We start from the raw sequence: 55,601 nt of genomic DNA, 5'->3' as shown, positions 1-55,601 counted from the left end.
AGTGCGGCATTGCGCTCGACGCCGTCGAGGGCGAAGGCCGAGGCGTCCACGCAGAACACTTCGCTGGCGCCGAACGCCGCCGCCTGCACGCCCCAGCCGCCGATGTAGCTGAACAGGTCGAGCACGCGCTTGCCCTTGACGTAGGGCGCCAGGCGCGCGCGGTTCATGCGGTGGTCGTAGAACCAGCCGGTCTTCTGCCCTTCGATCACCGGGGCCTCGAACTTCACGCCGTTCTCTTCCAGGGCGACCCATTCCGGCACCTGGCCGAACGCGGCGTCGACATAACGCGTCAGGCCTTCGGCGTCGCGTGCCTTGGAGTCGTTCTTGAACAGGATGCCGCGCGGCTTGAGTACCTGCACCAGGGCTTCGATCAGGTCGTGCTTGTGGTGCTCCATGGTGGCGGAAGCCAGCTGCACCACCAGGTAGTCGCCGAAACGGTCGACCACCAGGCCCGGCAGCAGGTCGGAGTCGCCATACACCAGGCGGTAGAACGGCTGGTCGAACAGGCGATCGCGCAGCGACAGGCAGACGTTGAGGCGGTGCACCAGCAGCGACTTGTCGAGGATGTGCCTGACGTCGCGCGACAGCAGGCGCGCGCAGATCAGGTTGTTCGGGCTCATCGCGACGATGCCCAGGGTCTTGCCGCCGGCGGCTTCGAGGATGGCCTGGTCGCCGGCCTGGAAGCCGGTCAGCGGGGTGGCGGCGACGTCGATTTCGTTGCTGTAGACCCACAGATGGCCGGCGCGCAGGCGGCGGTCGGCATTGGCTTTGAGGCGCAGGCTGGGCAGGGACATCGGGGCGGCTCCGGGAAAAAGAGCGGAATTATAGCCGCAGAGCGGCCTCGGCCGCTGCTGCATGACGATTGCCCTGGATAAAAAAGCGGCGCCACCGGGCGATTGGCGGGTCGTTGCCGCGGCGGATACAAAAGTTGGCTGCGGAGGCAGGAAGGCTTTGGCTAAACTGTGGCGAATTTCTCATTTCAGTTGCCGTGGTCATGGCCCAAGAACTTTCCGCCGAACAGATTCAGCAAGTGCTGCAGGGCATCAGCGTGCCGCCGCAGCCACAAATCATGGTCGACCTGCAGATGGAGCAGGTCATGCCCAACCCGGACCTGCGCAGCATCGCCAAGCTGATCAGTCAGGACCCGGGCCTGTCCGGCGCCCTGCTGAAGATCGTCAACTCGCCGTTCTTCGGCCTGGCCAACCGCATCGCCTCGATCCAGCAGGCGGTCAACCTGCTCGGCTGCAATTCGGTGATCAACCTGATCAACGCCCAGTCGATCAAGGGCGAGATGAGCGACGAGACCATCGTCACCCTCAACCGCTTCTGGGACACCGCCCAGGACGTGGCCATGACCTGCCTGACCCTGGCCAAGCGCATCGGCTACCAGGCGCCGGACGAGGCCTACACCCTCGGCCTGTTCCACAACTGCGGCATCCCGCTGATGATCAAGCGCTTCCCCAACTACATGACGGTACTGGAGGAGGCCTACTACAGCGCCAACAGCGAGCGGCGCATCGTCGATACCGAGAACCGCCTGCTCAACACCAACCACGCAGTGGTCGGCTACTTCACCGCCAAGTCGTGGAACCTGCCGCTGCACCTGTGCGAGGCGATCGCCAACCACCACAATGCCCTGTCGATCTTCGAAGAGGACACCAGCCGCGACGCGCAGCTGAAGACCCTGATCGCCATCCTCAAGATGGCCGAGCACATCTGCGGCAGCTACCGGGTGCTGGGCAACCAGGACGAGGATCACGAGTGGCAGAGCATCCAGCAGCAGGTGCTGGAGTATGTCGGCCTGACCGAATACGACTTCCAGACCCTCAAGGAAAGCATCCACGACCTGGGCGCCGGTTAACCCGTTGCGCCTGTCTGGCGGCTTCCTGCTAAGGTGGCCGCTTCCCCCTGCCTTATCCGTCGTTTGCCATGCCCGAACTACCTGAAGTCGAAACCACCCGCCGCGGCATCGCGCCGTTCCTCGAGGGCCAGCGCGTCAGTCGCGTGGTGGTGCGCGAGCGCCGACTGCGCTGGCCGATTCCCGAGGACCTCGACGTGCGCCTGTCCGGGCAGCGCATCGAGTGCGTCGAGCGGCGCGCCAAGTACCTGCTGATCCAGGCCGAGAGCGGTACCCTGATCGGCCATCTGGGCATGTCCGGCAACCTGCGCCTGGTGCCGGTGGGCACGCCGGCGGCCAAGCACGAGCATGTCGATATCGAGCTGGAGTCGGGCCTGGCGTTGCGCTACACCGACCCGCGGCGCTTCGGCGCGCTGCTCTGGAGCAGCGACCCGCTGAACCACGAATTGCTGCGCAAGCTGGGGCCGGAGCCGCTGACCGAGCTGTTCGACGGATCACGCCTGTACCAGCTGTCACGCGGGCGCTCGATGGCGGTCAAGCCGTTCATCATGGACAACGCGGTGGTGGTCGGCGTCGGCAACATCTACGCCACGGAAGCGCTGTTCGCCGCCGGCATCGACCCGCGCCGCGAGGCCGGGAGCATTTCCCGGGCGCGCTATGTGAAGCTGGCCGAGGCGATCAAGCGCATCCTCGCCCATGCCATCGAACGCGGCGGCACCACCCTGCGCGACTTCGTCGGCGGCGACGGCCAGCCCGGCTATTTCCAGCAGGAACTGTTCGTCTATGGTCGCGGCGGCGAATACTGCAAGCATTGCGGCAGCACCCTGCGCGAAGTCAAACTGGGCCAGCGGGCCAGCGTGTACTGCCCGAAATGCCAGCGCTAGCCGAGAGTTGCGCCGGCCCAGAATAAGAACAAGAGCAAGAACAGGCAGTGGGAACAACGATGTCGGGCAATTATCTACCAGCCAACCCCGTGGTGCAGTGGCTGGGGCGTAGCGTGTTGAGGCTGATGGGCTGGCGTATCGAGGGGCAGATGCCGGCGCTGGACAAGTTCGTGGTGATCGGCGCTCACCACACCTCGAACTGGGACTTCGTGATCTTCATCGCGGTGAAGTTCGTCCTGAGCCTGAATGCGCGCTGGTTCGGCAAGCACAGCATCTTCATCTGGCCTTTCGCCGGTCTGCTGAAGGCCTGGGGCGGCATCCCGATCCAGCGCCACCTGCGCCTGAACGTGGTCGACCAGGCGATCCAGGCGTTCCACAGCCATGAGCAGTTCATCCTGGTGCTGTCGCCGGAAGGCACGCGCAAGAAGGTCGAGCGCTGGCGCATGGGTTTCTACCATATCGCCCGCGGCGCCGGCGTGCCCATAGTTCCCGGTGCCCTGGACTACCGCAACCGGCGCGTGGTGATCGGCCCGCCGTTCCAGCCAACGGGCGATGCCGACGCCGACATCCGCACGCTGCTGGCGTTTTTCCGGCCCTACGAGCCGAAAAAGCCGGAGAATGCATTCCACGGCGATTGACGGCGTTCACGCTGACATTTGCACCAGCGCTGTTATAGTTACCGGCATCGTTCGGCATAACTACATAATGAAGGACCGCAATCATGAATCTGTTTCGCACCTGCGCCGCGGTGTTGGCTCTGACCACTGGCCTGCTGGCTCTGCCGGCCCAGGCGGAAGTGACTCAACAGAACAGCAGCGGGGATCCGACATACACAGTCGAAACACCCAAGGGTTATGCCATGGCCGGTGACCTGATCATTGCCCGTCCGCTGCTGATCGCGGCCACGGTGATCGGTGCGGGCCTGTTCGTGATCAGCCTGCCGTTCACCGCGGCGGGCGGCAATATCGGCGAAGCCGGCAAGGCGCTGGTGGTCGAGCCGGGCGCTGCCGCCTTCGTGCGTTGCCTGGGCTGCACCGAGGTCGGCTACAAGAAGGACTGAGTCCTGCGTGGCAACAAGAAAGCCGGTCGAATGACCGGCTTTTTCGTTTGCGCCGGATTATTTCCACAGCTGCGCCTGGCCGATGCCGCGCGGGTCGCTGGCGGCCTCGACCCGGCCGTCGGCCTTGTGCCACAGCAGCACCTGCTGGTTGCCGTAGCGGCGTTCCAGCTTGTGCAGGCGGTAGCCGCGCATTTCCAGGCTGTGCACCTGCTCGGCGCTGAAGGCGCCCGGCTCATGTTCGAGCACATCCGGCTGGAACTGGTGGTGGTAGCGCGGGCTGGCCGGCCATTGCTGGATCGGCTTGCCGTCGAGGTAGTCGAGGATGGCCAGCAGCACCATGCTCGGGATGCGGCTGCCGCCCGGGGTGCCGAAGCTGGCCAGCTCCTCGGGGCTTTCGATAAAGGTCGGGCTCATGCTCGACAGCGGCCGCTTGCCGGCGGCGATGGCATTGGCCCGGCTGCCGCCGAGGCCGTAGGCGTTGTGGCCCTGCGGGTCGGCGGCGAAGTCGTCCATCTCGTTGTTCAGCAGCACGCCGGTGCCGGGCACGGTGAAGGCCGCGCCAAACGGCAGGTTGATCGACAGGGTCGCCGCCACCGCATTGCCGGCGCGATCCAGCACGGTGAAGTGGCTGGTGTGGTCGCCTTCGCGCCAGGCCGGTGCCGGTGGCAGGCTGCTGCTGGCGGTGGCGTTCTGCCGGTGGATGCCCTTGGCCAGCTGGTGCAGGTAATCCCGGGCGAGCAGTCTGGCCAGCGGGTTGCGCAGCTGGTCCGGGTCGCCGAGCAGGCCGCGGTCGCGGTAGGCGCGGCGCAGCACTTCCACCACGTAGTGACTGCGCTGCAGGGTGCCGGCCTTGCGCCAGGGCAGTTGCTGCAGCATGCCCAGGCTCTGCGCCAGGGCCACACCGCCGGCCGACGGCGGCGGCGCTGTGATCAGCTCGCGGTTGTCGGCCAGCGCATAGCGCAGCGGCTGGCGCTCGACCACCTTGTAGCTGGCCAGGTCGCGGTGGCTCCAGATGCCGCCGGCCGCCTTCACCCCGGCGACCAGTCGTCGCGCGGTGTCCCCCGAGTAGAAACCGGCGTGGCCGCCCTCGGCCAGACGTTCCAGGGTGCGCGCCAGCTCCGGCTGGCGCAGCAGGCCGTACTCGGCGGGAATACGCCCCTGTTCGAGGAAGATCCGCGCGCTTTCCCCGTCGGCCAGCAGGGCCTGCAGGCGCCATTCGGCGCGTTCGCGATAGACCCGGTCGATGCCCACGCCATCGCGTGCCAGGCGAATGGCTGGGGCCAGCGAGTCGCTCAGCGGCAGCTGGCCATAGCGTTCGGCCAGCACCACCAGGGCCGCCGGCAGGCCGGGGATGGCAGCGGCCAGGGCGCCGTTCAGCGACAGCTCGCGCTGCACCTGGCCGTTGCGCCGGTACAGCTCGGCATGGGCAGCCAATGGAGCGCGCTCGCGGGCATCGAGGAAGCGATAGCTTGGCCGTTCGCCGGCCTGGCGCAGGAGGAAGAAGCCGCCACCGCCGAGCCCCGAGCCGTAGGGCTCGACCACGGCCAGGGCGGCGCTGATGGCGACGGCCGCATCGAAGGCGTTGCCGCCCTGGGCCAAGGTTTCCAGGCCGGCGACGGTGGCGGCGGGGTGGGCGGTGGCGACGGCGGCCTGTTCGGGAGCGGTGGCGGCCTGGACGCCGAGCGCCCAGGCCAGTAGCAGGCAGGTGAGAAAGGCTTTGTTGAACATGCGAGTGATCGTCGAGCGGCCGCTGTGGACGACAAGCCTAGCGGAGTTGCGTCCGCTTGGGGCGCGGGCGATCAGGCCTTGCCGGTGATGATCCGGTACTTGTGCATCAGTTCGTCCTTGCTCTCGACGTTGTTCTCGTCGAGGGGGATGCAGTCCACCGGGCACACCTGCTGGCACTGCGGCTCGTCATAGTGGCCGACGCATTCGGTACACAGGTTGGGGTCGATCACGTAGATCTCCTCGCCCTGGGAAATGGCGCCGTTCGGGCACTCGGGTTCGCAGACATCGCAGTTGATGCAGTCGTCGGTGATTTTCAGGGACATGGAACAACTCCTGTCGGGCCGCGGGCCGCGACATTTACAGACATCGAGAAAAGGAATTGTGCCGGATTGGCGAGGCGGGCGCCATGCGCGGCAGTGCCGCGCATGGGCCATGAGTCACTGCTTGAAGCGGGCGGTCAGGGCGTCGGCCACTGCCGGGTGGACGAATTTGCTGATATCGCCGCCGAGGGCGGCGATTTCCCGGACCAGGGTCGAGGAAATGAAGGAGTACTTTTCCGACGGAGTGAGGAACAGGCTTTCCACGTCGGGGGCCAGCTGGCGGTTCATGTTGGCCAGCTGGAACTCGTATTCGAAGTCGGAGACCGCGCGCAGGCCGCGCAGGAACACGTTGGCGCCCTGCTCCTTGGCGAAGTGCGCGAGCAGGGTGGAGAAGCCGACGACCTCGACGTTGGGCAGGTGCTTGGTGACTTCGCGGGCCAGCTCGACCCGTTGTTCCAGGGGGAACAGCGGGTTCTTCTTCGGGCTGGCGGCCACGGCGATGATCACGCTGTCGAACAGGCGTGCGGCTCGCTCCACCAGGTCGCCATGGCCCTTGGTGATGGGGTCGAAGGTGCCTGGGTACAACACTCGATTCATCGCAACGTCCTATTCGGAGCGGTTAGGGTGCGCGGATGGTAGCGCAGCGGGGCCGTCAGGGCCAAGCCAGCCGGCCCAGCAGGGTGTGGCGCGGGCTGCCCGCAGGTGCCGGGCGAGTGCCGGCAGCCGGGGGCGGGCTCAGGCCTTGAGGCGCTCGGCCAGCAACGTGGCGAGCTTGGCGGTGAGGCCGTAGATCGACAGCTGCGGGTTGGCGCCGATGCTGGTGGGGAACAGCGAGCCGTCGTGGATCGACAGGTTCTCCAGCTGGTGATGCCGACCCAGGCTGTCGGTGACCGCCATGCGCGGGTCTTCGCCCATGGCGCAGCCGCCCATCACGTGGGCACTGCCCAGGCGGGTGCGGAACAGCTCCAGGCTCAGGCGGTCGATCAGCGTGCGGGCTTCGCTCAGGCTGTTCACATAGTCGGCGTCGGCGTGCAGCGGCAGCACGGCCCTGGCGCCGGCGGCGAACTGGATCTCGGCCATGCTGTGGAAGGCCCGGCGGATGCCGTCCCAGGTGTGGTCGGTCATGCGGTAGTCGAGCACCGGGGTGCCGTCGCCGCGCAGCTCCACCGTGCCTTCGGCGCTGTCCGGGTGGAAGCCGTCGCGCATCAGCGCCAGCATCACGTTGGTATGCGGCAGCTGTTCCATGCGCAGGGCGTTGTCGATGCCGTAGCGGCCGAGCAGGGTGGCGCTAATCGCCGGCTGCAGGGGTGGCACTTCCAGCTTGTAGGACATCCGTCCGGTGGCGCCGTCCGTCCACTGGAAGTGGTCGGAGTACACCGATTGCGGCGCGCCGTAGAAGGGGTTGATGACCTTGTCGAACTGCGCCGCGGAGAAGTTCACCAGGTGCAGAAAGGTGCGCTTGCCTGCGCGCTCGTGCGGGTCCGGCGCCTGCGAGCGCAGCAGCAGGGCCGGGGTGTTGATGCCGCCGCCGGCCAGCACGTAGTGGCGTGCCTTGACCATGATGCGCCGGCCGTTGGGCGCCACGCTGCGTTGGTCCATGCCCAGGCACTCCAGGCCGGCGACGCGCTCGCCGTCCAGCAGCAGGCGTTCGGCGCGGGCCAGGTAAAGCAGGCTGCCGCCCTTGTCCAGGGCCGCCGGGATGCTGGTGACCAGCATCGACTGCTTGGCGTTGACTGGGCAGCCCATGCCGCAATAGCCGAGGTTCCAGCAGCCGCGCACGTTGCGCGGGATCACGTGCCAGGCGTAGCCGAGCTGTTCGCAGCCGTCCTTGATCACCTGGTTGTTGGCGTTCGGTGGCATGGCCCAGGGCGCGACGCCCAGACGCTGTTCCATCTGTTCGAACCAGGGCGCCATCTCTTCGGCGCTGTGGCCCTTGACGCCGTGCGCCTCGGCCCAGTGTTGCAGGGTCGGTTCCGGGGTGCGGAAGCTGGAGGTCCAGTTGACCAGGGTGGTGCCACCCACGGCGCGGCCCTGCATGATGGTGATGGCGCCGTCCTTGCTCATGCGGCCGATGCCTTCCTGGTACAGCTGCGGGTAGGCGTCGGCCTCCTGCATCTTGAAGTCGCTGCTGGTCTTCAGCGGGCCTTCCTCGATCAGCAGCACCTTGAGCCCTGCGGCGCTGAGGATTTCGGCAGTGGTACCGCCGCCCGCGCCGCTGCCGACGATGGCGACGTCGGCTTCCAGCAGCAGGTCTTTTTCCAGGCGCGAGCCGTCGTAGGTGATCCAGCCTTTGGCCAGGCCTTCACGGAAAACATCGGGTGCGGGCATGTCGATTCTCTTGTTATAGGTGCGACGGCTTACAGCGCGTACTGGGGCGGGCCGGGGTAACCGCAATGGCCCCAGGACTCGGGGCGCGAATACCAGGCCATCTGCACCAGTTGCAGCAGCGAGGCGTGGCCCATGCGCAGCAGGCCCAGCGAGCTGTTCTGCCAGCGGTCGAGGAAGTGGCGGATATCGGCGGCGCTGGCATTCTCCCAGCTGCCCCAGATGCCGGTCAGCGGGCCGCGGGTAACGGCCATGGCCTGCACGTCGAACAGCTGCACGGTCAGCTTGAGCAGCTCCGGCGACAGGTAGCCGAGGTTGTGGTCGATGCTGAGCAAGGTGCCTTCGACGGCGGCCGGCATGCCAGCGGCGGGCACCGCGCCCTCCAGCACCACCGGAATCAGGGCGCGCAGGAACGGCATGTCGCTTGCGCGCAGCACCTGGAAACCGCTGGCCGGCATGCTGGCCGAGCAGCCGCTGAGGCTGGCGCCTACGCCAGCCGTGGCGAGGAAGGCCGTGCCGAACAGGCCGATCTTGAGCAGGCCGCGGCGCGACAGCTGCGGCGCGGCGAGAGAGGTGTCGTTCATTGTTGTTTTCACCTCGCTGGCTTAGCGCACGAACAGCTTGTTGATCAGCTTCTGGATGGCGGTGCCATACGGCGGGTAGATGAACTTGGCGGCGTTGAAGCGCTGCTTGATGAACACGCCCTTGGCCTTGCTGAAGGTGAGGAAGCCTTCGTGGCCGTGGTAGTGGCCCATGCCGGAGGGGCCGATGCCGCCGAACGGCATGTCGTCCTGGGCCACGTGCAGCAGGGTGTCGTTGAGGCACACGCCGCCGGAGTGGGTCTCGTGCAGCACGCGCTGCTGCTCGGCCTTGTCGTAGCCGAAGTAGTACAGGGCCAGCGGGCGCGGGCGGTCGTTGACGTAGGCGAAGGCGTCCTCGATGCGCTGGTACGGCACGATCGGCAGCAGCGGGCCGAAGATCTCGTCCTGCATCAGCTTCATGTCGTCGCTGACATTCAGCACCAGGCTGGGGCCCATGCGCCGGCCCTGGTCGTCGCCGAGCAGCGGGATGACCTGTGCGCCCTTGCTTTCGGCGTCGCTGACATAGCCCTTGAGGCGGCTCAGCTGGCGCTCGTTGATGATTGCGGTGTAGTCCGGGTTGTTCGCCAGTTGCGGGTAGAAGCGCTGCACCACGCCGCGGTAGGCGGCGATGAAGCCTTCCACGCGCTCCTGGGGCACCAGCACGTAGTCCGGTGCCACGCAGGTCTGCCCGGCGTTCATGGTCTTGCCGAAGGCGATGCGCTCGGCGGCGTCGGCCAGCGGCACGTCGGCACTGACGATGGCCGGCGACTTGCCGCCCAGCTCCAGGGTCACCGGCACCAGGTTGTCGGCGGCGGCGCGCATCACGTGCCGGCCTATGCTGGTGGCGCCGGTGAACACCAGGTGGTCGAAGGGCAGACGGGAGAAGGCCTGGCCGACCTCGGCTTCGCCCAGCACCACGCTGACCATGTCCTCGGGGAAGACCTTGGCCAGCAGGTCCTTGACCAGTTGCGAGGTGGCCGGAGTCGACTCGCTCATCTTGATCATCACCCGGTTGCCGGCGGCGAGGGCACCGATCAGCGGGCCGAAGGCCAGGTACAGCGGGTAGTTCCACGGCACTATCACCCCGACCACGCCCAGCGGCTGGTACACCACCTTGGCGCTGGCCGGCTGGAAGGCCACGCCGACGCTGCGCCGCGACGGTTTCATCCACTTGCCCAGGCGTTTGCTGGCGTAGTCGATGCCGTGCAGGCTGGGCATGATCTCGGCCAGCAGGGTTTCGTTGGCCGCGCGGTTGCTGAAATCACTGGAGACGGCGTCGATCAGTGCCTGCTGCTCGTCGAGGATCATCGACCGCAGGGCCTTGAGCCAGGCCCGGCGCTGTTCGGCGGCGGGCATCGGGTTGGCGCGGAAGGCCGCGCGCTGGGCGGCGAGCAGCGGCTCCAGCTGGTTGATCTGCTGCTGGTTCTGCTGCAGGTGGGCGATGTCGGCGACCATGGCGCGAAGTCCTCGGGAGGCGGAATGAAGCGGTGAGAGTTATTTCTAGAGTAATTGCTCTAAACTGTCAAACCGTTAATCCGGCAGTCGTCAGCGCGGGTGCTTTGCCTGTACGTTTGCCACTTCGCCAACCTTCGAGCCCCAGCATGGCCCCGAAAAACAAAACCCGCGAGCGCATCGTCGAAGCCAGCCTGGAGCTGTTCAACGCCCTGGGCGAGCGCAGCGTGACCACCAACCACCTGGCCGCGCACCTGGGCATGTCCCCCGGCAACCTGTACTACCACTTCCGCAACAAGCAGGCGATCATCGCCGAGCTGTTCGCCCAGTACGAAAGCCGCGTCGACAGCTTCCTGCGCCTGCCGCCGGGGCGGGTGCTGACGGTGGACGACAAGACCTTCTACCTCGAGGCCCTGCTGGCCTCGATGTGGCATTACCGCTTCCTCCATCGCGACCTCGAACACCTGCTGGAGGCCGACCCGCAGCTGGCCGAGCGCTACCGCGCCTTCGCCCAGCGCTGCATGGTCCAGGCCCAGGGCATCTACCAGGGCTTCGTCGATGCCGGCATCCTGCAGATGGCGCCGGCCCAGGTCGAGGCGCTGACCCTCAACAGCTGGATCATCATGACCTCCTGGGTGCGCTTCCTCTGCACCACCTACGGCAGCCATGGCGACCTCAGCCAGGACCTGCTGCGCCGCGGCATCTACCAGGTGCTGGCGCTGGAGGGCGGCTATGCCAGCGCGCAGGCGCGGCCGGCGATCGAGGCCCTGCAGCAGCGCCTGTTCGTGCCGCTGGACGGCCGTTTCGACGGTGCTGCTAGCTGACCCGGGTCATGCCTTCTCCTATCGAATAATGTGATACTGCGCACATTCCGGGGTGATCCCCGAACCGTTGTGGGATGTGCATGTCCGATACCTTGCCCCGTGTTGCCGTACTCCGCTGGGAGCCGGACGCACAGCCAGGCAGCGCCGTGGCCGTGTTTGCCAGCGTCGAGGCCCTGCTGGCGCAGCCGCCGTTCGATGTGCTGCTGCTCGACCTGCCCAGTGCCGATGCCGGGCAGGCCCTGCGCCGCCTGCGCCGTGCCGAGGCCTATCATTTCAGCCTGATCTACTGCACCCAGGAGCCCGATGCCTGGGGCCAGGCCCTGGGCGACGGCAAGGCGCCGCCCAACCTGGCGCTGCTGGAGCCGCTGTGGCGCCTGTGGCGCGAGCGGCTGGCGCTGTTCAACCGCGGGCGTGCGCCCGAGCGCCTGGAGAGCCGCGTGCTGGCCTGGCTGTGGTTGCGCCCCAAGGCGCAGTTGCGTGCCCTGGGCGACGCCGCCTGTGCCCAGCACTACCGCTACCCCCTGGTCGAGGCACTGGCCGGCGACGAAGGATTCAATGCCCACGGCTGGCTGCAGCTGATGCTGCAGAAGGACTGGCTGGAGGCCGCCAAGCTGCTGGACCGGGTGCGCCTGTGCGGCGGCTGCGGCTCCGGCCGCCTGAACTACGTGGACGTCTGCCCGGAATGCCACGCCCTGGACATCGTCCGCCAGCCGTCCCTGCACTGTTTCACCTGCGGCCATGTCGGCGCCCAGGAGGAATTCCTCAAGGATGGCGTGCTGATCTGCCCGAACTGCTACAGCCGCCTGCGGCATATCGGCAGCGACTACGACCGGCCGCTGGAGAACTATCGCTGCCGCGCCTGCCAGGCCTTCTTCGTCGATTCGGCGGTGGATGCGCGCTGCCTCGATTGCGGCATGGTGCACAGCCCCGATCGCCTGCGGGTGCGCGAGGTACGGCATTACCAGCTCTCGGAAAGCGGGCGCCTGCGCTGTCGCCAGGGCCTGGAAGGCAGCAGCGCGGCGGACGCCTATTTCCAGCGCCTGAACCTGACGGGCGAGGCGGGCTTCCATGAGCTGCTCGGCTGGCAGCTGGCGCTGGTCAGGCGCTACGGCGAGCCCGGCTTCTCCCTGCTGGGCCTGCGCGTGGACAACCTCGACCAGATGTTTGCCGAGCTGGGCGAGATGCGCGGCCATGCGCTGATCGATGCGCTGGTCGAGCGGGTCCAGCAGATCATCCGCGATACCGACCGCTGCACGCGCAGCAGCGAGGATGTGCTGTGGATGCTCCTGCCGCGCACTCCGGCGGCCGGCCTGCAGCGCCTGCAGGAGCGTCTGCTGGAGGGCGCGCAGCGGGTCCAGAACGATGCCCAGCAGCAGATCAACCTGCGCATGGTCGGCTTCACCGCCCCGGAGGACGTGCAGGCCGAGGAGGATGCGCCGCTGCTGCTGGCGCGCCTGGCCACGGGGTTGAACTGAACCATGGATTTCCTCGGGCAGCTGGTCGATCTGCTTACCGCCTTGAGTGCGCCGGACGGTCTGTCACGGCTGTTCCTCATGCTGTTCCCGTTCTTCCTGCTGTTCGAGCTGCCGCTCAACCTGCTGGTGATGCTCGGCGTGCTGCGCTGGTTCGCCCGCCAGCGCAGCGCGGTGCCGTATAACTCGCTGTACCGGCCGCGGGTATCCTGCATCATCACCTGCTACAGCGAAGGCATGGACGTGCAGAAGACCCTGCTCAGCCTGTGCGAGCAGACCTACCCGGGGTCTATCGAGATCGTGCCGGTGGTCGATGGCGCGGCGGCCAACCAGGAAACCCTGGAGGCGGTGCGCAGTTTCAGGCTCGATCCGCAGCGCTACCCGCGCCGTCACCTGCGGCCGATCGCCAAGTGGCAGCGCGGCGGCCGGGTGTCTTCGCTGAACGCCGGGCTGGCGCTGTGCTCGGGGGAGATCATCCTGGTGCATGACGGCGATACCTCCTTCGACAACAACATGGTCAGCGCCATGGTGCGGCACTTCGAGGACCCCGACGTGCCGGCGGTGGCCGGCAGCCTGCGCGTGCGCAACGTCTGGGCCTCGCTGACCACGGCGGTGCAGGCCCTGGAGTACCTGCTGTCGATCCACATGGCGAAGATCGGCCTCGGCGAATGGAACCTGGTCAACAACGTCTCCGGTGCGTTCGGCGCGTTTCGCCGCAGCTTCATCGAGCGTGCCGGCGGCTGGGATACCCACACGGCTGAAGACCTGGACATCACCCTGCGCATCAAGAGCTACTTCGGCCGCTACCGCAACCTGCGCATTCCCTTCGAGCCGGAAGCCATCGGCCATACCGATGCGCCGGTGACCTTTCGCCAGTTCCTCATGCAGCGCCTGCGCTGGGACGGCGACCTGCTGTTCCTCTATGTGCGCAAGCACCCGGCCAGCATCACGCCGCGCCTGATGGGCTGGGGCAACTTCATCATGACCCTGGTCAGCGGCTTCTTCTTCCAGCTGGTGCTGCCCTTCATCATCCTCGGCTACAGCCTGTTCGCCCTGCTGGTGCTGCCCTGGGAGACCCTGGCCCTGCTGGGCGCCCTGGTCTACCTGCTGTACCTGCTGATCACCCTGCTGCTCTACCTGTGCATGCTGGGACTGATTTCCGAGCGGCCCCGGGAGGATCTGCGCCTGGCGGTGCTGGTGCCGATCTTCCCGCTGTTCATGTTCGTCATGCGCTGCTGGAGTGCGGTGGCCATGCTCAACGAGCTATTCCGTCGTGGTCACGAGGAAACCAGCATGGCGCCCTGGTGGGTCATCAAGAAGGCAACGAGGTTCTGAGATGCGGGCGGTTTGGCTGACGACTTTGCTTTTGCTGAGCCTGCCGCTGGCGGCGCAGCCCCTGCCCCTGGCGCACCTGCTGCAACGCCTCGAGGACGGCCCGGCGCTGCAGCAGGCCGTGCAGCAGGTGCAGGCGGCGCAGGCCGAACAGGCGCTGCGCGAGGCCGAGCAGGGCTGGAGCCTGTTCGGCAGTGCCAGCACAGGCGACTACCGCGACCTGGACACCGTCGGCGGGGCGGAAACCTACGACGATTACGTCGGCCAGGACTACCAGCTGGGCCTGCGCTACCCGCTGCTGGGCAGCCTCAAGCGCCAGGTCGAGGCGGTCAACCGCAGCCGCTCGGCGGTGCAGCAGCAACAGCTGCAGCTGGCTCTGCAGCAGGCCGAGCAACGCCTGCTGCTGCGCGGCGCCTATGCCGACTGGTGGGCGGCGCAGGCCGTGCACCAGTGGTGTGGGGAGTTGCAGGCGGTGGCCGGCGCCGCGCAGGCCGGCCTGGAGGCGCGCTGGCGTGCCGGCTGGCTGCGCACCTCGGCGGCGCAGGACAGCCGCAATGCCTGGCGGGCCCTGCAGCGCCGGTGCAGCGACAGCGCCGCGCAGCAGGCCGAGGCCCAGGCCATGCTCGCGCTGCTGGTGCCCGTGCCTGTCGGCGCCAGCGCCCAGGCCGACGCGCTGGCCAGCCAGCCGCAGGGGCTCGAGGCCTGGCGCGCTGCGCTGACCCGTCATCCGCGCCTGAGCCAGCGCGAGCAGGCCCTGCAGCTGGCCGAGGCGCAGCGCGACAGCCGCTGGTACGACAGCGTCGACTCCAGCTTCAGCCTGGCCCAGTCCCTGCAGGACCGTAACGACTACCGGCGCAATGGCGATGGCCTGGTGGCCAGCCTGGCCTTTACCATGCCCTTCGACCTGCTCGGTGCCGACCAGGCCCGCCAGCGCCTGGGCGAGGCCAACTACCAGGCGGCGCAGCAGGCCCTGGCCGCCGAGCGCCAGCAGTTGCAGTTCAGCGCACTCAAGGGCCTGCGCGCCTACCGGCAAAGCCTCGACGCGCTGCAGGCCAGCCTGGAGCAGGTGCCCCAGGCCGAGCAGCTGTGGCGCGAGCGCCAGGCGCGGCGCAGCGTCGATGGCGAGGAGGGGCTGCTGGCCCTGCTCGACGCGCAGCGTGGCTATCAGGCGGCGCTGCTCGGGCGGATCCAGGCCTGGCATGCCGCCTGGCTGCGCGAGGCCGAGTTGCGCCTGCTGCTGGACGATCAGGCCGGGCTCGGCCAGCTGCTGGGTGGCGGCCGTCTGCACTGGCCGCAGCAGGGCGGCGCCGCGGCGGCCTGGGACCAGGGCGTGTATATCTGGGACAGCCGCGCCCTGCTCGATCCGCAGCGGCGCACGGCCGAACTGCAGCGCCTGCAACGCAGCGGCATGGGCCAGCTGTATGTCGGCCTGACGGCGGCCCAGGTGCGCGCCGAGGACGACACCGAGCCGGCGCTGGCGGCGTTGCTGCAGGCCGCCGAACCGCTGGGCTTGCGGGTCAGCCTGCTGCTTGGCGAGCCGAGCTGGATCACCGCGCAGGGCCGGCCCGAGCTGCTGCGCCTGCTGCAGCGTTACCGCCAGCTGCCGTTTGCCGGCCTGCACCTGGACCTGGAAGTCGAGCAGCTGGGCTGGCCGGTGCCGCCCGAGCGCCTGCAGCAGTGGCTGGATACCCTGGCCGTGGTGGCCGGGCACAGCCCCTGGCCGCTGGCGATCTCCAGCCATCCACGCTGGTTCGACGCGCCGGCTGCCGGTGCGCCCTGCGTCCCCTGCGGCCTGGAACAGGTCGGGCCGATCAGCCTGATGATCTACCAGCGTGACCCGCAGCGCAGCGCCGAGGCGGCCAGGGCCATCGCCGCCCGCTGGCCGCGGCTGCGCTTTCGCCTGGCGCAGAGCGTCGAACAGGAACTGGACGGCAGCCTGAGCTGGAAAGGCGCCAGCGCCGCGCAACTGCAAACCCAGGTGGCGGCCTGGCAGCCCGAGCTGTCAGCCGCCGGGCTTGCCGGCATCGACTGGCAGGACTGGCAGGACTACCCGCACTAGGAATGGCCATGAAGATTCGCTTTACCGGTGACAAGGAACGCAATCCCACCCAGGAGGCCGGCCTCAAGGTGCTCTATGCGCCGGGCAAGCGCATGGCCTTCCGCCTGCGCTGGTACCTGATCCTGCTGCTGATCAGCAGCCCGCTGCTGTGGTTCTTCGGCCAGCTGGGCGTCGGCTACCTGCGGGTCGAGGCGCCGGCGCAGATCCAGCTGCCGCTGGTCGAACTGCGTGCCCGCGAGGCCGGCACGGTGGCCGAGCTGCCGGTCAAGGCCGGCGATCACGTGCAGCGCGGCCAGCTGCTGCTGCGCCTGGACAACCCCGAGTGGCGCCTGCGCATCCAGCAGCTGCAGCCCGGCGAAGTGCCGGCCGCCGCCTCGGCACCGAGCCAGGCGCTGCAGTTGCAGCAGCGCGCCATCGACCTGGCCCGCCAGCGGGTCGGCCAGCTCCAGGCGCTGCTGGCCCAGGGCGCGGCCACCCGTGGCGAGCTGCTCGCCGCCCAGGCCGAGTTGAATGGCCAGCAGCAGGCCCTGCTCGACCTTGAGGCGCGCCAGCGCACCCAGCGCAGCCAGGCCGAGGGTGATCCGCTGCAGCTGCTGCGCGAGGACCGCGAGCGGCAGTGGCTGCAGTCGCGCCTGGACGGTTTGCAGTTCACGGCCGGTGAAGAAGGCAGGGTCGCCGAGGTGCTGGTCAGCGCCGGCGAGAATGTCGGCCCCGGCACCCTGCTGATGCGCCTGGAGCGCTCCGCCGAGCCGTTGCTGCTGATCTACCTGGAGCCGCGCCACGCCGCCTATGCCACGCCTGGGCACGGCCTGGAGGTGCGCATGCCGGATGGCAGCTGGCAGGCTGCGCGCGTGCTGCAGGCGGCCGACAGCGCGCGACGCCTGCCGGCGGGCATGCAGAAACCGTTTACCGTCAGCCAGATGGGCCTGCTGGTGCCGGCCGAGTTCGACCAGCCGCTGCCGCCACTGTGGCGGGTCGACCAGCTGCCGCTGAAGGTGCGTTTTCCCCACGACTGGTCGCGGTTCGTCGGGCTCTAATCGGGGAGGGCGGCTCCTGCAGCGGGAGCTGCTGGTGCTGTCGCGGTGCGCCTCAGCCTGACGGGTTGAGCCCGTGCAGCCACTGCGGAATGCGCCGCTCCAGGTAGTAGTCCGGTTGCGCCGGCGAGCCGCCGATGAAGCCGACGTGGCCGCCGCGGGCGTGCAGTTCCAGGCGGGTGCTGGCCGACAGCTCGTGGGCCCGGGGCACGCTGTGGCGAAACACGAAGGGGTCGTCGCCGGCCTGGATGATCAGGGCGGGCGTGCGGATCTGCTCCAGGTAGAAGCGGCTGGAAGCGCGCCGGTAGTAGTCGGCGGCGTCGGCATAGCCGTGCAGCGGTGCGGTGAAGCGGCCGTCGAAGTCCCAGAAGGTGCGCATGCCGTGCAGCGGGCCCAGGCGCTCCAGGGTGGCCAGGCGCTCGTGCTGGCCTTCCTGGCTGAAGCGCTGCTGCTTGTCGCGCACGTACGCGATCAATTCGCGCATGAAGTGCGCCTGGTAGACCTTGGAAAAGCCCTGGTCGATGCGCTCGGCACAGTGGTCCAGGCGAAACGGCACCGAGACCGCCACCGCCGCCTGCAGGCCGGAGTCTGCGCCGCTTTCGCCCAGGTACTTGAGCAGCACATTGCCGCCCAGCGAATAGCCCACCGCATGCAGCGGCGCCTGCGGGCGCCGGGCCTGCAGGTGGCGGACCACCCGCGCCAGGTCTTCGCTGACGCCCGAGTGATAGCCGCGCGGCAGCAGGTTGGGTTCGCCCGAGCAGCCGCGCCAGTTCAGCGCCACGCTGGCCCAGCCGCGGGCGGCGAGCTGCTGTTGCAGGCCGAGCACGTAGTGCGAGCTGGACGAGCCGGTCAGCCCGTGCAGCACCAGCACCAGCGGCGCACTGGCCGGGTGCGGGTCATGCCAGTCGAGGTCGAGAAAGTCGCCGTCTTCCAGCCACAGGCGTTCACGCGTGCGCTCGAGTTGCGGCGCGCTGCGGCACAGCGAGCCCCACAGGGTCTGCAGGTGCGGATTGCGCAGCCACCAGGCGGCGTGGAAGGAGTTGGGCATGACGGGCTCTACAACAACAGGGCTCATGAATTCAGGCTAGAACCTGGGCGCGCTAAAGAGAAGGACTATGCATGGATTGAATGCAGCGCTCTGGCACTCGCTCTGGCCCGGCATCTATGTCTTAAGAGATATGGTCAAGTCGCCGGCAGTGGTTACAGTGCAGGTTGTGCTTTCGCTCAACTTTTTTGCCCTCAGGAATGCCATGCGATGAATATCACCCAGTTTGCCGATTTGCTCAGTGCTGCCCGGGGGCAGGCGGAGCCCCAGCGTCTGTTGTTCGTGTTCGTCGCCGCGCAATTGCCGGAGGATGCCACGGAGGCGGAGCGCCAGCGTTTTCAGGAGGGCCAGGGCGGTTCGCTGCAGCCGGTGCTGTGCGTCGACAAGTTGCCGGAGGAAATCGACGATTTCGCCGCCCTGCTGGGCGAGTCCGGGCGTACCGGCATCGCCTGGGATCTGCTGTTTGCCGCGGGCCTGTCCGGACGTGGCGGCATCGCGCCGAGCGCCGACGAGGCCGAGCAGCCGCTGAAGATGATGGTGGGGGCCATCGAGAGCGGCAGCATCGGCAACTTCCTGGCCTTCGACCGGGACGGCCAGGCGGTCGCCTTCTACTGAGTGGCGCCGCGCTGCCACAGCGCGTAATACACCTGGCCGGCCTTCTGTTCGCGGTGCAGGCGCCAGTTGCCGGGCAGGGCCAGGGTCGAGGGCGCCGCCTCGCTTTCGGTGTAGATCCAGGCGTCCCTGGCCAGCCAGCCTTTGCCTTCGAGCAGGGCGCAGGCCGGCTCCAGCAGGTCCTGGCCGAACGGCGGGTCGAGGAAGACCAGGTCGTAGGGCGTTGCCGGCTGGGCTTCCAGGTACTGCAGGGCGTTGGTCTGCAGCAGCTGGCCGTTCGTGCATTTCAGTGTGGCCAGGGTCTGCCGCAGGCTGGCGATGGCGCTGCTGTTGCTGTCCAGGGCCAGGGCGCTGCTGGCGCCGCGCGACAGGGCCTCCAGGTACAGCGCGCCGCTGCCGGTGAAGCAGTCCAGCACCAGGGCGCCGGCGACATAGGGCGCCAGCCAGTTGAACAGCGTCTCGCGCACCCGGTTCGGCGTCGGGCGCAGGCCGTGGGCCATGGGGAAGCTGAACTGGCGGCTGCGCCACTCGCCGCCGATGATGCGCAGCTGGCCGCTGGCGGCCGGTTCGGGTTTCTTGCTGGGCTTGCGCATCAGTGCTCCGGGATGCCGGCGGGTGGCGCGGCAGGTTTGTCGGTGGGGGGCGGCAGGTCTTGCTGCGCCACGCTCGGGCCGGCGGTGACGATCACCAGGGCCTGCGGGTCGAGGTGCTTGGCCATGGCGGTTTTCACCTGCTCGACACTGAGACTCTGCACCTGGGCCATGTAGTCTTCCAGATAGGTCAGCGGCAGGTCGTAGAAGCCCATGGCGCCGAGCTGGCCGACGATATCGGCGTTGCTCGCGGTGGACAGCGGGAAGCTGCCGGCCATTTCGCGCTTGGCGTCGTCCAGCTCCTTCTGCGTCGGGCCGTTGGCCAGGTAGTCGGCGAGGATGTCCTGCACCAGCTTGAGGGTGCCCGCGCTCAGCTCGGCGCGGGTCTGCAGGTTGACCATGAACGGCCCGCGCGCCTGCATGGCGCTGAAGCCGGAATACACGCCGTAGGTCAGCCCGCGCTTCTCGCGCACTTCCTCCATCAGCCGGGTGCCGAAGCCGCCGCCACCGAGGATCTGGTTGCCCAGGGTCAGGGCGGCGTAGTCCGGGTTGCGCCGGTCGATGCCGAGCTGGGCGAGCAGCAGGTGAGTCTGCTGCGAGGGGAACTCGATGTGACTGAGGCCGGGCTTGGGCGTCTCGGGCTGAGCGATCTTGGCCAGCGCCGGGCCCTTGGGCAGGGCGGCGGAGACTTCGCCGGCGATGGCTTCGGCTTCGCCGCGGGAGAGGTCGCCGACCAGGGCGATCACCACGTTGCCGGCGGCGTAGGCCTTTTGGTGGAAGGCGCGCAGCTGGGCGGTGCTGATGCTCGGGACGGACTGCTCGGTGCCTTCGCTGGGGTGGGCGTAGGGGTGGCTGCCGTACAGGCGCTCGAACAGCTGGATGCTGGCCAGCTTGCCCGGGTTCTGCTTCTGGTATTCGAAGCCGGCCAGCAGCTGGTTCTTGATCCGCGCCAGGGAGTCCTCGGGGAAGCTCGGCTGGCCGATCACCTGTTCGAACAGTTCAAGCGCCGGCTCACGCTGCGACGGGGCGCTGAGGCTGCGCAGGCTGGCGATGGCCATGTCGCGGAAGGCGCCGTTGCCGAACTCGGCGCCCAGGCTCTCGAAGCCTTCGGCGATGGCGGTGACGTCCTTGCCCGGCACGCCCTCGTTGAGCATGCCGTTGGTCAGTGCGGCCAGGCCGGGTACGCCGTTGTCCTGGCTGCTGCCGGCGGCGAAGGTCAGGCGCAGGTCGAACATCGGCAGCTGGCGCGCCTCGACGAACAGCACCCTGGCGCCTTCGGCGGTCTGCCAGGTCTGGATCTCCAGGTTGCGCCGGCTGAGGGCCTGGCCATTGAGGCCGGCCAGGGATTGCAGCTGGGCGCTTTCGGCGGCCGGCGCGGGCGCCTGGGCGCTGCGGCTGGCAATGAAGGTCAGCAGGCCGACCAGCAGCAGGGTGATGAGACCGACGATGGCGTAACGCATACCGTTGCGTTCACTCATGGCTGGGCTCCTTCAATGGCGGCTTGCTCGGGTAGTACATGGGCCACGCTCAGGCGGGTGCGGGTGAAGTAGGTCTGTGCGGCCTTCTGGATGTCGGCGGCGGTCACCGCTTCCAGGGCGGCGAGGTCCTGGTCCATCAGGGTCCAGGACAGGCCGACGGTTTCCAGTTCGCCGATGGTGGTGGCCTGGCTGGTGATCGAGTCGCGCTCGTAGACCAGGCCGGCGATCACCTGGGCGCGTACCCGTTGCAGTTCCTCGGCGCTCGGCGGGTTGTGCTTGAGGTCGTCGAGCTGGCGCCACAGGCCGTCTTCCACCTGCTCCAGGGTCTTGCCTTTCTGCACGTTGGGGGTGGCACTGAGGATGAACAGGCTGTCGCCACGGGCGAAGGCGTCGTACCAGGACGACGCGCCGGACACCAGCTCCTCGCCGCGCTCCAGGCGGGTCGGCAGGCGGCCGCTGTAGCCGCCGTCGAGCAGGGCGCTGATCAGGCGCAGGGCGTGCACCTCGCGCACGTCCGCGGCAGTAGCCATGCCGGGCACGTTGAACGCGTAGAGCAGGCTCGGCAGCTGGGTCTTCACGTGTAGCTTGAGGCGCCGCTCGCCGGGTTCGGCCAGCTCGCGCGGGGCCTTGGCCGCCGGCACGGGACGCTGGGGAATGGCGCCGAAGTAGCGTTCGGCCAGCTGCTGCACCTCGTCCTTGCCGACATCGCCGACCACCACCAGGGTGGCGTTGTTCGGCACGTACCAGGTCTGGTACCAGGCGCGCAGTTCCTCGACGCTCATGCGCTCGAGGTCGGCCATCCAGCCGATGGTCGGCGTGTGGTAGCCGCTGGCGGGGTAGGCCATCGCCTTGAAGCGCTCGTAGGCCAGGGCGCTGGGCTTGTCGTCGGTGCGCAGGCGGCGCTCTTCCTTGATCACCTCGATCTCGCGGGCGAACTCGTCGGCCGGCAGCTTGAGGCTGGCCAGGCGGTCGGCCTCCAGCTCGAAGGCCACGGCCAGGCGATCACGCGACAGCACCTGGTAATAGGCGGTGTAGTCGTCGCTGGTGAAGGCGTTTTCCTCGGCGCCGAGCTCGCGCAGGATGCGCGAGGCCTCGCCGGGGCCGAGCTTGCGGCTGCCCTTGAACATCATGTGTTCGAGGGCGTGGGACAGGCCGGTCTGCCCGGGCGTCTCGTAGCTGGAGCCGACCTTGTACCAGAGCTGGGAGACCACCACGGGGGCACGGTGGTCCTCGCGGACCACGACCTTGAGGCCGTTGGCCAGTTTGAACTCGTGGGTCGGTTGGCTTTCGGCGGCGTGCAGGGCCGGTGGCGCGCACAAGACAGTCAATAGCAGGCCGGCGCAGCGGCGGGCGAGTCGATTCATTGATTCGGGACCTGTCGGACAGCCCGGGCGGTCGTACCGCCGGCGGGCGAAGAGGTGCTAGGATACCCCATCCTTTTCCGGGGCGGCGCGGTGGCTGTTGCAGCCTGTTGCGCGGCTCATTTGAGATACAAACGACCCATGTTTGGTTCCAACGACGACAAGAAGTCGCCAGCCCCGGCTGGCAAGGCTCCGGCCGAGGCCGGGGAGAAGAAATCGCTGTTCGGCTGGCTGCGCAAGAAGCCGCAGGATGAGCCGACGCCGGCGGCGCCTGCCGCGACTACGGAAGAGACTACGGCACCCGCTGTGCCCGTCGAAGTGACGAGTGCGTCGACTGCGCCTGTCGTCGAGCCTGTAGCCCCGACTGTGCCGCTCGAGGCCGCTGCAGCACCGGTTGCCGCGCCAGCAGCGGTGGAGGTCGCCGCCGTGCCGCCCGCGGCACCTGTCGAACTGCAGGCCGTCACTCCCCAGGTTGAGCCCGTTGCAGCGCCTGTGCCGGTCGAAGTCGTCCCCGCCCCGGTTGCCGAGGTGCCGGCCAGCATTGCGCCTGAACCGAGTGTCGCCGCCGCCGCGCCTGTTGCTCCAGCCTCCACGCCAGTCGCCGCCGCTGCTCCCGCCGCCGGCGAGCCAGCCCGGCCGGCCTTCTCGCGCTTCCGTATCAATGCCGGCGCCGAAGTCACCCATGCCGTGCACGAGCCGGTAGCCGAAGTCGTGCTGCCGGTCGAGCCCGAGCCGGCACCGCAGCTGGAACAGAACAAGCCCGGTGACAACCAGGGCGGCTGGTTCGCCCGGCTCAAGCAGGGTCTGTCGAAGACCAGCGCCAGCCTAGGCGAGGGCATGGCCAGCCTGTTCCTCGGCAAGAAGGCGATCGACGACGACCTGCTCGACGAACTGGAAACCCGCCTGCTGCTGGCCGACGTCGGCGTCGAGGCGACCACCGCCATCGTGCAGAGCCTGACCAAGCGCGTGGCGCGCAAGGAACTGGCCGACAGCGATGCGCTGTACAAGGCGCTGCAGGAAGAGCTGGCCGGCCTGCTGGCGCCGGTGGAGAAGCCGCTGCTGGTCGACAGCGGCAAGCAGCCCTACGTGATCCTGGTGGTCGGCGTGAACGGGGTGGGCAAGACCACCACCATCGGCAAGCTGGCCAAGAAGCTGCAGGGCGAGGGCAAGAAGGTCATGCTGGCCGCCGGCGACACCTTCCGCGCCGCTGCCGTCGAGCAGCTGCAGGTGTGGGGTGAGCGCAACAACATCGCGGTGATCGCCCAGCACACCGGCGCCGACTCTGCCTCGGTGATCTTCGATGCGGTGCAAGCGGCCAAGGCCCGCGGCATCGACGTGCTGATCGCCGACACGGCCGGGCGCCTGCACACCAAAGACAACCTGATGGAAGAACTGAAGAAGGTCGGCCGGGTGATCGGCAAGCTGGACGAGACGGCGCCCCACGAAGTGCTGCTGGTGCTGGACGCCGGCACCGGGCAGAACGCCATCAACCAGACCAAGCAGTTCCACCAGACCGTGGCCCTCACCGGCCTGGCCCTGACCAAGCTGGACGGCACCGCCAAGGGCGGGGTGATCTTCGCCCTGGCCAAGCAGTTCGGCTTGCCGATCCGCTATATCGGCGTCGGCGAAGGCATCGACGACCTGCGCACCTTCGTCGCGCAGGACTTCGTCCAGGCCCTGTTTGCGGAGAAGGAGCGCGCATGATTCGCTTTGAGCAGGTCGGCAAGCGGTATCCCAACGGCCATGTCGGGTTGCACGAACTGAGTTTCCGCGTGCGCCGCGGCGAGTTCCTCTTCGTCACCGGCCACTCCGGCGCCGGCAAGTCGACCCTGCTGCGCCTGCTGCTGGCGATGGAGCGGCCGACCACCGGCAAGCTGCTGCTGGCCGGGCAGGACCTGTCGACCATCACCAATGCACAGATTCCCTTCCTGCGCCGGCAGATCGGCGTGGTGTTCCAGAACCACCAGCTGCTGTTCGACCGCAGCGTGTTCAACAACGTCGCCCTGCCGCTGCAGATCCTCGGCCTGTCCAAGGAGGAGATCAGCAAGCGCGTCGGCGCCGCCCTGGAACGCGTCAGCCTGAGCGACAAGGCCGAGCAGTCGCCGGCCGACCTGTCCACCGGCCAGCAGCAGCGCGTCGGCATCGCCCGTGCCGTGGTGCACCGCCCGGCCCTGCTGCTGGCGGACGAACCCACCGGCAACCTCGATCCGCGCCTGGCAGCCGAGATCATGGGCGTGTTCGAAGACATCAACCGCCTGGGCACCACGGTGCTGATCGCCAGCCACGACCTGTCGCTGATCGCGCGCATGCGCCACCGCATGCTGACCCTGCAACGCGGCCGCCTGATCGGCGACGGAGAGGCCAGCTGATGAGCGAACAACGCAACCCCAAGGCCGCCGAACGGGTCGGTGCGGTCAAGGCCAAGGCCGATAAACCGGTCGATCATGGCCCGGATTTCGCCACCCTGCTGCACGCCTGGCTGGAAAGCCACCGCAGCAGCCTGCTCGACAGCCTGCGCCGCCTGGCTCGCCAGCCGATCGGCAGCTTCTTCACCTGTCTGGTGATGGCGATTGCCCTGTCCCTGCCGATGGGCCTGTCGCTGCTGCTGGACAACGTCGAGCGCCTCGGCGGCTCCTGGCAGCGCGCCGCGCAGATTTCCCTGTACCTGCAGCTGGAGACCAGCGATGCCGCCGGCCAGCAGCTGCGCGACGAGATCGCCGGCATGGGCGATGTGGCCAGTGCCGAGTGGATCAGCCGCGAACAGGCCCTGGCCGACTTCCAGCAGCAGTCCGGCCTCGGCGAGGCCCTGCGCGAGCTGCCGGACAATCCGCTGCCCGGCGTGGTGGTGGTGACGCCCAGGGAAGTCGACAAGCCGACCCTGGAAGCGCTGCGCCAGAACCTCTCGGAAATGCCCGGGGTGCAGCAGGCGCAGCTCGACCTGCAGTGGGTCGAGCGCCTGTCGGCGATCCTCAAGCTCGGCCAGCACTTCGTCTTCGGCCTGACCCTGCTGCTGGTGCTGGCCCTGCTCCTGGTGATCGGCAATACCATCCGCCTGCATATCGAGAACCGCCGCAGCGAGATCGAGGTGATCAAGCTGGTCGGTGGCACCGATGGCTACGTGCGTCGGCCCTTCCTCTATATGGGGGCGCTGTATGGCGTCGGCGCCGGCCTGCTGGCCTGGGCCGTGCTGGCCTTCGGCCTGGACTGGCTGAACGCCGCGGTGGTGCGCCTGGCCGGGCTGTACGGCAGCGACTTCGCCCTGGCCGGAGTGCCGGCCGACGATGCCCTGTCGCTGCTGCTCGGCGCCGTGCTGTTGGGCTATATTGGCGCCTGGCTGGCCGTCGCCCGACACCTGAGTGAACTTGCGCCAAGATAGTAAGTTGTTGTTTTTATTGTATTTCTTAGACTGTAAGGGAACTTTTCCAGGGTCTTGCAGTCACAGGCCGCAGTGCTAAACTGCTGGCCGCTTTGAAAGTTGGAGGTTTTTCATGACCACAGCCCTGCAACCTGTCCATGCCCTGGTTCCCGGTGCAAACCTGGAGGCCTACGTGCACGCGGTGAACAGCATTCCCTTGCTGACCCCCGAGCAGGAGCGCGAGCTGGCCGGCAGCCTCTTCTATCATCAGGATCTCGAGGCCGCCCGGCAGATGGTGTTGGCCCACCTGCGCTTCGTCGTGCATATCGCTCGCAGCTACTCCGGTTACGGCCTGGCCCAGGCCGACCTGATCCAGGAAGGCAACGTCGGCCTGATGAAGGCGGTCAAGCGCTTCAACCCGGAAATGGGCGTGCGCCTGGTGTCCTTCGCGGTGCACTGGATCAAGGCCGAGATCCACGAATTCATCCTGCGCAACTGGCGCATCGTCAAGGTCGCCACCACCAAGGCGCAGCGCAAGCTGTTCTTCAACCTGCGCAGCCAGAAGAAGCGTCTGGCCTGGCTGAGCAACGATGAAGTGCACGCCGTGGCCGAGAGCCTGGGCGTCGAGGCGCGCGAAGTGCGCGAGATGGAAAGCCGCCTGTCGGGCCACGACATGGCCTTCGACCCGGCTGCCGATGACGATGACGACAGCGCCTTCCAGTCGCCGGCGCATTACTTGGAAGACCATCGCTACGACCCGGCCCGCCAGCTGGAAGACGCCGACTGGAGCGACAGTTCCAGTGCCGGCCTGCACGAAGCCCTGGAAGGCCTGGACGAGCGCAGCCGCGACATCCTCTACCAGCGCTGGCTGGCCGAGGAAAAGGCCACCCTGCATGACCTGGCGGCCAAGTACAACGTCTCCGCCGAGCGTATCCGTCAGCTGGAGAAGAACGCCATGAACAAGCTGAAAGGCTCGATTCAGGCTTAAGTACTGTGCTTCGAGAAAGCCGCACCCAGGTGCGGCTTTTTTCTGCCCGGTTTTTCTGTTGAGGGTTGCGCGCGCCGCACTGCATGTTCTGGCCGCTTGATGCCTACACCTGGGGGCGTGCGTCGTGCGCACCGCAGACCCGCGCGGGGTTGGCGGTGCGCCGGTGCGCCTTAGGCAGGGCCACGGCGCCTCAGCGATCAGCTCTGTGGAATCTGCGCCTCAGGGGCGTGGCAGCCACTGCGGCCACCAGTCCGGCAGCGGCCGGGCGATCTGGTTGAGGTAGTGGCTGCCGCCCAGCTGGTAGCTCTGCTGGCGGATCCAGTTGGCCCGGCGGCTCACGTGCGGCCCCGGGCGGCGCGGGTTCCAGGCGCGCGGGTTGGGCAGCACGGCGGCCAGCAGGCTGGCCTGCTGGCGTGACAGGTAGGGCGCGCCGCGGCCGAAGTGGTGGCGTGCGGCGGCTTCCGCGCCGAACACGCCGTCGCCCCATTCGACGCTGTTGAGGTACAGCTCGAGAATCCGCTGCTTCGGCCAGAGCAGCTCGATCAGGCCGGTGAACCAGGCCTCCAGGGCCTTGCGCGGCCAGCTGCGGCCGGACCAGAGAAACAGGTTCTTCGCCACCTGCTGGCTGATGGTGCTGGCGCCGCGCAGGGTGCCGCCGTTGCCGTTGTGCGCCAAGGCCTGCTGGATGGCGGCCAGGTCGAAGCCCCAGTGCTCGGCGAACTTCTGGTCCTCGGCGGCGATCACCGCGATCTTCAGGTCGTCCGGTAGTTCCTGCCAGGGGCGCCAGCTGCGCTGCAGGTCGATCGGCTGGCCGTCGATCCAGGACTCGATCTTGCGCTCGACCATCAGCGCCGTGCCCGGCGGATCGATCCAGCGCAGGGCGAGCACCAGCAGCGCCGAACCGACGGCGAACCAGAGCAGCAGTGTGGACAGGCGGCGAAACAGGCGACGGAGCATGGGCTGGCTTGGCCGAAGGGAGTGGGCGGGCCATTATAGCGGCCGCATTGGGTTTGACCGGGAGTGAATCATGTCACGAGTCTTTCTGTTGTTGGCGGCCTTCGCCGGTTTTACCGGGGTGGCGCTGGGGGCTTTCGCCGCCCACGGCCTGAAGGCGCGCCTGAGCGCCGAGTACCTGGCGGTGTTCCAGACCGGCGTGCATTACCAGCTGATCCACGCGCTGGCCCTGTTCGGTGTGGCGCTGCTGCTGCAACGCCTGCCGAGCGGCCTGCTGCAGGCGGCCGGCAGCATGTTCGCCCTGGGCATTGTGCTGTTCTCCGGCAGCCTCTATCTGCTGACCCTCAGCGGTATCGGCAAGCTCGGCATGATCACCCCGCTGGGTGGTCTGGCCTTTCTCGCCGGCTGGCTGTGCCTGGGCCTGGCGGCCTGGCGTGCGGCCTGACCTGCGGCCGATAGCGGGGCGGTTGGCGGCGCTATCATGCAGATGAATGGCGTCCTTTTACCTTGGTCACTGTCGGTGATCGGGCTAGAATGCCGACCCTTTCATGTTTTGACTGCCCAGCCATGTTTATCCAGTTGAACGGCGAATCTTTCGAACTGCCCGCTGGCGCAACCGTCGCCGAGCTGCTCGTGCGCATGCAACTGACCGGCAAGCGGGTGGCAGTCGAACTCAACCTGGACATAGTGCCGCGCAGCCAGCATGCCGCCACGGTCCTGCACGACGGCGACCAGCTGGAAGTCGTCCACGCCATCGGCGGCGGCTAGTCCGCCCGCGAGGAGTTGCCATGAGCGCCATCATCGACAAGCCATTCACCCTGGCCGGGCGTACCTACGAGTCGCGCCTGCTGGTGGGCACCGGCAAGTACAAGGATCTCGAGGAAACCCGCCTGGCCATCGAGGCCTCGGGCGCCGAGATCGTCACCGTGGCCGTGCGCCGGACCAATATCGGGCAGAACCCGGGCGAGCCCAACCTGCTCGACGTGATCGACCCCAAGCGCTACACCATCCTGCCCAATACCGCCGGCTGCTATGACGCCGCCGAAGCCGTGCGCACCTGCCGCCTGGCCCGCGAGCTGCTCGACGGCCACCAGCTGGTCAAGCTGGAAGTGCTGGCCGACCAGAAGACCCTGTTCCCCAACGTGATCGAGACCCTCAAGGCCGCCGAAGTGCTGGTCAAGGACGGCTTCGACGTGATGGTGTACACCAGCGACGACCCGATCATCGCCCGCCAGCTGGCCGAGATGGGCTGCATCGCGGTGATGCCGCTGGCCGGCCTGATCGGCACCGGCCTGGGCATCTGCAACCCCTACAACCTGCGCATCATCCTCGAAGAGGCCAAGGTGCCGGTGCTGGTGGATGCCGGCGTGGGCACCGCATCCGACGCCACCATCGCCATGGAACTGGGCTGCGAGGCGGTGCTGATGAACAGCGCCATCGCCCATGCGCAGAACCCGGTGCTGATGGGCGCGGCGATGAAGCACGCGATCATCGCCGGACGCATGGCCTACCTGGCCGGGCGCATGCCGAAGAAGCTCTATGCCAGCGCCTCGTCGCCGCTGGATGGCCTGATCAAGTAAGAGAATCCGATGAGTGAAGTAGTCGAGCCGGTCGAAGACGGCGCAGTCGAGCGTCCGCACCGCGGCATCAAGAGTTTCGTCATGCGCTCCGGGCGCATGACCGAAGGCCAGCAGCGCGGCCTCGATCTGGGCTGGCCGAAATTCGGCCTGCAGCTGGAGGATGGCCTGCGCGATTTCGACCAGGTGTTCGGCCGCAGCGCGCCGCGCACCTTCGAGATCGGCTTCGGCATGGGCCATGCCACCCTGGAGATGGCCGCGGCCGCCCCCGAGCAGGACTTCATTGGCGTGGAAGTACACAAACCGGGCGTCGGCGCCCTGCTCAACGGCATGCTCACGCAGAACCTCAGCAACATCCGCGTGTACAGCTGCGATGCCCTGGAAGTGCTGCGCGATTGCGTGGCCGATGCCAGCCTCGATCGCCTGCTGCTGTTCTTCCCGGACCCCTGGCACAAGTCGCGTCACCACAAGCGCCGCATCGTCCAGCCGGCCTTTGCCGAGCTGGTACGGCAGAAGCTGAAGATCGGCGGCGTGCTGCACATGGCCACCGACTGGGAACAGTATGCCGAACACATGCTGGAAGTGCTGAACGTGGCCCCCGGCTACCGCAACCTGGCGGCCGACGGCCGTTGCGTGGAGCGCCCGAGCGAGCGCCCGGTGACCAAGTTCGAACGCCGCGGCGAGCGCCTCGGCCACGGTGTCTGGGATCTCAAGTTCCAGCGCATCGACTGATTCAACACCCCTGTGGAGCAGGGCAAAACCGACCGGGACCACCCGGCGCCAGGACGGCGTTTCACCTCACCCGATAGCTATCTGCAAGTGCGGCCTACACTGGCTACAGAAAAAGAACAGCGCCACGTACGACGTGGCGCGAGGAGATCGCTGTGTTGAGAACCATTGCAATTCTGCTGTTGGCAGCCGCCGCGCTGCCCGCCCAGGCGCGGGTCGATGCCGCCCAGGCCGCCCGTCTCGGGCAAGATCTGACGCCGCTCGGCGGCGAGCGCGCAGCCAATGCCGCCGGCACCATCCCGGCCTGGGACGGCGGCCTGGCCACTCCGCCGGCAAGCTACCAGCCGGGCATGCACCACCCCGATCCCTATGCCGGCGACGCCCAGCTGTACCGCGTCGACGCCAGCAACCAGGCGCAATACAAGGCCCTGCTGGCACCGGGTTTCCAGAAGCTGCTGGAAGATCATCCCGGCTACTTCCTGCGCGTGTTCCCGACCCACCGCAGTGCCGCCTCGCCGCAGCGCATCTATGACGCGACCCGCTACAACGCCAGCAACGCCGGCCTGATCTCCGGTGGCAACGGCGTCGAAGGCGCGGTCGCCGGCATCCCGTTCCCCTTCCCGCAGAACGGCACCGAGGCAATCTGGAACCACATCATGCGCTACCGTGGCGACCAGGCGCGCATGGTCACCAACCAGGCCGCAGTGCTCAACAGCGGCAGCTACATCCTGCTCAAGCGCGAGCGTGACCTGCTCTCGGTGTATGGTCGTGAGGGCATGACCCCGGGCGAGCTGGACAACACCCTGTTCTTCTACAAGTACGTGGTGACCGCGCCGAGCAAGCTGGCCGGCTCCTCCCTGGTGGTGCAGGAGACCCTCGACCAGGTCCTGGCCATCCGCAAGGCCTGGCGCTTCAGCCGCGGCGAGCGCCGCGTGCGCCGCCTGCCGATGCTCGCCTACGACTCCCTGCAGCCGGACACCAACGGCATGGCCACCGCCGACGTGGTCGACGCCTACAATGGCGCGCCGGACCGCTACGAGTGGACGCTGGTGGGCAAGCAGGAAATGCTCATGCCCTACAACAGCTACTCCGTGCACCAGAAGGGCATCCCCTACGAGAAGATCCTCCAGGAGAAGAGCGTCAACCCCGAGCTGCTGCGCTACGAGCTGCACCGCGTGTGGGTGGTCGAGGCCAATCTGCGCAAGGGCCACAGCCACCCCTATGCCAAGCGCCGCTTCTACCTGGACGAGGACAGCTGGCAGATCCTCGCCGTCGACCTCTACGACAAGAGCGGCGAGCTGATCGGCCTGCAGGAAGCCCATCCGATCAGCTACTACGAAGTGCCGGCGTTCATCAGCACCCTGGAGACCATCTACGACTTCAAGGGCGACCGCTACTTCGTCGACGGCCTGGACAACAACGAGCCGATGTACGACTTCAACGTCAAGCTGAGCAAGGGCGACTTCACCGCCGCCGCGCTGCGCCGCGAAGGGATCTGATCCCGGCGCCGACAAAAAAGCCCGCAGTCGCGGGCTTTTTTGTGTCTGTCGATCAGTCGTCGTGACCGTGGTGGTGCTTGTGCTTCTTGTGGCGCTTGCCGTGATGGTGATGGTCGTCGCTGTAGTAGCGCCGACGGCCATCGCCGTGGTCGCCGTCATCGCCGCCGTACTGGTTGCCCAGGGCGCCGCCGGCGCCGCCACCGACCGCGGCGCCGATCAGGCCGCCGGTGTCGCCACCCACTTTCTGCCCGATCACGTTGCCGCCGGCAGCGCCGAGGCCGCCGCCAATCGCCGCTTCGGTGCGGCTGCGCTTGTCGGCACCGACCGCGCTGCCGGCGGCGCCGCCGAGACCGGCACCGATGGCGGCGCCGGTATCACCGCCGACCTGCTGGCCGACCACTGAGCCGAGCACGCCACCCAGGGCGCCGCCGACACCGGCTTCGGTGTTGCCGGCCAGGGCGCCGGCGCTGGCCAGGGCGAGGGACAGCAGCAACAACGAGGAATACTTCATGACTACAGACCTCTGAGGGGAAATACGCGGGCGCATCTTGCCAGCGTCAGCGCCCGGGGCAAGCGCCGCCTGTCGGGGCTGCGAGGGCTGTCGCGGGGCGCGAAAATATCCGCGCAGGCGGCGAACCGCGTGGCTCGCCCGTGGTCTGCCGAACCTAGCCCGGCGCCCTGCCTGCAGCCTCGAGCCCGGCGCAGAGCTGGCGGTAATCCTCGACCGCGGCGAACTCCTCGGTGTCCCTGGCCGCCTTGCGGCTGTCCGGCTGGCGGATTGCCAGCAGGTGGCCGACACCGAACTGGCGGGCGCTGCGCAGGATCGGCAGGCTGTCGTCGATGAACAGGCTGCGCGCCGGCTCGAAGGGGAATTCCTGCTGCAGGGCGAACCAGAACTGCTGGTCTTCCTTGGGGAAACCATAGTCGTGGGAGCTGATCAGGCGGTCGAAGTAGGGTGCCAGCTCGACCCGCTCCAGCTTCAGCGACAGCGAATCGCGGTGTGCGTTGGTGATCAGCACCACCCGCTTGCCGGCGGCGCGCAGGGCCGCGAGGAAGGTGTCGGCAGCCGGGCGCAGGGCGATCAGGTGCGCCACTTCGCGCTTGAGGTCGCGCACCGACAGATTCAGCTCGCGGCTCCAGAAGTCGGTGCAGTACCAGCTCAGCTTGCCGGCGTGCTGCTGGAACAGCGGCAGCAGCTCGGCCTCGGCGGTGGCCCGGTCGATGCCGTGCAGTTCGGCGTAGCGCTGCGGCAGGTGCTCCAGCCAGAAGTGGTTGTCGAAGTGCAGGTCGAGCAGGGTACCGTCCATGTCCAGCAGAACGCTGTCGATGTCGGTCCAGGGCAGCAGGGGCATGGCGGATTCTGGCGTGAAAGGGTGAACGGGCGTGCGCGGTGCAATATCCACCACGGACAATCGTGATGGCCGGGGTATGATACCCGTTCGTTTCAAGGAGTGATCCCATGCGTGAGAAACCTGTCGTGCTGGCCCGCGAGATCGTTGCGAGCAGCCGCCTGTTCCGCGTCGAGGAGCTGCAGCTGCGCTTCGCCAACGGCGCCCTGCGCACCTACGAGCGGCTGGTCGGCAAGGGCGCCGGTTATGGCGCGGTGATGGTGGTGGCGATGCTCGATGGCGAGCATGCGGTGCTGGTCGAGGAATACTGCGGCGGCACCGACGACTACCAGCTGTCGCTGCCCAAGGGGCTGATCGAGCCGGGCGAAGATGTGCTCGAAGCGGCCAATCGCGAACTCAAGGAAGAGGCCGGCTTCGGCGCCCGCCAGCTGGAGTGGGTGGCCGAGCTGAGCCTGTCGCCCGGCTACATGAGCCAGAAGATCCAGGTGGTGCTGGCCCGTGACCTCTACGAAGAAAGCCTGCCGGGCGACGAGCCCGAGCCGCTGCGGGTCGACCAGATCGGCCTGCGCGAGCTGAGCAGCCTGGTGCAGCACCCGCAATTCAGCGAGGGGCGTGCTCTGGCCGCCCTGTACCTGGTCCGTGACCTGTTGAGCCAACGTGGAGAGTTTCGCCTGTGAGCCATCCCTATCTGCCGGCGGTGATCGCCCTGGTGCAGCGCGCGGGCCAGGCGATCCTGCCGCATTGGCGCAATGACGTGGCGGTGACCGAGAAGGCCGACGCCTCGCCGGTGACGGCCGCCGACCTGGCCGCCCACCATATCCTCGCCGACGGCCTGCTGGCGCTGGCGCCGCAGGTGCCGGTGCTGTCCGAGGAAGACAGCGCGATCGCCTTCGCCGAGCGCGCCGCCTGGCAGCGCTGGTGGCTGGTCGACCCGCTGGACGGCACCAAGGAATTCATTGCCGGCAGCGAGGAGTTCACCGTCAACGTGGCGCTGATCGAGCATGGCCGGGTGGTGTTCGGTGTGGTCGGCATCCCGGCCACCGGCCGCTACTACTATGGCGGCGCCGGCCTGGGCGCGTGGCGCGCGGAGGCAGGCGGCGAGCCGGCGGCGATCAGCGTGCGCGTGGCCCCGGCCGAGGCCTTCACCGTGGTCGCCAGCAAGCGCCACTCCAGCCCCGCCCAGGAGCGCCTGCTGGAAGGCCTGAGCGAACGTTTCGGTGACCTGCAGCTGGCCAGCGTCGGCAGCTCGCTGAAGTTCTGCCTGCTCGCCGAAGGCAGCGCCGACTGCTACCCGCGCCTGGCGCCGACCTCGCAGTGGGATACGGCGGCGGCCCAGGGCGTGCTGGAAGGCGCCGGCGGCGAGGTGCTCGACCTCAAGGGCGCGGCGCTGACCTACGAGGCGCGCGAAAGCTATCTCAACCCATCCTTCCTCAGCCTGCCGCAGGCCGCCGCCTGGCGCGCCGAACTGGTGCAGCTGGCCCGCGCCCTCGACTGAGGGCCCTGGGTCGGGGGCTGCTGCGCGGCTGGTGGGCTGTGTTAAAACAAAGGCATAGCCCGCCGCGTTGAAACGGACCCCGAGCATGAAAGACCAAAGTGCCTACCTGGAGCACCTGCTGCACCAGGACATCCCCCTGACCCAGGCCCTCGGCCTGGGCGTGTCCGGCTGGGATGGCAGTGAACTGCGCCTGAGCCTGCCGCTGGCGGCCAACCTCAACCACAAGAGCAGCATGTTCGGTGGCAGCCTGTATTGCGGTGCCGTGCTGGCCGGCTGGGGCTGGCTGCACCTACGCCTGCGCGAGGCCGGGGTGACCGATGGCCATATCGTCATCCAGCAGGGGCAGATCGATTACCGCGAGCCGGTGCTGGGCGACGCCCTGGCGGTTTGCGCCGCGCCGCCCGCCGCGCAGTGGGACAAGTTCCTCGCCCTCTACCAGCGCCGCGGCCTGGCCCGCATCAGCCTGCATAGCCGCATTCTGGTGGACGGGGCCGAGGCGGTGCGCTTCAGCGGCCAGTACGTGCTGCACCGCTGAAGCCGCTGGCGTAGGGCGCACCAGGGGCTCGCATGGGCTTGCTGGTGCGCATGGCGCACCCTACGGATCGCGTGCTTACAGCATGTCGCTGTAGCGCTCGTCCTGGCGGTACGACAGCGGCTGGGCGAAGCCCGGCACGCGGATGCCCTCGGCGCTGAACTGCAGCTGGCGGTCGTCGATCAGGTCATGGCCGAAGTTGTAGAGGATGTCGAACTGGCCGAGCAGGGCCTGCCGGTCGTAGGCCGCGGCGGCGGCGCGGGTGTGCTCGCGCTTGGCCTGCCAGGCAGCGAACGCGGCCTCGCCATGCCGCTTGCGCAGCATGCGTTCGGCCACCTGCGGGCCCAGCAGCACGCCGGTGGCGTTGTTGCCGCCGAAGCCCTTGGAGTTGATGAAGCAGACTTCCGGGTTGTCCAGCTGGCGGTCGTGGGTGTCCAGGCTGAGGTGCTGGCGATGCACGTCGTCGGCCACCCGGTCGATGGTCTTCAGGCCGGGCAGGATGCCGTAGCGGAAGGTGCCGAGGGCGGCGATCAGCTGGTCGGCGCTGGCGCTGGCCAGGGAGTGGCCGACGAAGGCCTTGGCCGCGGTGACCGGCCATTGCTCGATGGCGAAGGCGGCGGCGACCCGGTCGAGCAGTTCCGATTCGGTGACCCGGTTGGCCGGGGTGCTGGAGCCGTGGGCGTGGACGAAGCTGCGCAGGCGCACGCCGTCGCTGCCGACCAGCTGCGCGGCGCTGGCCACGGCCTTGGCCAGGGTCAGGTAGTTGCCGGGGCCGGGGGCGGAGATCGACTTCTTGAAGCCGTCGGCATTGATGAACACGTCCGGCACCGCGCCGTGGATGTCGGCGCCCAGCTGCAGGGCCAGCTCGTCGTCCATCAGCACGACGAACTGCGCCGATTCGGACAGGGTGAAGCCGCAGTTGTCGCCGAACGGCCGGCTGGCGCGGCGGAAGTCCACCTGCTCCTGGCCGCCGACCTTGCGCAGGCCCTCTTCGGTGGCCAGCGCGCCCATGGCGCCGTAGCCGTCGATGCACTCCTGGGTGATCGGCGCTTCGCTGTTGCCGACCAGGGCCACCCGCGCCTTGCCGCTGGCGATCTGCTCGATGGCCTTCTGCAGGTTGTAGAGGAAGGTGGCGCAGGCGCCGGTGACGCTGCCGGTGGTGCCGACGCTGCCCAGCACATAGGCGTTGATGAAGTCCGCCGGCATGCTGTTGAGGCCCAGCGGGCACTGCTTGGCGGTGACCCGGCCGCCCTTGAGGCGCGATTGCAGCATGCCGCCGAAGCCGTTGTCGTCGAGCTGGCTCATCAGGCTGCCGGCAAACACGGCGATCTCGTCGGGGCTGACCTGGTCGACGATCTGCTGCCAGGGCAGGCCGATCGAGCGCAGCGCATCGGTGGCGCCGGTCACCGCCAGCTGCAGGCCGCGCGGGTGGAAATGCGAGTGGTACAGCTCGCCCGGCTCGAAGCCGCTGGGCAGCTGGCCGGCGGACTTCACCGCCAGGGCGCGGTAGCTGTCGACCTTGAACTCGCAGCTGTCGTGCAGGGTCACCCGCACCTGCTGCTCGTCCAGTTCCTCGACGCTCCAGTTGGCCGGCAGCGGCTCGGGCAGCTGCTTGCGCAGGGTGGTGAACTGGGCCTGGCTGACCTGCAGGTTCTTCTGCCAGTGGGCCGCGTCGACATCCAGGTGGCGTTTCTCGATGCGCCGCACCAGGGTGCCGGCGAGGATCGCCTCGGCATGCTCGGCCTCGATCTCGGCCAGGCTCAGCGGGGCGCCGGCCAGGCTGTGGTACTGGCCGTCGATCACCTGCACCAGCTTCATCATCACGGCCAGGCCGGCCAGGGTCTGCTGGCGGGCGGCGGCATCCAGGGTTTCCAGCACGGTGCGGCGGAAGCCATGGTGGAAGGAACTTCTGCCCGCGGCGTTATAACCGCCGAAACCCACAATGACGGGTAGTCGAGACATCACTCGGAACTCCTGCAATCGACCTGTCGCACGGGTGGCCGCTGGGTGCGCAGTTGCCGGTGACTAGACGGCGGCAACAGGCTCCACGGGCCATACGGCAATGCCGGGTGGCGACTCAAATGAATCGGGATACCTGAATGACGCAGATGGTGACTGTCGAGTCACGCCCAGGGGCTTCAGTCAGGCTCGTCGGCAGCGCTGCCGGCGAACTCCAGGCCGTGCTTGCGCAGCTTGTCGTGCAGGGTCTTGCGGGCGATGCCGAGGGCTTCGGCGAGGCTGCGCAGGGAGTTGTGCGGCTTGTGCATTTCCGCGCTGATCAGCGCGCGCTCGTAGGCCTCCACCTGCTCGCCGAGGCTCTGCCCGCTGCTGCTGCCCGGCATGCTGCCGCCCGGCTGCTCCAGGCCCAGCTCCAGGCCGATGGCGAAACGCTCGGCGGCATTCTGCAGTTCGCGCACGTTGCCCGGCCAGTTGTGCCCCAGCAGCAGGGCGCGCTGCCCGGCCTGCAGGCTGCGCGTGGGCAGGCCGTGGCGGCTGCTGGCGCTGTCGGCGTAGTGCTGGAACAGCAGCAGGATGTCCTCGCCGCGCTCGCGCAGCGGCGGGATGCGCAGCGGGGCGACGTTCAGCCGGTAATACAGGTCGGCGCGGAAGCGGCCCTGGTCGGCGGCCTGGCGCAGGTCTTCCTTGGTCGCGGCGATCACCCGGATATCCAGGGGGATCAGCTGGTTGCCGCCGAGGCGCTCGACCACCCGCTCCTGCAGCAGGCGCAGCAGCTTGACCTGCACGTCCGGGCTCATGCTCTCGATCTCGTCGAGGAACAGGGTGCCGCCGTTGGCGAACTCGAACTTGCCGATGCGGCGTTTCTGCGCGCCGGTGAAGGCGCCCGGCTCGTGGCCGAACAGCTCGCTCTCGACCACCGATTCGGCCAGGGCGCCGGCGTTGATGGCGACGAACGGGCCCTTCTTGCGTGCGGACAGGTCGTGCAGCGCGCGCGCCACCACCTCCTTGCCGGCGCCGGTCTCGCCGAGGATCAGCACATCGCTGTTGATCGCCGCCAGGGCGCCGACCTGCTCGCGCAGGCGCAGCATGGCCGGCGACTGGCCGAGCAGGCGCGCACCGAGCTGGCTGCGGTCAGCCAGGGCCAGGCGCAGGCTGCGGTTGTCCAGCACCAGGCGGCGCACCTCGAGGGCGCGGCGCACGCTGTCGAGCAGGGCGTCGCTGGCGAAGGGCTTTTCCAGGAAGTCGTAGGCCCCGGCGCGCATGGCCTGTACCGCCAGCGGCACGTCGCCGTGGCCGGTGATCAGCAGCACCGGCAGCTCGCCGTCCTGTGCATGCAGCTGCTGCAGCAACTGCAGGCCGTCGAGGCCGGGCATGCGGATATCGCTGACCACCACGCCGGGCCAGTCGGCCGGGATGCGCTGCGCCACGCCCTGGGCGTCGGCCAGGGTTTCCACGCGGAAGCCCGCCAGGTCGAGGGTCTGGCTGAGAGCCTGGCGCAGATGGGCATCGTCGTCGATCAGCAGGACCTGGATGCGGCTGTCGATGGCTCGGCTCATGAAAACTCCTCGGGTGGCTCAAGGTTGGCGCCGGGCGTGGCATGGCGCAGGCTCAGGGTGACCAGCGCGCCACCGTCGGGGTGGTTGGCCAGCAGCAGCTCGCCGCCCAGGGCGCGCATCAGCGTCTCGCAGATGGCCAGGCCGAGGCCGAGGCCCTGGGTGCTGGTCTTGGTGGTGAAGAAGGGCTCGCGGGCGTGCTCCAGGGCCTGGGCGGAAAACCCCGGGCCATTGTCGCGCAGGACCAGGTTGACGCCCTCCGGCGTGCTTGCGGCACTCAGCCACAGGCGCCGCGGCGGCGCCTTCTCGCCGAGCGCGTCGAGGGCGTTGGCCAGCAGGTTGCCGAGCACCTGGCGCAGGCGGGTTTCGCCGGCCTGCACCCACAGGGTGGCTTCCGGCAGGTCGCGGATCAGCTCCACCTCCAGCGCTCGCCGGCGCTTGGCCAGCAGGGCCAGGGCGTCGTCCAGGGCCGGTTGCAGAGCCACGCTTTCCGGCGCGTGTCTATCGCGCCGGGCGAAGGCGCGCAGGTGGGCGATGATCGAGGCCATGCGCCCGGTCAGCTCGCTGATCTGCTTGAGGTTGCCGCGGGCCTCCTCGGTGCGCTGGTGGTCGAGCAGCACGCCGGCGTTGTCGGCGTAGCTGCGGATCGCCGCCAGCGGCTGGTTGAGCTCGTGGCTGATGCTCGCGCTCATGGTGCCCAGCGCCGTCAGCTTGCCGGCCTGGACCAGGTCGTCCTGGGTGCGCAGCAGCTCCTGCTGGGCCTGCTCGCGTTCCAGCACCTCGTCCTTGAGGCGGTTGTTGAGGCTTTCCAGCTCGCGGGTGCGTTCCAGCACGCGGATTTCCAGCTCGCGCTTGGCGCGGGCGTCCAGGGCAATGCGCTCGATGTAGTGACGGCGGCGCTGCAGCAGCAGGCCGAGCAGGGCGAGCAGGGTCAGCAGGCTGGCGCCGCCGATGGCCAGCACGGTCCGCACCGGGCGTTCGACCTGGCCGCGCGGGGCGAGGATGCTCACCGTCCAGCCGGTTTCGGCCAGCTCGCGGCTCTGCATCAGCCAGGCCTTCGGCTCCAGCTGCAGCGGCTGTGGTTGCTGGGTCGGGTAGGGCTGGTCGGCAGCGATGCGGGTCAGTTCCTCCCCGGTCAGTGGCCGGCTGGCACGAAAACGCCAGTCCGGGTTGGAGGTGAGGATGACCACGCCGTTGCTGTCGGTCACCAGCAGTTGCTCGGGGGTCTTGCCCCACAGCCGCTCGGTGTAGTCGAGGTCGACCTTGAGTACCAGCACGCCGAGGCGCCGTTCGCCCTCGCGCACCCCGGCGGCGAAGTAGTAGCCGCGCTTGCCCGAGGTGGTGCCGAGGCCGAAGAAGCGCCCCAGGCGACCCTCGCTGGCGGCCTGGTAGTAGGGGCGGAAGGTGAAGTTGCGACCGATGAAGCTGTCGGCCTGGTCGTGGTTGGAGGCGGCGCGGGTCACCCCCTGGGCGTCCAGCAGGTAGATCACGTCGGCGCCGGTCTGCTCGCGCACGCGTTTGAGCAGCAGGTTGGCCTTGTCCAGCGCCGCGCTATCGTCTGGCTTCAGCAGCGCGCCGCGCAGGTCCGGCAGGTCGCCGAGCACCGGTGGCAGTACCTCGAAGCGGCGCAGGGTTCCGAGCAGGTTGGCCACGTACAGGTCGAGGGTCTGGCGGTTCTGCTCGATCAGCTCGTCACGGTAGTAGCGCTCGGCCAGCTGCTGCAACGGCCAGAGCAGGGGCGCCAGCAGCAGGGCCAGCAAGGCCAGGCTGCGCCAACGCGGGCGGCGGGGTGTCGGGATCGGGGTCATGCTGCACTGCGCCTGAGGGTCAGGGCCATTATGCCTCGAATGAGGTCATTCCACGGCATCCGCCGCTCGTGCTGGCGAGCGGCGAAATGGCATGGGGCACCAAGGGACAACAGACCCTAGAGGGCGGCGATCAGTGGAAGGGGAAGATGTAGTTCATCCAGGCCGCCATGCGCAGGAGGATCTTGCGCATCACCGCCACGTGGTGAAAGTGCTCGGTATACAGCGCTGCCTGACCATAGGCGCCGCCCGGCATGAGGTCGCGATACTGCTCGAACTCCGGATCGGTCACTTCCAGCAGTACCGGCACGCGCCCGGCGGGTGGCGAGCCGGTGTAGGCCACCAGGTTGCCGCTGGGTTGTACCTGGCCTTCGGCGATGACCGGCAGGACCATCTTCACCTTGGCCTTGAAGACCTTGCCAGGCAGCCCGTCGAAGGCGATTTCTGCCTCATCGCCTGTGCTCAGGCGCAGCTGGCTGTTCTGCCGCATCCAGGCGACGTAGACGTAGTCTTCCTGGGGCACGAAGACCATGGCCGGGCGCAGCGGCATCTTCACCGCATAGACCCCGGGGCGCAGCACAACCTGGGTCACATAGCCGCGCGAGGGTGCGCGCACCACTGTGTTGTCCAGGTCGAACTGGGCGATGTTGAGCTGGGCCTGCAGGTCATCGACGCGGGCGTTGAAGACATCGACGTCGCGGCGATTGCCCAGGTTGCGCTTGGCCAGTTCGCTGGCGCGATACAGATCGGCCCTGGCCGAAACCAGCTGGGCCTTGAGCGACTTGACGCGATTCTCGAACGGCGTCGGGTCGATGCGGAACAGCACGTCGCCCTTGTTCAGGATCACGTTGCCGCTGACCGGCACCTCGATCACCTGGCCGCTCACCGCCGGCACGATCGGGGTGCTGACGAAGTAGCTGCGCGACACCTCGGAATAGGGGTGGTTGTAGTTCATCAGGAAAATCAGCGTGCCGATCAGCACGATGCCGCCGAGCACGGCAGTCGGTACGGTCCACTTGGTCAGCGGAATCCTGAAGACCTTGAAGATGACCACGCAGATGGCGGTGTAGGTAAGGATCAGCAAGAGGTCCATGGTTCAAACCTCCTGTTGTGGCGCAGGCGGTGCCGTTTCGGCGCTCGCTGGTGGTGGTGCCTCGCTGGCGGCCAGGCGGGCCTTGAGTTCGCCGAGTTCCTGTTCCAGGGCCTGCAGGCGCGACTCCTGGGTCGGCGTCGTGGTCGAGAAGCCCCAGCCACGGTCCTCGCGGTACAGGGTTGCCCAGATCCACAGAAACGGCCAGATCACATGCAGGGTGAACAGGCTGACCCAGCCGGCGACGAGAATCGCATCCTGCTGCGGATGCTTGCGGTGCACGGCTATCTCGTAGGGAATGTCGTGGATGGCGATCACCCCGTAGAACAGAATGATTGCCACAAGAATCAGTATGCCCAGCGCTATGTAATCCAGCATTCCTTGTCTCGCTCCCAGTGAGTCGCCGAGCCCTGAGGCTAACAGCTGGCTCGATGGGTGGCGAGAGGGCTTGGCTTGACTCGCGTCAAATACCGGCAACGCAGCGCATCCCGGCTGGGGGATGGGCGCATGGACTGCCGGTGTGCGGAGGCATAAACGAAAAAGGCCACCTTGCGCTGAGCCCGAGTCGTCGAAGATGGGGTCGGCACCGGGGGGGCACATCGTGGGACTGTGGGGCCTGCAAGAGCCCCGACAGCCTGAGGCTCAGGCGAACACTCCACGTGAGGCTGATCAGGCTACTGGCTTGGCCACCGCTCCAGCAGCGGTTGAATAACCGCCAATGCCGTTTGAAAGTCCAATTGCTCCATGGCCAGGTCCAGCCCGATCCGGTCATCGCCGCCCAGTTTGGCCAGCAATGCTGATCGCAGGCGGCCGTAGAGTTGGCAGGCATCCAGATCCCGTTGCTGCAGCAGAGCATGCAGCTGAGTCAGCTGGGTGAGATCGCAATCCAATGGCGCATGCGCGCCGGTTTCACCGCTTGCCTGTCTTGCAAGCCAGAGTTCTGCAGCCCTCAGCGTGGCCTCCAGCTCCTGCGTGACCACAGGAAACAGGGTATCGACACGCATGCGGTTGTTATCGCTAATGGCGCATTCGATTTGCAGGGCAGTTGCGGCAAAAGGCTTTGCCCCTAGCGTGCCCAGGGAGCCTCGCAACGTGTGGAAGAGTCTGGCTGCATCCTTGTGCCGCCCTTCCTGCCAGGCGCGATGCGCGTCGGTAACGGGGGCGAGTCCATTGGCTACCGTTCTCTTGACCTGCGCAATGAGGCTATCAAGATAGGCTGGGTCGTCGTTGCCCAGGCCGAGCAACGGGCCGACATCAAAGACTGCCAGGTTCTCGACCATGAGCGTCGGGGCTGCGGGCTCCGGGGCGGATGCCTGCGCATTTGCCGTCTGGATGACCGGGGGCAGGTGTTGACGGATGGTGGCCAGCATCTGCTCACCATCAATGGGTTTCGCGAGGAAGCCATCCATGCCGGCCGCTGCGCACTGCTCGCGCTCGTAATTCAGTACCCCGGCAGAAACAGCCAGTATCGGCAGTTTCAGTTGCAAGTCATGGCGGATTACCCGGGTCGCAGAAAAACCATCCATGACCGGCATATGCACGTCCATGAGCACTAGCTGATAACGCTGCGGATCGGCGCGCAACCTGTCGACGGCCTGCTGGCCGTTGTCGACAATCTCCACGCTGGCGCCGGCGTGCTCCAGCATGCCCTTGGCCACGAATTGATTCAGTGAGTTGTCTTCGACCAGCAGCAGGCGTACGCCTTGCAATGGCTTATCTGCGGCTGAATGCACCTTGCCGGAGTGCGGGGGAATATTCAGATCCATGCGCGCGGCCTGCACCTCATGCAGGCTGTCGAACAGGCTGGAACTGGTGACGGGCTTGATTAATACGGCATCGATGTCTGTCGCCGCGGGTGACTGCATGAGCGTGCCGTGATTAAAGGCATTGACCATGACGACGCCGGGGAGGCAGCGCATCGGGAGCGCCGCACGGATCTCCTGCAGGGTGCGCAGCCCATCCATGCCGGGCATCTGCCAATCCGCGACAACCGCATCATAGAACTCGTCGCGCAGGGCCAGCTGACGCACCCGCTCCAGCGCCTGTTTGCCGGACGCCACGCCATCGACTTGCCACTGCCAACTGGTGATTGTCTTGCGCAGATAGTCGAGGCTGGTCGGGTTGTCATCGACGACCAGGATGCGCAGGCGGCCACGCGAGCGAGCGTTGTCTTCGCTTGCCTGGCCTGGCTGCCGCGCAAGCGGAAGCACAACCTGGAACTCGCTGCCGGCACCAATCGTGCTGTCGAGGCTGATGGTTCCGCCCATGAGGGATACCAGGCGTTTCGAAATCGCCAGGCCCAAGCCCGTGCCACCAAAACGACGAGCGATGGAGCTGTCGGCCTGGGTAAAGGGTGCGAACAGGCGCGCCTGTTGCTCAGGCGTTATGCCGATGCCGGTATCACGTACCCGCAAGCACAGGCTGGCGGTCTGCTCATCGGCGCTCACCCGTTGCACGAGTAAGGCGACTTCCCCCTGCTCGGTGAACTTGATGGCATTGCCAATCAGGTTGACCAGCACCTGCTGCAAGCGCTGCGCGTCACCGATGAGCGCGTCCGGCACATCGGGCTCAACCCCGATCACCAGCTCAAGGTCCTTGTCGGCGGCGTTGACCGACATGACCGTGGCCAGCGCACTGAGCACATCGTCCAGGCGGAACGGTGCGGGGGCGATTGCCAAATGCCCGGCCTCCAGCTTGGAGAAGTCCAGTACGTCGTTAAGAATGGCGAGCAAAGATTCGCCCGCCCCCCGGAGCATCTGTAGATATTTGCTCTGCTCTACGGACAGGTGGGTATTCGACAGCAATTTGCTGATGCCCAGCACCGCATTCATCGGGGTGCGGATCTCGTGGCTCATGCTGGCGACGAAATCGCTTTTCGCCCGACTGGCATCCTCGGCTCGCTCCATGGCGTCGAGTAGCAGCTGCGCCGCTTCCTTCTCATGGCTGATATTTTTGCCAATGCCGAGGAATCCCATTACCTCGCCAGCCGAATCACGCATGGCGGTAACCGTGAGCTGCACGGGGAGTCGTGAACCATCCTGGCGCACGTAGGTCCATTCGCGCGTCTCGGCCCGGCCCTGGCGGGCCATCGCGACAAACACCTCGAAGCCCGTAACCGGGTGGCCCAGAAGCCGGCTCAAAGCAGCGCCGCGTGCTTCCACTTCCTCGCGCACATGCAGCACGGACGGCGTCTGCCGATTGACGAGGTCGACGTCGCGGTAGCCCAGCATCTGCTCGGCCCCGGTATTGAATATCTTGATGGTGCCGCTGACATCGGTGGCGATGATTGCGAATTCACTGGCCGCATTGACCAGCGTGCCAAAGCGGATCTCGGACTCGGTAAAGGCGACGGTCAGCTGCTCGGCGAGCGTCTTGGCGTCCTCGCGCAGGGTGGTCAAATTTCGCACCACAAAGAACAGCAGGAGGCTGATCAGCGAGCCGCCCACCAGCACCACAATCGATTTCTGGCGGTCTATCGAGGTTTCAAAGGCCGGCAGTGTCGTGATTTTGAGCGTCCACTGGTGCTCGGCAAGCGATATCGTGGTTTGTCGGGTGAGCGGGTTGGGATATTCGGCCTGCTGCTCCGCTGACAGTGAGCCACTGGAGTACATCAGGGCGGATTCGTCGACCCTGTCGCCATCAAAAATCTGCAAGGCAATTTCAGCGGTTTTCGTGCCAAGTGTGCCAGTCATGAAATCGTTCATCCGGAACGGGCTGTACACAAAGCCTTCCAACGCCTCCCTGCGCTCGACTGGCGTCGCGAGTGGCACACCCTTACGGTAAACCGGCAAATACAGCAGGGCACCGGTCTGTACGTCGCTATTGGTCTCCTGCACCAACCTGACCTTGCCCGAGAGGGTCGGCAGACCCGAGTCTCTTGCCTGGGTCAGGGCGGCGCGGCGCACCGATTCAGTCAGCATGTCGAAACCGAATGCCCGCAGATTGCGCCCGGTAAAGGGTTCAAGAAACAGGATCGAGGTGTATTCCGCTCGTTCTCCCGCGGGCCAAACCCGAAAGTCTGGGAAGCCTTCCTCCCGCACCCCGTTCTCCAGCGCGACCTTCTGCTCGGGGCTGAATAGTTTGGCGAAACCTATACCCTGAATGCCCGGATAGGTTTGCTCTACGTGTTGGGACTGCACGAATTCCCGCCATTCATCTCGTTCGACCGATGCGGAGGCGCGGAACAGGCCTTGCCCGCCGCGCAGCACTTGTTCATAGGTTTTCAGGCGCTCGTCGATGCGCTGCTGTACGTCGTGTACCAAATATTCAAAGCGATCAGTGGCTTGAACTTGCGCTCCGGACGCCACGAAATGCCAGGCCAGCACGGTCAGGCCAAGGCTGACCAGCAGCGCCAGCCACTGTGGGCGAACCTGGCGAAAGGGCACTGTGCCCAATGCCTCCGGCAGAGCCCGTGCCCGTTCAGTGAGGTCGGTCGCCAGCACCAGACCGGTGATACTGGCGAGCGCAATGAAGATTTCCAGGGTCAGCAGGGATTCATTCAGCGTGCCGGTCGCAAAGGGGCCGTAACCCTGTGTCGTGCTCCAGACGGCACTGCCGGTGACCAGCAACAGGACTGCGGTGACGCCGTGCAGCCCGTAGCGATAGGCGGTCCAGGCGATGGCCGGCAACAGTAGATACACCAGTGCCCGATTCTCGGCGTCGCTGGGAATGCGCTGGCCGAACAGAACCAGCAGTGCCAGCACCAGCGCCAGCGCGGACAGGCCCATCTCGACGACCGACCGAGCGGGCCAGGGTGGTTCGAATCGGGTTGCCCAACTGACCAGCAGGGGCGTCAACATGACAATGCCGGCGGTATCGCCCAGCCACCAGGTCGTGAAGATGACCGTGTGTGCGGCTTCCGGTGCGATGCCACTGAGGATCAGGCTGCTGGTGCCAATGCCGGCACTGACCGTGCACATCAGCAGGGTGATCAGCCCAAACTTGGCGACCGATAGCGGTGTCGGAAGAAAGTGTTCGGACTTCACCCAGGCATGCAACAAATAGCAACCGAGCATGGCTTCGAGGGTGTTACCGACGGCAATGGCCAGCGATACGAGGATCGAAGTGCTGTCCGCGGCGACATGATTGGCGGCAAACACGGCGAAGTTGGCGGCAAAGGCACCGATAGTAATGGCTGGCCAGATGCGATAGCCGAACAGCAGCAGGGCGGCGAAGGCGATGCCCGAGGGCGGCCAGACCGGTGATGCGTTGGTGTTGGCGAAGGCCAACAGCAGCCCGAGGCGGGCAGCGGCATAGTAAACACCGGCCAGGACCACGAGAGCGACCAGCCATTGCACGCGAGTCGTTGGGTGCAGCGTTTTATACCGCATGGGGGAAGCCCCTTCCGGTCTGTCTGGCAATCATGGCCAGTTGTTTACGATGGCTCGGTTACGGCCGTCCGTTTTCGCTTGGTAGAGCGCCTGGTCGGCGGCGGCAATCAGCTGTTGCGTGGAGTCCTGGGCCGACGGCACCAGCGAGACCAAGCCGACGCTGATGGTGACCGTAGGGGCGGTTGCCGAACTCTGATGAGGAATCTGCAGTTCCTGTATGTGCTGGCAGAGCCAGCGGCCGTATTTCTCGGCGCCAGCAGCGTCGGTGTGCGGCAGGATGACCGTGAACTCTTCGCCACCGTAACGCGCCACCAGTTCACCCGGACGGCGAGTGGCGGTGTCGATGGCATTGGCCACGCCCTGCAGGCAGGTGTCTCCCTGAGGGTGGCCGTAGTGATCGTTGTAGGCTTTGAAATGATCGACGTCGATGATCGCCAGGGCCAATGGCAATTGCTGTCGCCGGTGCCGCTCGAACTCCTGTGCCAGCATCTCATCGAAGTAGCGGCGGTTGTACAGTGCGGTTAAGCCGTCGCGGTTGGCAAGCTGGCGCATCATGGCCGAGTGTTGTTGCAAGCGCAGGTGGGTCTGAACGCGGGCCCGCACCACGGGCGGATTGAACGGCTTGCTAATGAAGTCCACTGCGCCAGCTTCCAGCGCCGCAATCTCATGCTCCATTCCGCTGTTTGCGGTGACAATGATGACGGCGCAATCCTTGGTCGCCGGGTCGGTCTTGAGCGCGGCGCAGACCTCGTAACCGTTCATGCCGGTCATTTCCACATCCAGCAAGATCAGCGCCGGCTGCTGTCGCTGGGCCAGCTGTATGCCTGCTTCGCCATTGGTGGCAAACAGGATCTTGCCTTGATCCTTGAGCATGCCGTTCAGCAAGCGAATGGTATCGACGCTGTCGTCGATGATCAGGATCAGGTTCGATCCGGCGTCTGACTCCGCCATTGAGACATCCTATCGAGTAGATCGTTGGCCATTATTGTATCGACCGCCAAGAGCCGGCGGGAGCCACTAGCGTCTGTCGGGCGGGTAGTTTGCGAGGCAAACAGCTCCTTCTGGGTGGTGATGCCTGCCACAGTGAGCATCCAGGGCTCATGAACCCCGCCAAGGGCACGGTAGTCGGCATATGTCCTATCCTGCATGCGATCGCTGTACGGGATTGTCGAGGCCCTTGAAATTATCCAGCCCCGGCAACGCTAGTGTGCCCCCATCCTTTACGGCCCCGCGTCTTCCGGCCCGCGGCCCTGACGATTCAGCTCATGCCCGCGAGCCGCTTCAGGCGCTCAATGACGGCGGGTGGTTCGTTACCGCAAAGAGCCGCAGCCAGACGCATCAGCACTTGCTCACGGTGTACCTGAACATGCGGCAAGGCATACGCCGAGCCAATCAGCTCGCGTAGTGCCCTCGGCACCCCCCAGTAAGCCTTGAGGGCAATCGCAAAGGGTTGGGCGTATTGGTCGATAGCTCGGAGCACGGCATCATCGTCCAGAAAATTTCCTTGCTCCGCCCACAACTGGGCTTGTTGCAGCACACACAGCTCCCCGATGCGGTGCAGCAGTGCCGCCATCTGCAAGGCGCCATGCTCGACGCCACAATGGCGAGCCAGCTGAACCACTTTGTCTGCCAAGCGCTCCGAAGTCTCCAGATGCTCCCGAACCAGGATCGAGAGGAAGGGGTGCTCCTGCTCGCAGGCTTGCCGCAACGCCAGGGCAATGGCCAGATTGAGGCTGGTGCGCCCGCCCAGGCGTTTGAGTGCATCCGCCAGGCTGGTGCAGCGCTGCTCTCCGGAAACATAGGCGGGGCTGTTGGCCGCGGAAATCAGATAGGCGCAGAGTGCGGGATCGTGCAGCCAGTCCTCGGTCAGCTCGCGGAAATCCACTGGGGTTCCACGCGTAGACTGCATCAGTCTGTCCTTCACCCGCAGCAGCATCGGCAGATCAAGATCAGCGGCGGAGCGACTGGCCAGGAAGGTGTTCAGGTCGTCGTGGTTCTGTTCCTGGACCACCAGCATGTCGTCCACCGGCAGCAGCTTGTCCAAGCACTCTAGAACCTTGGGGACCTCGAAGGGCTTGGTGATGTAAGCGCTGATGGCCAGTGGGCGCGCGGCAAGGACGCTGTCGCGATCGGCCCGTCCGGTGATCACCACCAGGGGAATCTCCCCGTCCTGTGCGCGGATAAGCTGCAGCAGACTCAGGCCGGTGTCGTCCGGCAAGTTCCAGTCGGACAGCACCAGGTGATACTTGTTGCTCTGCCATCCCGCATAAGCAGTTTGGACGTCTCCGAAGCAGTCGACACTTGCGCCGGGCCGCTTGTTCAGCACCAGCCGCCGCAGTAAGTCGGCTAGCCACGGGTCGTCGTCCACGACCATTACACGCATCGAAGCTCCTATGGGTGCCAGGCCCGCCTACAAAAGCTGTACTGGGGGCGCCCCTCACCCTCTTTGCACCTGTTTGGATACTGCCTGCAGCAGACGTCCAGTTCCATCACCAATGGCAGTATACCGGGAGATATGCCCCTGGACCGTTTGAGCGGGCACCCGCACAGCCCAAGCGATGCGCAGCACGTCCTCCACCACAAGGAGCTGGCGGTGGATGCAATCTATGATCGCCATGCCTACTCCGATGAGAAACCGTGGCTCTCAGCGAATGGCGCGGTTCTCAAGGGGGGTGTTGCAGGGCGGTGCAGCGAGTGGTTTGCCAGTGTCTCGACGCTTGGTGGGTATCTCTGGGATGAGAGGCTGCACGGCCAGCATGTGCTGGAGAGAGTAAGGGAGCTTTGAACGGGCGGGTTGGAGTTTGTGGGCTACAGGATATTCGATCCCAGGACCTTTCAGGGGGCATGGGCCCATCCCGGCCAGATGGGGCTGGATGCCAAGTGCCTGCCCAATCCTACCGCGTGCTGATTTTTGGCAACAAAAAAGGGTTACGCTTTCACGTAACCCTTTTATTTGTATGGTGCCGGCACCAGGAATCGAACCCGGGACCTACTGATTACAAGTCAGTGACAAAGCCCCATTATTCACAGGTCGTTTGATTAAAATTGACAGCATTGACGAGTTGTAAATTACTAAATTTAAAGGGTTTTAACGTATTTACTGGCTTTCTAGGCTGAATATAACCATTGTTTGTTTTTTAGTCAAAGCCCTACCCCAGCCCTACCCCAAGCGCTATAATCCCTACCCCAACCCTACCCCAGAAACGGTCAGGATTTCGGTATGAAAACGCGCGTCGCCATGAACGAACATACCCTCAAGCGGCTCAAATATGATCCCGCCAAAGGGCGTACCGAATACCTTGATCCTGCCATGCCTGGGCATGGCACCTTCGGGGTGCGGGTCAACAAGACATGCAAAAGTTTCATCTTGCTGTACAGCTTCCATAACCATCCACGGCGCATGACCCTGGGCACTTACCCCGATTTGTCTCTCGCAGAGGCGCGCGCAAAAGCCATGCAGGCCGTTGAGCTCCTCAAGCAGGGCATAGATCCGGGACAGAAGAAGATTGTCGAGTTGGTCGAGTACCGCACCAGTCCGACGTTCGAAGAGGCAGTTGTCAGCTACCTAGAGTGGGCCGAAAAGAACAAAAAATCGTGGCGTGAAGATGAGCGCATGCTGCGCACTGAGTTTGTGCCTCACCTCGGGCGCACCAAGATCGGTGATGTCACCCGTAAACAGGTCATGGCGCTGCTTGATCACAAGGCCAAGACCGCCCCGGTGCAAGCCAACCGTCTGCTGGCCGTCATCCGCAAAATGTTCAACTTCTGCGTCGAGCGCGAGATTCTCGATGCCACACCCCTGGTGCAGATCAAGAAGGTGGCCAAGGAAACGCCGCGCGAGCGCAGCCTCAATCGGCACGAGTTGGTGTGGTTTCTCCACCAATTGGCCGGAGCCTCGCTGACGACCAATACGCGCTTTGCTCTGCTGCTGAGTCTGATGCTGGCGCAGCGCTCGGGGCGCGTGGTTGCAATGCGTTGGGTCGACTTTGACCTCGACGACCTGATCTGGGACCGCAGTGGCAAGTTCGAGAAGAACAACAACCCGATTGCTATTCCGCTCTCGGATGATGTGCTGAGTATTCTGAAATATTTGCGCGAACGACAAATTCAGAAAGTGATGTCGAGTAACCCCGAGCACTGGGCGAATAGTAAGACGCTCCCCAGTCCTGGGCAGTATGTTTTTCCAGGACGTTGGCCTGCCAAGCCGCAGACGCAACCGTCGCTCAACCGCGCGATGCGCCGCTTCTACGATGATTACGTGAAGGATTCGGCGCGAGTCGAAGAGGAAAGCCTGCTGCGTGTCGCGGACGGCTATTCGCGTCCAACCGTACATGACCTGCGTCGTACGGCGACCACGCATATGTCCAGGCAGGGGCTGGGAAAGGAAGTGCGCAGCCGTATCCTCAACCACAAAAACCTGTCAGTGGATGCCATCTATGACCGGTACTCGTACTTTGAGGAAAAGGCTGAGGCTCTCCAGGGCTGGCATGCCTATCTGAAGGGGTTGCTGCAGAAGGAGTTTGGTGATGTGGATTGGGTTGAGTTCTACGGGCGGCGTATGGAGGCCCAGGCGCCAGACGAGGAGGGCGATGCGTGAGATTGGCCCCTGGGCCCGGGTGTGCTGACGCCCGGGCCCAGACGGCGATGGCGCTGAGGGAGCTAGCGCGCGTCAATCGGTCCGAGCTGGCGGGTCATCTCTACGATCACAATGCTGACGATGGCGCGCAGCAAACGCATCTCTCCGGCCAGTGTCGCTTTCAGTGCCGGGCGCTGTGCGGCCAGTAGGCTGTTTTCCTGCTCCACTTCTGCCAACAACTGCTTTGCCTGTGTCGAGACTAGGATCACCAGGCGAGTGATCGCCTTGCGGGCTGTGCCGGGTTTGATGCCCATCACCTCGGCAGCGGTCAGCAGCAGGGCAGGGGTCACCTGGCTCAGACGCGCTTCGCCCTCGATGGGCCAGGCCAGGGTAGCGGCCTGCGGCCAGGCGTCTTTTTCGAACGCGCGGGTGCCGTAGACCGACATGCACAGCAGGTCGTAGAACGGCGCCAGGCGGACTTTGGAGCCGTAGGTCAGGAAACTGAGGTTTTTCAGGTGCGCATCTTCGTTGCCGACCAGCACGTTGAACACCAGCCACTCGAACAGGGCCAAGCGGGCTACCGCCGCCGGGGCGCAGAGTGCGGCCACCTCGGCCAGCCTGGTGACACTGCCGGCGCTGTATTTGAACTCCCGTGACAGCCCCAGCAACTGGCAGGTATCCAGGCAGTGCTGGCGCTGCCAGTGCCCGGCATCGTGGGTGCGGTCAAAGCGCGCTACCAGATAGACCGGCTCCGGGACATACAGGCGCGTCACTTCGGGCACGGCCAGGCCGGCGCGCTTGGCTAGGGTCATCACGAACCATTCGTTGATGACGGAGTGGGCCCAGGCCCGGTCTGGGTGATCGGGTTTCAGAATGTGCGTCGAGGGAGTGGAGCCCTCCGGGTCGAACAAGGTGCCGTCCCGGTAGATGACCGCCATCTTGTGCTGTGCCCCGGCCAGCGACATCTTTTTCGCCGAGCGATAGGCCAGCGGTACCTGCGGCATATGTTGGATACGCTGGGACAGTTCCTCGAAGGGCAGGGATTTTTCGGTGCCGTTGGCTGGGCGGGTATCGGGCGGTAGCAGGGTGAGTGAGCCGGCGGACTCAGCCCCGTAAACCTGCAGCAGGGCAAAGGCATCTTCCACGTTGGCCGCCGAGGCCTTGGCGAGGAGGGCGCGTTGCCCCTCTTCCGGTAGGAGGTTGTCGAAATACCACTGCACCGGACGGTGGGAGGCGCCGTCGAGGTGTTCCTCGGGTTGCAGGGGTAATCCCGGGCACACCGGGAAGGCACTGTTGCTGGCCAGCCACGCAGGAGCATAACCGAACGCCCACAGCCCATTGTGCTCGCGGATGTAGCCCACAAGTGCGTCGTTGATCCAGACGTTCAGGGTGCGCGGGGTCATGTGCGCTCACCTTGGGGCGACTTCACTTGCGCCGTAGCGGACGGTGCCGCCTGCTGCTCGCGGCGTTTGGCGAGGGTGGCTTGGGTGTCTTGGGCATACGGTTCCGGTACCTCTACCGAGACGGTCAGGCCCAGTTCCTGAATGATCTGGAAGAGTTTTCCCCATTGCACGGTCTCGCCGCCGCGCTCGACCTTGCCGAGAAAGTTTTCGCTTACGCCGATGCTGCCCGCAGCATCGTCCTGGCGCATGCCCATGGCCTTTCGGCTGGCGCGGATGATTTCGCCGAGGTCGGCAGGGGACTCAATGTCGAATTTCATAAATCCTCACGACTGAGCGGTTTTATGGCTGGTGCAAGGCCATAGGATTAAATTCCGCATGTTCGTGAGGATTTTAGATGCTTCGTGCTGATCTACAACATAATCCTCACATTCGTGAGGATTTATACGAGATGTGGGCTGAGCGGTTGACGACTGGATAACCAGCGCAGCTGCAGCGAGATAGCAAAGAGGCCGGTCAAGTGACCGGCATTTTTTTGCCTGAAAGGACCATAGGACTTTTGATCCTATGATCGATTCTGCAGTGCTGGTCGGAGGAATATTGTGTCGACCGCTTGAGCCAGAATCCGTATCAAAGGCTGGTCACTACTCAATCGCCGAGGGTTTCGTGGAGGCCTCACTCTTGAGACTCTCCCGGTGAACTGGCCCAGCAGATCGGTGAGAACGCGCGCGCGCTGCGTTTGGCGCAGAACCTTTCGCGCAAGACCCTGGCCGAGCGCGCCGGTGTTTCAGAATCGACCATCAAGCGTTTTGAAACGACAGGGCAAATCACCCTCGATGCGTTGGTGCTGTTGGCCTCGTCTTTGGGGGTAGCGCAGCAGCTGTCTGAGTTGTTTATACAGGCACAGCCCGTCTCCCTGGCTGAACTCAAGCAGAGCGGACGCGTCCGGGGGCGCAAATGAAGAGCGTGGCCTCAGTTGAGGTGCTGCTCGCGGGTACTCGGGTGGGCGAGTTGGTGTCTGTCACCCAGGTCGACAAGCTGCTGCACGGCGACGAGAACGTCGTCTGCGCCGATGCCGGCTACACCGGCGTCGAAAAGCGCTCCGAACATGCTGACCGAGAAGTGATCTGGCAGGTCGCGGCACGCCGCAGCACCTACAAGAAGCTCGATAAACGCAGCGCCCTGTACAAAGCCAAGCGCAAGATCGAGAAGGCCAAGGCACAAGTGCGAGCGAAGGTCGAGCACCCGTTTCAAGTGGTCAAGCGCCAGTTCGGTTACGTGAAGGTGCGCTTCCGTGGCCTGGCCAAGAACACTGCGCAGTTGGTGACGCTGTTCGCGCTGTCGAACCTGTGGATGGCCCGCCGACATCTGCTGACTACCGCAGGAGAGGTGCGCCTGTAATGTGGGAAATCGCCGCTGCGAGGTGCTCGCGGCGGCTGAAAAAACAGAAATAAGCGGATGATCTGATCGCTTTTGATCTATTTGCCGCTTTCAAAATTGGCAGGGGCTGAAGTCGACCAGAAATGCGTGACTACTTCAGACCATCCTTAGTGATGCCCGGTTTGTTGGGGCTGGCCTGCCTTGAACTGTTTGGTGGGCGTCTGAGAATTGAATCGTTCGAAGGTCCCTGCCGTGGGACGCTCGATAAAGGGCTCAATGTCCCCCAAAAATCGCCCCAGCGGCGAAGCAGGGAATATTGCCTCGTAGGTCGAATGGCACTCCGTGGCAGGTAGCGACAGTTTCCGGTGCCGCCAGCCAATCTGATTCCTATTTACGGCAGTTTCGGGCAGAAGCCGTCACTGATGGCCTGCGACCTATAGGCAGATTGCGCTGCATGCCAGGCGGTGCGGCTATTCTTTTCGAGCAGATACCGCAACCACTACCTCCGATCACACAGAACTCTGCACACCCTTAATACGCAACAGAGAATCAGCTTGCCCGATAGCGGTTAGGCAGTTTGATATTGAATTTGATCGCCAAGGCACGCAGCACAAACGCGACCATAAAACCGCCAAGCAAATCGTAGCTATTCGAGTGACCCAGAGTGCTGAGGCCGTAGTAGGTAACAGAACCTGCCAGGGTGGTAGTTATATACAGTTCTTCGTTCATGAGGGTCAGATTGCTGCCACATAACACATCGCGGGCAATCCCGCCAAATGTGGCGGTTACAACGCCCATGCAAATTGCGATCAGCGGCGAAGCCTCAGCCGCCAGAGCAACTTCAGTACCCACCGCCGCGAACAATGCGATGCCGATGGCATCCATCCAGAGCAAAGCACCTGTCAACGAAGTCAGCCTGGGCGCAACGAAATATGTGGCTGCAGAGGAAGCAAGGCAAATCACAATCCAGATAGGTTCCCTAATCCAGAAAACAGGTAGATTCCCCATCAGCACATCACGCAACGTGCCGCCCCCAATACCCGTGGCCGTTCCAATCAGCATAAAGCCCAAGATATCCATCTTCAGCCTCGCTGCACTCAGCGCTCCGGAAATGGCAAAGACTGCCACCGCACATAGCCCCATGATATTCACTACAGCGGTAAGGTCGAACAACACAAAACTCCTCTCTTACAACAAAACAACCATATTCAGTATCGCCTCATGCCAAACCTTGTTCGAGCGTAAAACCGGGCAGAAGTATTCGTCCCCTTTGACAGGCAACGCTCAGCTTCCTGCCACCCAAGCGCATCAGAAACGCCCGGCCCCACCTAGTAGCATGCACAGATGAAGCTTAAGCGGCCGAAAGACCCTCGCTCCACCGATCTGCCCGAGTTGCCTCATTTGCTCGTTACGGGAGATGTGTGGGCACCATAAGCCCGGTCTTGACGTTGCTCATCGAGACCAGGGTCTTGAAGCGCTTGACATTGTTGTTCTCGAAGAACAGCTGCCGTGTCAGCTCGGTGTACTGCTCCATGTTCTTCACCAGTATGATCAGCACGAAGTCGCATTCGCCAGCGACGTAGTAGCACTGCTGCACCTCTGGGCAAGCCAGGAAGGTGCGTTTCATGCTGTCGAGCAGATCCAGGCGTTCGCTTTCCACCTCCACCTGGGCGATCACCGTCAACGTATAGCCCAAGCGCGTCGGGTCGACGATGGCCACGGTTCTCTGGATGACGCCATCGGCGTTCATTTTCTTCAGGCGGCGATTGACTGCAGCGGAGGACAAATTCACCTCGGCGCCCAGCTCTAGCTGCGAGGTGGTGGCGTCACGCTGCACTGCCTCTAACAGCGCTAGGTCGAACGAATCGAGACTCATACTGGGTGCCTCTGCGGATTCCACGCCATTCGGACACTCAGCCCACGCTGATCCGGACACCTGTTCCACGATCATTCGGACAGGCAGTCGGAGCGCAGCGACGCAGGAGTGGCATTGTTAGTCTGAGGTGCCCGGCGTC

General features: G+C 66.0%; 50 protein-coding genes and 1 pseudogene (1 of these 51 running past the window's edge). 25 read left to right on the top strand and 26 right to left on the bottom strand.

Going from position 1 to position 55,601, the window contains the following annotated elements:
• Positions 1 to 794: the 5' portion of a class I SAM-dependent rRNA methyltransferase gene (locus tag GV001_RS00255; RefSeq protein WP_160076975.1), read on the bottom strand. 403 nt of this gene lie to the left of the window's left edge; only the first 794 of its 1,197 coding nucleotides appear in the window; it begins with the start codon at positions 792 to 794; the stop codon falls past the left edge of the window.
• Positions 795 to 1,048: 254 nt separating this feature from the next.
• Between GV001_RS00255 and GV001_RS00250 the strand changes: the two genes are divergently transcribed.
• The 4 genes from GV001_RS00250 (at position 1,049) to GV001_RS00235 (ending at position 3,802) form a co-directional block, all read left to right on the top strand.
• On the top strand, positions 1,049 to 1,861 hold the full coding sequence (locus GV001_RS00250) for an HDOD domain-containing protein (protein ID WP_160492908.1): 813 nt from the start codon (positions 1,049 to 1,051) through the stop codon (positions 1,859 to 1,861).
• A 68-nt stretch (positions 1,862 to 1,929) separates the two neighbouring features.
• Positions 1,930 to 2,742, top strand: coding sequence for a bifunctional DNA-formamidopyrimidine glycosylase/DNA-(apurinic or apyrimidinic site) lyase (gene mutM, locus GV001_RS00245; protein WP_160076971.1), 813 nt, complete (start codon positions 1,930 to 1,932; stop codon positions 2,740 to 2,742).
• Between the two features lie 59 nt (positions 2,743 to 2,801).
• Positions 2,802 to 3,380 carry a lysophospholipid acyltransferase family protein gene (locus GV001_RS00240; protein WP_160076969.1) on the top strand — a complete coding sequence of 193 codons (579 nt, stop codon included), beginning with the start codon at positions 2,802 to 2,804 and terminating at the stop codon, positions 3,378 to 3,380.
• An 83-nt stretch (positions 3,381 to 3,463) separates the two neighbouring features.
• Positions 3,464 to 3,802: a multidrug transporter gene (locus tag GV001_RS00235; protein ID WP_160076967.1), complete on the top strand. Its 339-nt coding sequence runs from the start codon at positions 3,464 to 3,466 to the stop codon at positions 3,800 to 3,802.
• 57 nt (positions 3,803 to 3,859) lie between these two features.
• Here GV001_RS00235 and ggt read toward each other — a convergent pair whose 3' ends face one another.
• The 6 genes from ggt to GV001_RS00205 form a co-directional block, all read right to left on the bottom strand.
• On the bottom strand, positions 3,860 to 5,530 hold the full coding sequence (gene ggt / locus GV001_RS00230; protein WP_160076965.1) for a gamma-glutamyltransferase: 1,671 nt from the start codon (positions 5,528 to 5,530) through the stop codon (positions 3,860 to 3,862).
• Between the two features lie 71 nt (positions 5,531 to 5,601).
• On the bottom strand, positions 5,602 to 5,853 hold the full coding sequence (locus GV001_RS00225) for a YfhL family 4Fe-4S dicluster ferredoxin (protein ID WP_160076963.1): 252 nt from the start codon (positions 5,851 to 5,853) through the stop codon (positions 5,602 to 5,604).
• 114 nt (positions 5,854 to 5,967) lie between these two features.
• A complete protein-coding gene (gene coaD / locus GV001_RS00220) occupies positions 5,968 to 6,447 on the bottom strand; it encodes a pantetheine-phosphate adenylyltransferase (protein WP_160076961.1) in 480 nt (159 codons plus the stop codon).
• Positions 6,448 to 6,585: 138 nt separating this feature from the next.
• Positions 6,586 to 8,178: a GMC family oxidoreductase gene (locus tag GV001_RS00215; protein ID WP_160076959.1), complete on the bottom strand. Its 1,593-nt coding sequence runs from the start codon at positions 8,176 to 8,178 to the stop codon at positions 6,586 to 6,588.
• Positions 8,179 to 8,207: 29 nt separating this feature from the next.
• Entirely contained in the window at positions 8,208 to 8,759 is a 552-nt protein-coding gene (locus GV001_RS00210) for a twin-arginine translocation pathway signal protein (protein WP_160076957.1), read from the bottom strand.
• A 21-nt stretch (positions 8,760 to 8,780) separates the two neighbouring features.
• Positions 8,781 to 10,211 carry a coniferyl aldehyde dehydrogenase gene (locus GV001_RS00205; RefSeq protein ID WP_160076955.1) on the bottom strand — a complete coding sequence of 477 codons (1,431 nt, stop codon included), beginning with the start codon at positions 10,209 to 10,211 and terminating at the stop codon, positions 8,781 to 8,783.
• Between the two features lie 146 nt (positions 10,212 to 10,357).
• Between GV001_RS00205 and GV001_RS00200 the strand changes: the two genes are divergently transcribed.
• The 5 genes from GV001_RS00200 to GV001_RS00180 all read left to right on the top strand — a co-directional run bounded on the left by GV001_RS00200 (position 10,358) and on the right by GV001_RS00180 (position 16,932).
• Positions 10,358 to 11,032, top strand: a complete 675-nt coding sequence (locus GV001_RS00200) for a TetR/AcrR family transcriptional regulator (RefSeq protein WP_160076953.1) — start codon at positions 10,358 to 10,360, stop codon at positions 11,030 to 11,032.
• An 80-nt stretch (positions 11,033 to 11,112) separates the two neighbouring features.
• Complete coding sequence (locus tag GV001_RS00195; protein WP_160076951.1) at positions 11,113 to 12,507, top strand: diguanylate cyclase domain-containing protein; 1,395 nt, start codon at positions 11,113 to 11,115, stop codon at positions 12,505 to 12,507.
• A 3-nt stretch (positions 12,508 to 12,510) separates the two neighbouring features.
• Positions 12,511 to 13,839: a glycosyltransferase family 2 protein gene (locus GV001_RS00190; protein WP_160076942.1), complete on the top strand. Its 1,329-nt coding sequence runs from the start codon at positions 12,511 to 12,513 to the stop codon at positions 13,837 to 13,839.
• Position 13,840: 1 nt separating this feature from the next.
• Positions 13,841 to 15,895, top strand: a complete 2,055-nt coding sequence (locus GV001_RS00185; protein ID WP_160076940.1) for a TolC family protein — start codon at positions 13,841 to 13,843, stop codon at positions 15,893 to 15,895.
• A gap of 8 nt (positions 15,896 to 15,903) precedes the next feature.
• Positions 15,904 to 16,932: an HlyD family secretion protein gene (locus GV001_RS00180; RefSeq protein WP_160076938.1), complete on the top strand. Its 1,029-nt coding sequence runs from the start codon at positions 15,904 to 15,906 to the stop codon at positions 16,930 to 16,932.
• 52 nt (positions 16,933 to 16,984) lie between these two features.
• Here GV001_RS00180 and GV001_RS00175 read toward each other — a convergent pair whose 3' ends face one another.
• Positions 16,985 to 17,977 carry a hydrolase gene (locus GV001_RS00175; RefSeq protein ID WP_160076936.1) on the bottom strand — a complete coding sequence of 331 codons (993 nt, stop codon included), beginning with the start codon at positions 17,975 to 17,977 and terminating at the stop codon, positions 16,985 to 16,987.
• A 207-nt stretch (positions 17,978 to 18,184) separates the two neighbouring features.
• Here GV001_RS00175 and GV001_RS00170 point away from each other — a divergent pair, with 207 nt between their 5' ends.
• Positions 18,185 to 18,589 carry a ribonucleotide reductase subunit alpha gene (locus GV001_RS00170; RefSeq protein ID WP_160076934.1) on the top strand — a complete coding sequence of 135 codons (405 nt, stop codon included), beginning with the start codon at positions 18,185 to 18,187 and terminating at the stop codon, positions 18,587 to 18,589.
• Here the strand turns inward: GV001_RS00170 and rsmD are convergent.
• The 3 genes from rsmD to GV001_RS00155 are packed head-to-tail and all read right to left on the bottom strand — an operon-like array spanning position 18,583 to position 22,018.
• The gene (rsmD, locus tag GV001_RS00165) at positions 18,583 to 19,179 is read right to left on the bottom strand and encodes a 16S rRNA (guanine(966)-N(2))-methyltransferase RsmD (RefSeq protein ID WP_160076932.1); all 597 of its coding nucleotides are present in this window, start codon (positions 19,177 to 19,179) and stop codon (positions 18,583 to 18,585) included. The genes GV001_RS00170 and rsmD overlap by 7 nt on opposite strands.
• Positions 19,179 to 20,654 carry a pitrilysin family protein gene (locus GV001_RS00160; protein WP_160076930.1) on the bottom strand — a complete coding sequence of 492 codons (1,476 nt, stop codon included), beginning with the start codon at positions 20,652 to 20,654 and terminating at the stop codon, positions 19,179 to 19,181. The genes rsmD and GV001_RS00160 overlap by 1 nt, the downstream gene beginning before the upstream one ends.
• Positions 20,651 to 22,018 carry a pitrilysin family protein gene (locus GV001_RS00155; RefSeq protein ID WP_160076928.1) on the bottom strand — a complete coding sequence of 456 codons (1,368 nt, stop codon included), beginning with the start codon at positions 22,016 to 22,018 and terminating at the stop codon, positions 20,651 to 20,653. The genes GV001_RS00160 and GV001_RS00155 overlap by 4 nt, the downstream gene beginning before the upstream one ends.
• Before the next feature lie 138 nt (positions 22,019 to 22,156).
• Between GV001_RS00155 and ftsY the strand changes: the two genes are divergently transcribed.
• From ftsY to rpoH, 4 genes are all read left to right on the top strand, one after another.
• Positions 22,157 to 23,719 carry a signal recognition particle-docking protein FtsY gene (ftsY, locus tag GV001_RS00150; RefSeq protein ID WP_160076926.1) on the top strand — a complete coding sequence of 521 codons (1,563 nt, stop codon included), beginning with the start codon at positions 22,157 to 22,159 and terminating at the stop codon, positions 23,717 to 23,719.
• Positions 23,716 to 24,384 (top strand): cell division ATP-binding protein FtsE, encoded by a 669-nt coding sequence (gene ftsE, locus GV001_RS00145; protein ID WP_160076924.1) that lies wholly within the window; start codon positions 23,716 to 23,718, stop codon positions 24,382 to 24,384. The genes ftsY and ftsE overlap by 4 nt, the downstream gene beginning before the upstream one ends.
• Entirely contained in the window at positions 24,384 to 25,391 is a 1,008-nt protein-coding gene (gene ftsX, locus GV001_RS00140) for a permease-like cell division protein FtsX (protein WP_160076922.1), read from the top strand. Before ftsE ends, ftsX begins: the two co-directional genes overlap by 1 nt.
• A gap of 112 nt (positions 25,392 to 25,503) precedes the next feature.
• Positions 25,504 to 26,358 carry an RNA polymerase sigma factor RpoH gene (rpoH, locus tag GV001_RS00135; RefSeq protein WP_160076920.1) on the top strand — a complete coding sequence of 285 codons (855 nt, stop codon included), beginning with the start codon at positions 25,504 to 25,506 and terminating at the stop codon, positions 26,356 to 26,358.
• Between the two features lie 219 nt (positions 26,359 to 26,577).
• Here the strand turns inward: rpoH and mtgA are convergent, their stop codons facing one another.
• Complete coding sequence (gene mtgA, locus GV001_RS00130; RefSeq protein ID WP_160076918.1) at positions 26,578 to 27,315, bottom strand: monofunctional biosynthetic peptidoglycan transglycosylase; 738 nt, start codon at positions 27,313 to 27,315, stop codon at positions 26,578 to 26,580.
• 70 nt (positions 27,316 to 27,385) lie between these two features.
• Here mtgA and GV001_RS00125 point away from each other — a divergent pair, with 70 nt between their 5' ends.
• The 5 genes from GV001_RS00125 to GV001_RS00105 all read left to right on the top strand — a co-directional run bounded on the left by GV001_RS00125 (position 27,386) and on the right by GV001_RS00105 (position 31,117).
• On the top strand, positions 27,386 to 27,757 hold the full coding sequence (locus GV001_RS00125) for a DUF423 domain-containing protein (protein WP_160076917.1): 372 nt from the start codon (positions 27,386 to 27,388) through the stop codon (positions 27,755 to 27,757).
• Positions 27,758 to 27,879: 122 nt separating this feature from the next.
• A complete protein-coding gene (gene thiS, locus GV001_RS00120; RefSeq protein ID WP_160076915.1) occupies positions 27,880 to 28,080 on the top strand; it encodes a sulfur carrier protein ThiS in 201 nt (66 codons plus the stop codon).
• 20 nt (positions 28,081 to 28,100) lie between these two features.
• Positions 28,101 to 28,892 (top strand): thiazole synthase, encoded by a 792-nt coding sequence (locus GV001_RS00115; RefSeq protein ID WP_160076913.1) that lies wholly within the window; start codon positions 28,101 to 28,103, stop codon positions 28,890 to 28,892.
• Between the two features lie 9 nt (positions 28,893 to 28,901).
• Entirely contained in the window at positions 28,902 to 29,621 is a 720-nt protein-coding gene (trmB, locus tag GV001_RS00110; RefSeq protein WP_160076911.1) for a tRNA (guanosine(46)-N7)-methyltransferase TrmB, read from the top strand.
• Positions 29,622 to 29,773: 152 nt separating this feature from the next.
• The gene (locus GV001_RS00105) at positions 29,774 to 31,117 is read left to right on the top strand and encodes a DUF1329 domain-containing protein (protein ID WP_160076909.1); all 1,344 of its coding nucleotides are present in this window, start codon (positions 29,774 to 29,776) and stop codon (positions 31,115 to 31,117) included.
• Positions 31,118 to 31,169: 52 nt separating this feature from the next.
• On the opposite strand, the gene GV001_RS00100 is transcribed toward GV001_RS00105, so the two are convergent.
• Entirely contained in the window at positions 31,170 to 31,628 is a 459-nt protein-coding gene (locus tag GV001_RS00100) for a YMGG-like glycine zipper-containing protein (RefSeq protein WP_160076907.1), read from the bottom strand.
• A 154-nt stretch (positions 31,629 to 31,782) separates the two neighbouring features.
• Positions 31,783 to 32,469: a GMP/IMP nucleotidase gene (gene yrfG, locus GV001_RS00095; protein WP_160076905.1), complete on the bottom strand. Its 687-nt coding sequence runs from the start codon at positions 32,467 to 32,469 to the stop codon at positions 31,783 to 31,785.
• Between the two features lie 107 nt (positions 32,470 to 32,576).
• Between yrfG and nudE the strand changes: the two genes are divergently transcribed.
• The 3 genes from nudE (at position 32,577) to GV001_RS00080 (ending at position 34,496) form a co-directional block, all read left to right on the top strand.
• Positions 32,577 to 33,143, top strand: coding sequence for an ADP compounds hydrolase NudE (gene nudE, locus GV001_RS00090; RefSeq protein WP_160076903.1), 567 nt, complete (start codon positions 32,577 to 32,579; stop codon positions 33,141 to 33,143).
• Positions 33,140 to 33,961 carry a 3'(2'),5'-bisphosphate nucleotidase CysQ gene (cysQ, locus tag GV001_RS00085; protein WP_160076901.1) on the top strand — a complete coding sequence of 274 codons (822 nt, stop codon included), beginning with the start codon at positions 33,140 to 33,142 and terminating at the stop codon, positions 33,959 to 33,961. The genes nudE and cysQ overlap by 4 nt, the downstream gene beginning before the upstream one ends.
• A gap of 85 nt (positions 33,962 to 34,046) precedes the next feature.
• Complete coding sequence (locus GV001_RS00080; protein ID WP_160076899.1) at positions 34,047 to 34,496, top strand: thioesterase domain-containing protein; 450 nt, start codon at positions 34,047 to 34,049, stop codon at positions 34,494 to 34,496.
• A 75-nt stretch (positions 34,497 to 34,571) separates the two neighbouring features.
• On the opposite strand, the gene GV001_RS00075 is transcribed toward GV001_RS00080, so the two are convergent.
• The 8 genes from GV001_RS00075 to GV001_RS00040 form a co-directional block, all read right to left on the bottom strand.
• Positions 34,572 to 36,455: a beta-ketoacyl synthase gene (locus GV001_RS00075; protein ID WP_160076897.1), complete on the bottom strand. Its 1,884-nt coding sequence runs from the start codon at positions 36,453 to 36,455 to the stop codon at positions 34,572 to 34,574.
• A 176-nt stretch (positions 36,456 to 36,631) separates the two neighbouring features.
• Complete coding sequence (locus GV001_RS00070) at positions 36,632 to 38,008, bottom strand: sigma-54 dependent transcriptional regulator (RefSeq protein ID WP_160076895.1); 1,377 nt, start codon at positions 38,006 to 38,008, stop codon at positions 36,632 to 36,634.
• Positions 38,005 to 39,813: an ATP-binding protein gene (locus GV001_RS00065; protein WP_160076893.1), complete on the bottom strand. Its 1,809-nt coding sequence runs from the start codon at positions 39,811 to 39,813 to the stop codon at positions 38,005 to 38,007. The genes GV001_RS00070 and GV001_RS00065 overlap by 4 nt, the downstream gene beginning before the upstream one ends.
• A gap of 130 nt (positions 39,814 to 39,943) precedes the next feature.
• On the bottom strand, positions 39,944 to 40,903 hold the full coding sequence (locus GV001_RS00060) for an HlyD family secretion protein (protein WP_160076891.1): 960 nt from the start codon (positions 40,901 to 40,903) through the stop codon (positions 39,944 to 39,946).
• Positions 40,904 to 40,906: 3 nt separating this feature from the next.
• Positions 40,907 to 41,278: a DUF3302 domain-containing protein gene (locus GV001_RS00055; protein ID WP_160076889.1), complete on the bottom strand. Its 372-nt coding sequence runs from the start codon at positions 41,276 to 41,278 to the stop codon at positions 40,907 to 40,909.
• Between the two features lie 296 nt (positions 41,279 to 41,574).
• Entirely contained in the window at positions 41,575 to 46,230 is a 4,656-nt protein-coding gene (locus GV001_RS00050; RefSeq protein ID WP_160076887.1) for a CHASE domain-containing protein, read from the bottom strand.
• Between the two features lie 30 nt (positions 46,231 to 46,260).
• Complete coding sequence (locus tag GV001_RS00045; protein WP_160076885.1) at positions 46,261 to 47,181, bottom strand: diguanylate cyclase domain-containing protein; 921 nt, start codon at positions 47,179 to 47,181, stop codon at positions 46,261 to 46,263.
• A 307-nt stretch (positions 47,182 to 47,488) separates the two neighbouring features.
• Entirely contained in the window at positions 47,489 to 48,613 is a 1,125-nt protein-coding gene (locus GV001_RS00040) for an HDOD domain-containing protein (RefSeq protein WP_160076875.1), read from the bottom strand.
• Between the two features lie 837 nt (positions 48,614 to 49,450).
• Here GV001_RS00040 and GV001_RS00035 point away from each other — a divergent pair.
• Complete coding sequence (locus tag GV001_RS00035) at positions 49,451 to 50,827, top strand: site-specific integrase (protein WP_160076873.1); 1,377 nt, start codon at positions 49,451 to 49,453, stop codon at positions 50,825 to 50,827.
• 62 nt (positions 50,828 to 50,889) lie between these two features.
• Here GV001_RS00035 and GV001_RS00030 read toward each other — a convergent pair whose 3' ends face one another.
• The gene (locus GV001_RS00030) at positions 50,890 to 52,209 is read right to left on the bottom strand and encodes a HipA domain-containing protein (protein WP_160076871.1); all 1,320 of its coding nucleotides are present in this window, start codon (positions 52,207 to 52,209) and stop codon (positions 50,890 to 50,892) included.
• The gene (locus tag GV001_RS00025) at positions 52,206 to 52,526 is read right to left on the bottom strand and encodes a helix-turn-helix domain-containing protein (RefSeq protein ID WP_160076869.1); all 321 of its coding nucleotides are present in this window, start codon (positions 52,524 to 52,526) and stop codon (positions 52,206 to 52,208) included. Before GV001_RS00025 ends, GV001_RS00030 begins: the two co-directional genes overlap by 4 nt.
• 380 nt (positions 52,527 to 52,906) lie before the next feature.
• Between GV001_RS00025 and GV001_RS00020 the strand changes: the two genes are divergently transcribed.
• On the top strand, positions 52,907 to 53,167 hold the full coding sequence (locus GV001_RS00020) for a helix-turn-helix domain-containing protein (RefSeq protein ID WP_160083079.1): 261 nt from the start codon (positions 52,907 to 52,909) through the stop codon (positions 53,165 to 53,167).
• 50 nt (positions 53,168 to 53,217) lie between these two features.
• A pseudogene (locus GV001_RS00015) lies at positions 53,218 to 53,607 on the top strand (transposase); the annotation flags it as partial.
• A 528-nt stretch (positions 53,608 to 54,135) separates the two neighbouring features.
• Here GV001_RS00015 and GV001_RS00010 read toward each other — a convergent pair.
• Positions 54,136 to 54,759 (bottom strand): trimeric intracellular cation channel family protein, encoded by a 624-nt coding sequence (locus GV001_RS00010; protein ID WP_218582968.1) that lies wholly within the window; start codon positions 54,757 to 54,759, stop codon positions 54,136 to 54,138.
• 235 nt (positions 54,760 to 54,994) lie between these two features.
• Positions 54,995 to 55,462 carry an Lrp/AsnC family transcriptional regulator gene (locus GV001_RS00005; RefSeq protein ID WP_160076865.1) on the bottom strand — a complete coding sequence of 156 codons (468 nt, stop codon included), beginning with the start codon at positions 55,460 to 55,462 and terminating at the stop codon, positions 54,995 to 54,997.
• Positions 55,463 to 55,601: the final 139 nt, after the last annotated feature.

This window comes from Pseudomonas sp. 8AS (assembly GCF_902506505.1).
In the GTDB taxonomy this organism is placed as follows: Bacteria; Pseudomonadota; Gammaproteobacteria; order Pseudomonadales; family Pseudomonadaceae; genus Aquipseudomonas.
The sequence above is the reverse complement of the archived record's forward strand: the minus strand, read 5'-3'. Positions and strand labels throughout refer to the sequence as shown.

What these genes read in the sequence shown, in the direction of transcription:
- mutM (WP_160076971.1), top strand. Translation starts at nt 1,930, where the DNA reads ATGCCCGAACTACCTGAAGTCGAAACCACCCGCCGCGGCATCGCGCCG.
- GV001_RS00240 (WP_160076969.1), top strand. Translation starts at nt 2,802, where the DNA reads ATGTCGGGCAATTATCTACCAGCCAACCCCGTGGTGCAGTGGCTGGGG.
- GV001_RS00235 (WP_160076967.1), top strand. Translation starts at nt 3,464, where the DNA reads ATGAATCTGTTTCGCACCTGCGCCGCGGTGTTGGCTCTGACCACTGGC.
- ggt (WP_160076965.1), bottom strand. Translation starts at nt 5,530, where the DNA reads ATGTTCAACAAAGCCTTTCTCACCTGCCTGCTACTGGCCTGGGCGCTC.
- GV001_RS00225 (WP_160076963.1), bottom strand. Translation starts at nt 5,853, where the DNA reads ATGTCCCTGAAAATCACCGACGACTGCATCAACTGCGATGTCTGCGAA.
- coaD (WP_160076961.1), bottom strand. Translation starts at nt 6,447, where the DNA reads ATGAATCGAGTGTTGTACCCAGGCACCTTCGACCCCATCACCAAGGGC.
- GV001_RS00215 (WP_160076959.1), bottom strand. Translation starts at nt 8,178, where the DNA reads ATGCCCGCACCCGATGTTTTCCGTGAAGGCCTGGCCAAAGGCTGGATC.
- GV001_RS00210 (WP_160076957.1), bottom strand. Translation starts at nt 8,759, where the DNA reads ATGAACGACACCTCTCTCGCCGCGCCGCAGCTGTCGCGCCGCGGCCTG.
- GV001_RS00205 (WP_160076955.1), bottom strand. Translation starts at nt 10,211, where the DNA reads ATGGTCGCCGACATCGCCCACCTGCAGCAGAACCAGCAGCAGATCAAC.
- GV001_RS00200 (WP_160076953.1), top strand. Translation starts at nt 10,358, where the DNA reads ATGGCCCCGAAAAACAAAACCCGCGAGCGCATCGTCGAAGCCAGCCTG.
- GV001_RS00195 (WP_160076951.1), top strand. Translation starts at nt 11,113, where the DNA reads ATGTCCGATACCTTGCCCCGTGTTGCCGTACTCCGCTGGGAGCCGGAC.
- GV001_RS00190 (WP_160076942.1), top strand. Translation starts at nt 12,511, where the DNA reads ATGGATTTCCTCGGGCAGCTGGTCGATCTGCTTACCGCCTTGAGTGCG.
- GV001_RS00185 (WP_160076940.1), top strand. Translation starts at nt 13,841, where the DNA reads ATGCGGGCGGTTTGGCTGACGACTTTGCTTTTGCTGAGCCTGCCGCTG.
- GV001_RS00180 (WP_160076938.1), top strand. Translation starts at nt 15,904, where the DNA reads ATGAAGATTCGCTTTACCGGTGACAAGGAACGCAATCCCACCCAGGAG.
- GV001_RS00175 (WP_160076936.1), bottom strand. Translation starts at nt 17,977, where the DNA reads ATGCCCAACTCCTTCCACGCCGCCTGGTGGCTGCGCAATCCGCACCTG.
- GV001_RS00170 (WP_160076934.1), top strand. Translation starts at nt 18,185, where the DNA reads ATGAATATCACCCAGTTTGCCGATTTGCTCAGTGCTGCCCGGGGGCAG.
- rsmD (WP_160076932.1), bottom strand. Translation starts at nt 19,179, where the DNA reads ATGCGCAAGCCCAGCAAGAAACCCGAACCGGCCGCCAGCGGCCAGCTG.
- GV001_RS00160 (WP_160076930.1), bottom strand. Translation starts at nt 20,654, where the DNA reads ATGAGTGAACGCAACGGTATGCGTTACGCCATCGTCGGTCTCATCACC.
- GV001_RS00155 (WP_160076928.1), bottom strand. Translation starts at nt 22,018, where the DNA reads ATGAATCGACTCGCCCGCCGCTGCGCCGGCCTGCTATTGACTGTCTTG.
- ftsY (WP_160076926.1), top strand. Translation starts at nt 22,157, where the DNA reads ATGTTTGGTTCCAACGACGACAAGAAGTCGCCAGCCCCGGCTGGCAAG.
- ftsE (WP_160076924.1), top strand. Translation starts at nt 23,716, where the DNA reads ATGATTCGCTTTGAGCAGGTCGGCAAGCGGTATCCCAACGGCCATGTC.
- ftsX (WP_160076922.1), top strand. Translation starts at nt 24,384, where the DNA reads ATGAGCGAACAACGCAACCCCAAGGCCGCCGAACGGGTCGGTGCGGTC.
- rpoH (WP_160076920.1), top strand. Translation starts at nt 25,504, where the DNA reads ATGACCACAGCCCTGCAACCTGTCCATGCCCTGGTTCCCGGTGCAAAC.
- mtgA (WP_160076918.1), bottom strand. Translation starts at nt 27,315, where the DNA reads ATGCTCCGTCGCCTGTTTCGCCGCCTGTCCACACTGCTGCTCTGGTTC.
- GV001_RS00125 (WP_160076917.1), top strand. Translation starts at nt 27,386, where the DNA reads ATGTCACGAGTCTTTCTGTTGTTGGCGGCCTTCGCCGGTTTTACCGGG.
- thiS (WP_160076915.1), top strand. Translation starts at nt 27,880, where the DNA reads ATGTTTATCCAGTTGAACGGCGAATCTTTCGAACTGCCCGCTGGCGCA.
- GV001_RS00115 (WP_160076913.1), top strand. Translation starts at nt 28,101, where the DNA reads ATGAGCGCCATCATCGACAAGCCATTCACCCTGGCCGGGCGTACCTAC.
- trmB (WP_160076911.1), top strand. Translation starts at nt 28,902, where the DNA reads ATGAGTGAAGTAGTCGAGCCGGTCGAAGACGGCGCAGTCGAGCGTCCG.
- GV001_RS00100 (WP_160076907.1), bottom strand. Translation starts at nt 31,628, where the DNA reads ATGAAGTATTCCTCGTTGTTGCTGCTGTCCCTCGCCCTGGCCAGCGCC.
- yrfG (WP_160076905.1), bottom strand. Translation starts at nt 32,469, where the DNA reads ATGCCCCTGCTGCCCTGGACCGACATCGACAGCGTTCTGCTGGACATG.
- nudE (WP_160076903.1), top strand. Translation starts at nt 32,577, where the DNA reads ATGCGTGAGAAACCTGTCGTGCTGGCCCGCGAGATCGTTGCGAGCAGC.
- GV001_RS00080 (WP_160076899.1), top strand. Translation starts at nt 34,047, where the DNA reads ATGAAAGACCAAAGTGCCTACCTGGAGCACCTGCTGCACCAGGACATC.
- GV001_RS00075 (WP_160076897.1), bottom strand. Translation starts at nt 36,455, where the DNA reads ATGTCTCGACTACCCGTCATTGTGGGTTTCGGCGGTTATAACGCCGCG.
- GV001_RS00070 (WP_160076895.1), bottom strand. Translation starts at nt 38,008, where the DNA reads ATGAGCCGAGCCATCGACAGCCGCATCCAGGTCCTGCTGATCGACGAC.
- GV001_RS00065 (WP_160076893.1), bottom strand. Translation starts at nt 39,813, where the DNA reads ATGACCCCGATCCCGACACCCCGCCGCCCGCGTTGGCGCAGCCTGGCC.
- GV001_RS00060 (WP_160076891.1), bottom strand. Translation starts at nt 40,903, where the DNA reads ATGGACCTCTTGCTGATCCTTACCTACACCGCCATCTGCGTGGTCATC.
- GV001_RS00055 (WP_160076889.1), bottom strand. Translation starts at nt 41,278, where the DNA reads ATGCTGGATTACATAGCGCTGGGCATACTGATTCTTGTGGCAATCATT.
- GV001_RS00050 (WP_160076887.1), bottom strand. Translation starts at nt 46,230, where the DNA reads ATGCGGTATAAAACGCTGCACCCAACGACTCGCGTGCAATGGCTGGTC.
- GV001_RS00045 (WP_160076885.1), bottom strand. Translation starts at nt 47,181, where the DNA reads ATGGCGGAGTCAGACGCCGGATCGAACCTGATCCTGATCATCGACGAC.
- GV001_RS00040 (WP_160076875.1), bottom strand. Translation starts at nt 48,613, where the DNA reads ATGCGTGTAATGGTCGTGGACGACGACCCGTGGCTAGCCGACTTACTG.
- GV001_RS00035 (WP_160076873.1), top strand. Translation starts at nt 49,451, where the DNA reads ATGAAAACGCGCGTCGCCATGAACGAACATACCCTCAAGCGGCTCAAA.
- GV001_RS00030 (WP_160076871.1), bottom strand. Translation starts at nt 52,209, where the DNA reads ATGACCCCGCGCACCCTGAACGTCTGGATCAACGACGCACTTGTGGGC.
- GV001_RS00025 (WP_160076869.1), bottom strand. Translation starts at nt 52,526, where the DNA reads ATGAAATTCGACATTGAGTCCCCTGCCGACCTCGGCGAAATCATCCGC.
- GV001_RS00005 (WP_160076865.1), bottom strand. Translation starts at nt 55,462, where the DNA reads ATGAGTCTCGATTCGTTCGACCTAGCGCTGTTAGAGGCAGTGCAGCGT.